The 57415-nt window shown below is 63.0% G+C and carries 46 protein-coding genes, 1 other RNA gene and 3 pseudogenes (1 of these 50 running past the window's edge); 20 read left to right on the forward strand and 30 right to left on the reverse strand.

Annotation, left to right across the window (positions count from 1 at the left end; translation table 11 throughout):
- The 6 genes and pseudogenes from BMI86_RS09690 to BMI86_RS09720 all read left to right on the forward strand — a co-directional run.
- On the forward strand, window positions 1-601 hold the 3' portion of the coding sequence (locus BMI86_RS09690; RefSeq protein WP_078541057.1) for a protein-glutamate O-methyltransferase. 239 nt of this gene lie to the left of the window's left edge; 601 of the gene's 840 nt are visible here — the last part of the coding sequence; the start codon falls outside the window, past its left edge; its stop codon occupies window positions 599-601.
- A 24-nt stretch (window positions 602-625) separates the two neighbouring features.
- On the forward strand, window positions 626-1012 hold the full coding sequence (locus BMI86_RS09695; RefSeq protein WP_078541059.1) for a response regulator: 387 nt from the start codon (window positions 626-628) through the stop codon (window positions 1010-1012).
- Complete coding sequence (locus BMI86_RS09700) at window positions 1012-1374, forward strand: hypothetical protein (protein WP_078541061.1); 363 nt, start codon at window positions 1012-1014, stop codon at window positions 1372-1374. Before BMI86_RS09695 ends, BMI86_RS09700 begins: the two co-directional genes overlap by 1 nt.
- Before the next feature lie 41 nt (window positions 1375-1415).
- A pseudogene (locus BMI86_RS20945) lies at window positions 1416-2294 on the forward strand (transposase); the annotation flags it as partial.
- Window positions 2295-2357: 63 nt separating this feature from the next.
- A pseudogene (locus BMI86_RS09715) lies at window positions 2358-3051 on the forward strand (integrase core domain-containing protein).
- Window position 3052: 1 nt separating this feature from the next.
- Window positions 3053-3349 (forward strand): annotated as a pseudogene (locus BMI86_RS09720) (IS3 family transposase); the annotation flags it as partial.
- A gap of 80 nt (window positions 3350-3429) precedes the next feature.
- On the opposite strand, the gene BMI86_RS09725 reads toward BMI86_RS09720, so the two are convergent.
- From BMI86_RS09725 to recA, 9 genes are all read right to left on the reverse strand, one after another.
- Window positions 3430-3951 carry a chemotaxis protein CheD gene (locus BMI86_RS09725; protein WP_078541065.1) on the reverse strand — a complete coding sequence of 174 codons (522 nt, stop codon included), beginning with the start codon at window positions 3949-3951 and terminating at the stop codon, window positions 3430-3432.
- Complete coding sequence (locus tag BMI86_RS09730) at window positions 3948-5012, reverse strand: chemotaxis response regulator protein-glutamate methylesterase (protein ID WP_078541067.1); 1065 nt, start codon at window positions 5010-5012, stop codon at window positions 3948-3950. The genes BMI86_RS09725 and BMI86_RS09730 overlap by 4 nt, the downstream gene beginning before the upstream one ends.
- A gap of 20 nt (window positions 5013-5032) precedes the next feature.
- Window positions 5033-8086 carry a methyl-accepting chemotaxis protein gene (locus BMI86_RS09735; RefSeq protein WP_168173825.1) on the reverse strand — a complete coding sequence of 1018 codons (3054 nt, stop codon included), beginning with the start codon at window positions 8084-8086 and terminating at the stop codon, window positions 5033-5035.
- Between the two features lie 124 nt (window positions 8087-8210).
- Window positions 8211-8975 (reverse strand): squalene/phytoene synthase family protein, encoded by a 765-nt coding sequence (locus tag BMI86_RS09740; protein WP_078541070.1) that lies wholly within the window; start codon window positions 8973-8975, stop codon window positions 8211-8213.
- Window positions 8972-10594 (reverse strand): citramalate synthase, encoded by a 1623-nt coding sequence (gene cimA, locus BMI86_RS09745; RefSeq protein ID WP_078541072.1) that lies wholly within the window; start codon window positions 10592-10594, stop codon window positions 8972-8974. Before cimA ends, BMI86_RS09740 begins: the two co-directional genes overlap by 4 nt.
- 163 nt (window positions 10595-10757) lie before the next feature.
- Window positions 10758-12227 carry a cysteine--tRNA ligase gene (gene cysS / locus BMI86_RS09750; RefSeq protein ID WP_078541074.1) on the reverse strand — a complete coding sequence of 490 codons (1470 nt, stop codon included), beginning with the start codon at window positions 12225-12227 and terminating at the stop codon, window positions 10758-10760.
- 258 nt (window positions 12228-12485) lie between these two features.
- Window positions 12486-12791, reverse strand: coding sequence for a DUF1330 domain-containing protein (locus tag BMI86_RS09755; RefSeq protein ID WP_078523379.1), 306 nt, complete (start codon window positions 12789-12791; stop codon window positions 12486-12488).
- A complete protein-coding gene (alaS, locus tag BMI86_RS09760) occupies window positions 12791-15445 on the reverse strand; it encodes an alanine--tRNA ligase (RefSeq protein WP_078541383.1) in 2655 nt (884 codons plus the stop codon). The genes BMI86_RS09755 and alaS overlap by 1 nt, the downstream gene beginning before the upstream one ends.
- A 125-nt stretch (window positions 15446-15570) precedes the next feature.
- Window positions 15571-16638 (reverse strand): recombinase RecA, encoded by a 1068-nt coding sequence (recA, locus tag BMI86_RS09765; protein ID WP_078523378.1) that lies wholly within the window; start codon window positions 16636-16638, stop codon window positions 15571-15573.
- 215 nt (window positions 16639-16853) lie between these two features.
- Here recA and BMI86_RS09770 point away from each other — a divergent pair, with 215 nt between their 5' ends.
- Window positions 16854-17456 (forward strand): hypothetical protein, encoded by a 603-nt coding sequence (locus tag BMI86_RS09770; RefSeq protein ID WP_078541076.1) that lies wholly within the window; start codon window positions 16854-16856, stop codon window positions 17454-17456.
- On the opposite strand, the gene BMI86_RS09775 is transcribed toward BMI86_RS09770, so the two are convergent.
- Window positions 17448-19814, reverse strand: a complete 2367-nt coding sequence (locus BMI86_RS09775; protein ID WP_078541078.1) for an ATP-binding protein — start codon at window positions 19812-19814, stop codon at window positions 17448-17450. The two genes, BMI86_RS09770 and BMI86_RS09775, sit on opposite strands and share 9 nt — an antisense overlap.
- A 153-nt stretch (window positions 19815-19967) precedes the next feature.
- On the reverse strand, window positions 19968-21128 hold the full coding sequence (locus BMI86_RS09780) for an RsmB/NOP family class I SAM-dependent RNA methyltransferase (RefSeq protein ID WP_078541080.1): 1161 nt from the start codon (window positions 21126-21128) through the stop codon (window positions 19968-19970).
- A gap of 230 nt (window positions 21129-21358) precedes the next feature.
- Here BMI86_RS09780 and BMI86_RS20950 point away from each other — a divergent pair, with 230 nt between their 5' ends.
- The 4 genes from BMI86_RS20950 (at window position 21359) to BMI86_RS09795 (ending at window position 24832) form a co-directional block, all read left to right on the forward strand.
- Window positions 21359-21748 (forward strand): TadE family protein, encoded by a 390-nt coding sequence (locus BMI86_RS20950; protein WP_168173826.1) that lies wholly within the window; start codon window positions 21359-21361, stop codon window positions 21746-21748.
- 1 nt (window position 21749) lies between these two features.
- A complete protein-coding gene (locus tag BMI86_RS09785) occupies window positions 21750-23138 on the forward strand; it encodes a pilus assembly protein TadG-related protein (RefSeq protein ID WP_168173827.1) in 1389 nt (462 codons plus the stop codon).
- Between the two features lie 113 nt (window positions 23139-23251).
- Entirely contained in the window at window positions 23252-23947 is a 696-nt protein-coding gene (locus BMI86_RS09790; protein ID WP_078541084.1) for a sulfotransferase, read from the forward strand.
- A 72-nt stretch (window positions 23948-24019) separates the two neighbouring features.
- Window positions 24020-24832, forward strand: a complete 813-nt coding sequence (locus BMI86_RS09795) for a glycosyl transferase (protein ID WP_078541086.1) — start codon at window positions 24020-24022, stop codon at window positions 24830-24832.
- On the opposite strand, the gene BMI86_RS09800 is transcribed toward BMI86_RS09795, so the two are convergent.
- From BMI86_RS09800 to BMI86_RS09815, 4 genes are all read right to left on the reverse strand, one after another.
- Window positions 24829-25734 carry a glycosyltransferase family 92 protein gene (locus BMI86_RS09800; RefSeq protein WP_078541088.1) on the reverse strand — a complete coding sequence of 302 codons (906 nt, stop codon included), beginning with the start codon at window positions 25732-25734 and terminating at the stop codon, window positions 24829-24831. The genes BMI86_RS09795 and BMI86_RS09800 overlap by 4 nt on opposite strands.
- 39 nt (window positions 25735-25773) lie before the next feature.
- Complete coding sequence (locus tag BMI86_RS09805; protein ID WP_078541384.1) at window positions 25774-27972, reverse strand: polysaccharide biosynthesis tyrosine autokinase; 2199 nt, start codon at window positions 27970-27972, stop codon at window positions 25774-25776.
- Between the two features lie 79 nt (window positions 27973-28051).
- Window positions 28052-28498, reverse strand: coding sequence for a low molecular weight protein-tyrosine-phosphatase (locus BMI86_RS09810; protein WP_078541090.1), 447 nt, complete (start codon window positions 28496-28498; stop codon window positions 28052-28054).
- A gap of 3 nt (window positions 28499-28501) precedes the next feature.
- A complete protein-coding gene (locus BMI86_RS09815) occupies window positions 28502-29659 on the reverse strand; it encodes a polysaccharide biosynthesis/export family protein (RefSeq protein ID WP_246831681.1) in 1158 nt (385 codons plus the stop codon).
- A 414-nt stretch (window positions 29660-30073) separates the two neighbouring features.
- On the opposite strand from BMI86_RS09815, the gene BMI86_RS09820 reads away from it, so the two are divergent.
- Window positions 30074-31132: a glycosyltransferase gene (locus tag BMI86_RS09820; RefSeq protein WP_244176631.1), complete on the forward strand. Its 1059-nt coding sequence runs from the start codon at window positions 30074-30076 to the stop codon at window positions 31130-31132.
- Window positions 31133-31594: 462 nt separating this feature from the next.
- Here the strand turns inward: BMI86_RS09820 and BMI86_RS09825 are convergent, their stop codons facing one another.
- The 4 genes from BMI86_RS09825 to BMI86_RS09840 form a co-directional block, all read right to left on the reverse strand.
- On the reverse strand, window positions 31595-31930 hold the full coding sequence (locus BMI86_RS09825; protein WP_078541095.1) for a hypothetical protein: 336 nt from the start codon (window positions 31928-31930) through the stop codon (window positions 31595-31597).
- A gap of 99 nt (window positions 31931-32029) precedes the next feature.
- Entirely contained in the window at window positions 32030-32677 is a 648-nt protein-coding gene (locus tag BMI86_RS09830; protein WP_078541097.1) for a YjbF family lipoprotein, read from the reverse strand.
- On the reverse strand, window positions 32674-34791 hold the full coding sequence (locus tag BMI86_RS09835) for a YjbH domain-containing protein (RefSeq protein WP_078541099.1): 2118 nt from the start codon (window positions 34789-34791) through the stop codon (window positions 32674-32676). The genes BMI86_RS09830 and BMI86_RS09835 overlap by 4 nt, the downstream gene beginning before the upstream one ends.
- A 140-nt stretch (window positions 34792-34931) precedes the next feature.
- Entirely contained in the window at window positions 34932-36362 is a 1431-nt protein-coding gene (locus tag BMI86_RS09840) for a mannose-1-phosphate guanylyltransferase/mannose-6-phosphate isomerase (RefSeq protein ID WP_078541101.1), read from the reverse strand.
- Window positions 36363-36557: 195 nt separating this feature from the next.
- Between BMI86_RS09840 and BMI86_RS09845 the strand changes: the two genes are divergently transcribed.
- On the forward strand, window positions 36558-37064 hold the full coding sequence (locus tag BMI86_RS09845) for a transcription termination/antitermination NusG family protein (protein WP_078541103.1): 507 nt from the start codon (window positions 36558-36560) through the stop codon (window positions 37062-37064).
- 22 nt (window positions 37065-37086) lie between these two features.
- Here BMI86_RS09845 and BMI86_RS09850 read toward each other — a convergent pair whose 3' ends face one another.
- On the reverse strand, window positions 37087-38499 hold the full coding sequence (locus tag BMI86_RS09850; RefSeq protein ID WP_078541105.1) for a deoxyribodipyrimidine photo-lyase: 1413 nt from the start codon (window positions 38497-38499) through the stop codon (window positions 37087-37089).
- A gap of 206 nt (window positions 38500-38705) precedes the next feature.
- Here BMI86_RS09850 and BMI86_RS09855 point away from each other — a divergent pair, with 206 nt between their 5' ends.
- Both BMI86_RS09855 and BMI86_RS09860 read left to right on the forward strand, forming a co-directional pair.
- Complete coding sequence (locus BMI86_RS09855; protein WP_078541107.1) at window positions 38706-39758, forward strand: ABC transporter substrate-binding protein; 1053 nt, start codon at window positions 38706-38708, stop codon at window positions 39756-39758.
- 103 nt (window positions 39759-39861) lie between these two features.
- Window positions 39862-41043, forward strand: coding sequence for a hypothetical protein (locus BMI86_RS09860; RefSeq protein WP_246831682.1), 1182 nt, complete (start codon window positions 39862-39864; stop codon window positions 41041-41043).
- Between the two features lie 164 nt (window positions 41044-41207).
- On the opposite strand, the gene BMI86_RS09870 is transcribed toward BMI86_RS09860, so the two are convergent.
- The 3 genes from BMI86_RS09870 to BMI86_RS09880 are packed head-to-tail and all read right to left on the reverse strand — an operon-like array spanning window position 41208 to window position 44784.
- Window positions 41208-42074 (reverse strand): sulfotransferase family 2 domain-containing protein, encoded by an 867-nt coding sequence (locus BMI86_RS09870; protein WP_078541111.1) that lies wholly within the window; start codon window positions 42072-42074, stop codon window positions 41208-41210.
- Window positions 42071-43216 carry a glycosyltransferase gene (locus BMI86_RS09875; protein ID WP_168173828.1) on the reverse strand — a complete coding sequence of 382 codons (1146 nt, stop codon included), beginning with the start codon at window positions 43214-43216 and terminating at the stop codon, window positions 42071-42073. Before BMI86_RS09875 ends, BMI86_RS09870 begins: the two co-directional genes overlap by 4 nt.
- Complete coding sequence (locus BMI86_RS09880; RefSeq protein ID WP_078541115.1) at window positions 43213-44784, reverse strand: glycosyltransferase family 1 protein; 1572 nt, start codon at window positions 44782-44784, stop codon at window positions 43213-43215. Before BMI86_RS09880 ends, BMI86_RS09875 begins: the two co-directional genes overlap by 4 nt.
- An 89-nt stretch (window positions 44785-44873) precedes the next feature.
- On the opposite strand from BMI86_RS09880, the gene ssrA reads away from it, so the two are divergent.
- The 5 genes from ssrA (at window position 44874) to fumC (ending at window position 48267) form a co-directional block, all read left to right on the forward strand.
- Window positions 44874-45229: a transfer-messenger RNA gene (ssrA, locus tag BMI86_RS09885) on the forward strand.
- A gap of 96 nt (window positions 45230-45325) precedes the next feature.
- Entirely contained in the window at window positions 45326-45751 is a 426-nt protein-coding gene (locus tag BMI86_RS09890; protein ID WP_168173829.1) for an ester cyclase, read from the forward strand.
- A gap of 154 nt (window positions 45752-45905) precedes the next feature.
- A complete protein-coding gene (locus tag BMI86_RS09895; protein WP_078541119.1) occupies window positions 45906-46370 on the forward strand; it encodes a ClpXP protease specificity-enhancing factor SspB in 465 nt (154 codons plus the stop codon).
- Between the two features lie 4 nt (window positions 46371-46374).
- Window positions 46375-46776, forward strand: coding sequence for an ester cyclase (locus BMI86_RS09900; RefSeq protein WP_281480113.1), 402 nt, complete (start codon window positions 46375-46377; stop codon window positions 46774-46776).
- Between the two features lie 96 nt (window positions 46777-46872).
- Window positions 46873-48267 (forward strand): class II fumarate hydratase, encoded by a 1395-nt coding sequence (fumC, locus tag BMI86_RS09905; protein ID WP_078541386.1) that lies wholly within the window; start codon window positions 46873-46875, stop codon window positions 48265-48267.
- Window positions 48268-48407: 140 nt separating this feature from the next.
- Here the strand turns inward: fumC and BMI86_RS09910 are convergent, their stop codons facing one another.
- From BMI86_RS09910 to BMI86_RS09940, 7 genes are all read right to left on the reverse strand, one after another.
- A complete protein-coding gene (locus BMI86_RS09910; protein WP_078541124.1) occupies window positions 48408-49154 on the reverse strand; it encodes an alanyl-tRNA editing protein in 747 nt (248 codons plus the stop codon).
- Window positions 49138-51687 carry a DUF3772 domain-containing protein gene (locus BMI86_RS09915; protein WP_246831684.1) on the reverse strand — a complete coding sequence of 850 codons (2550 nt, stop codon included), beginning with the start codon at window positions 51685-51687 and terminating at the stop codon, window positions 49138-49140. Before BMI86_RS09915 ends, BMI86_RS09910 begins: the two co-directional genes overlap by 17 nt.
- Window positions 51684-52715, reverse strand: a complete 1032-nt coding sequence (locus BMI86_RS09920; protein ID WP_078541125.1) for a cysteine synthase A — start codon at window positions 52713-52715, stop codon at window positions 51684-51686. The genes BMI86_RS09915 and BMI86_RS09920 overlap by 4 nt, the downstream gene beginning before the upstream one ends.
- Before the next feature lie 86 nt (window positions 52716-52801).
- Window positions 52802-53935 carry an NUDIX domain-containing protein gene (locus BMI86_RS09925; RefSeq protein WP_168173830.1) on the reverse strand — a complete coding sequence of 378 codons (1134 nt, stop codon included), beginning with the start codon at window positions 53933-53935 and terminating at the stop codon, window positions 52802-52804.
- 87 nt (window positions 53936-54022) lie between these two features.
- Window positions 54023-54508: a TrgA family protein gene (locus BMI86_RS09930; protein ID WP_078541129.1), complete on the reverse strand. Its 486-nt coding sequence runs from the start codon at window positions 54506-54508 to the stop codon at window positions 54023-54025.
- 170 nt (window positions 54509-54678) lie between these two features.
- Complete coding sequence (guaB, locus tag BMI86_RS09935; RefSeq protein ID WP_078541131.1) at window positions 54679-56127, reverse strand: IMP dehydrogenase; 1449 nt, start codon at window positions 56125-56127, stop codon at window positions 54679-54681.
- Window positions 56128-56384: 257 nt separating this feature from the next.
- A complete protein-coding gene (locus BMI86_RS09940; protein WP_078541133.1) occupies window positions 56385-57347 on the reverse strand; it encodes a hypothetical protein in 963 nt (320 codons plus the stop codon).
- Window positions 57348-57415 lie beyond the last annotated feature (68 nt).

The raw sequence follows: 57415 nt of genomic DNA on the forward strand, positions 1-57415 counted from the left end.
TACCACAAACGTGACCCATTTCTTCCGCGAGAACCATCATTTCGAATCCTTGCGCCGTATCGTTCTTCCCACCCTCTTGGAAACTGCAAGGAATGGTGGTCGCGTTCGGCTCTGGTCTGCGGGATCGTCGAACGGACAAGAAGCCTATTCCATAGCCATGACGATTGCCGAATGCGCGCCTGATTTTGCGAAGCTAGACCTTCGGATACTCGCATCCGACATCGACCCTCTAATGATCGCAGCAGGTTCGAAGGGTTTCTATCCCGCGGCCGCAGTTGCAGCTGTGCCCGAGACTTTGCGAAAGAAATATTTTCTACCGGAGGGTGAAGACTTTCAGATCATCTCAGAGCTCCGCGATATCGTGAAGTTTCGCGAACTCAATCTTCACGATCCTTGGCCAATGCGCGGAAAATTTGACGTGATCTTCTGCCGCAACGTCGTCATCTATTTCGCGCCCGAGGCACAAGTTAGTCTTTGGAAACGGTTTGAGGAACAGCTAGCGCCAGGCGGATACTTGTTTGTTGGCCATTCGGAAAGGGTGACAGATGGCGATCAGTCTAAACTCAGAACAGCTGGCGTCACCTCTTATAAGCTGACTTAACCTAACTGGACAGGATCGCATTTTATGGCATTACGAGACCAATTACGCATCCTCGTGGTCGATGACATGTCGACAAACCGCGGGCTCATCATGCAGGCGCTTGACGCGATGGGAATCCGGCAGGTCGGATACGCAACCGACGGCAAAAGCGCGCTCCAGATCCTCGAAGCCAAGCCTGTCCATCTTGTGATTTCTGACTATAACATGCCGGGAATGGACGGACTGCAATTCCTTCAGGCGATGCGAAAGGATGCTCGCACAAAGGGGTTAGGCTTCATCCTGATCACCGGGCGGGCCGATCGTGAAGTCATCGATACGGGTCGACGGTTCGGGATGAATAACTTCATCAAGAAACCATTCACTCCGCCCGAACTAAAAGCTTGTATTGAAGCCGTTGTAGGACGTTTGTAATGCAACAGCAGGCACGCCGAGTTCCGCTTGCTGATCTAACTGCGCGCGTCGGGCGTGAACTGGAAGCGCTCGCTCGCATGTCGATTTCACTCCAGCGTGCCCTTTCGGCGAGCGGGATCGACAGCAGCCTTCCTCCGCAGATCATTCGCGAGTTGCAGAGCATTGATCGCATCAGCCAATCGCTCGAAGATCTCGGGGTGTTCGTCAGCACACTAGCTGAACAGGTTTCACCCGACTTAGCCTGCGATGTTGACCCAATTTTCGCCTCGCTTCGACTTCAAGATCTCGCTGATGCACTCGATCCGCAGCACTTCACGGAAATTGAAACGCGCGCCTCAGAAGGTGACGTCAGTTGGCTTTGATTGAATAGCCCCGTGTATCGTGGACGCCTTCTTTGCTAATTTTGAGGCAAGGAGGCCATGATGAGCAGCGACCCACGTTCAGTGACGATTTCAAGCGAGATGCCGTCGCGCATCTCTCGGAGAGGAGTTACCCGGTCAGGGAGGTAGCCGAGCGCTTGGGCGTGAGCCAATACTCCCTCTACTTCTGAAAGAAGAAGTTCTCGAAAGCCTCGACTGGCGACTCGGAGAAAGATGCCGAGATCCGTCGGCTCAAGCGTGACCTCCTGAGAGTGACGGAGGAGCGGGACATTAAAAAAAGTGCGAGCCATTGTCCGCCATTGGTCCGAGGACAATGGCGAGCGCCTATTTCGCCAGGGATGCCAAGTGAGATACGCGTTCGTGGCCGAGCATCGCGGGCAGTTCTCTATTCGGGCGATGTGGCGTTGCTTACGTATCCAGCCGAGTGGCTTCTACGCGTGGCTGAAGGCCCCACTGAGCAAGCGAGCTCGAGAAGACGAGCGGCAGATTGCGCTGCTGAAGGAGGCGTGGGTGGAAAACGGCAAGGTCTGTGGTCACCGCAAGCTACATGACGACCTTCTCGAGCAGGGCGAAAGCATCTGCCTGAACCGGGTCCCCCTTTTGGCCAGGCTGGCGGGCATCAAGGCGCAGATCGACAACACTCTAGACCGACAGTTCAGCGTGGCGACGCCGGATAAGGCCTGGGTGACCGAGATTTCCTATCCGCAAACAGGAAGGTTTCGCCTATCTCGCCGTGGTCATTGATGGTCGTCAGGAAAACGATCCCCCGGATCGTTTTCTCATCCTCATCTATCTCGCGTCGTGTCGTCGGCTGGGCAATGCAGAGCCGCCAGACGACAGACGTTGTCCTGCAAGCGCTACTCATGGCGCCATGCCGGAGGAAACCCCGGGCAAAGGTTTTGTGACCTGCCACGGGGTTTTTCCTCCACCGTCGATTGGAGACCGACCCAACTTGAGGACGGACAATGAAGCGAATGAGATTCACGGACGAGCAGATCATCGGCATCCTGGCCGAATACGAGGCAGGCGTGAAGTGCGCGGGCCTGTGCCGCAAGCACGGCATGTCGGAAGGGAACTTCTATAACTGGAAGGCGAAGTTCGGCGGCATGACGGTGCCGGAGGCAAAGCGGCTGAAGACGCTCGAAGACGAGAACGCCAAGCTGAAGAAGCTGCTTGCCGAGCAGATGCCGGACTTGGCGGCGATGAAGGAACTGGTTTCAAAAAAGTGGTGACGATGAGCCATGTCATACCATTGGTCCGAGAGACAATGGCGAGGGGCACGGAACTGACCTCCAACGCCATCCTGCGGTGGTGTGCCGAGCACAGTATCGAATGGCACTACATCGCGCCGGGCAAGCCGATGCGAGACACGGCTTCGTGGAGAGTTTCAACGGCCGGATGCGCGATGAGCTGCTCAACGAGACCATGTTCCGTAACTTGGCTCATGCGCGCGTCGTGATCGCCGCTTGGGCTGCCGACTTCAACACCGAGCGTCCGCATTCGGCCTTGGATTACGAGACCCCGGCTGACTACGCGCGGGTACTGACCACCGCAATCGCCCGCGCCGCTACGCGAGATGACAACTCCGCGCGTCAGGCGATTGCTCAACCTACGCCGATCGGCGTAAATACCAACCGGACTCCGGTCGCTGCTGAATGAAAGACCCGTGGCGGGTCAGCTGATCCAATCGGACCAGGGAAGCCATTTCACCAGCATGGACTGGGCGGCGTTCCTGCGAGCCCACAACCTGGAGCACTCGATGAACCGCCGTGGGAACTGCCATGATAACGCGGTAGCTGAGAGCTTCTTTAACCTGCTCAAGCGTGAGCGGATCAGACGACGGACCTACCGAACACGCGAAGAAGCCAGACGGGATGTGTTCGACTACATCGAGATGTTCTACAATCAAAAGCGCACGCACGCCCGGAACGGAATGCTGTCGCCCGTCGACTTTTAGCGGCAGCAGAAACTGAAACACGAAGGCGCCTGAGAAGCGCGGGGCCATTCATTTGACATGTATTGCTGCCATCCAACACGTCAGAACAGTTCGATTTCGCGAGCCGGCGCGGGCGTGACATCGCGCTCAAAGACTTCTGCATTACCAAGCATTTTCTGGCGCGCGCGGCCAGTATCAGGCCAGAACTCTACCCTACGCGCTTGAGAACCGCCCAAACTCTGGCTGACACATGTGATACGCTCTTTAGCTAGGAACGCGATTGAGAACTCGCTATTCTTCAAGCCGATGTCCGAGAGGCCGTTGACCATGCGCGCACCACCAAATAGCTTCGCACGTAGCTCACTGCGCTGCGCCCCGTGTTTAATAAGTTCATTGATCAAAAGCTCCATCGCATTCACTCCGAAGCTTGCCGCTTGAAAGGTTGAACCAGTCGTATTCGGCAATAGAAAGTGGTTCATACCACCGACCTGCGCATTTTCATCGTAGAGACAACAGGCGACACAAGAGCCGAGGATCGTTGTAATAGATTGCGCGCCCGTGCCGGCGACGAGAAACTCGCCTTGCGAAATATGGATCGGTCGGTCTGTGGAAACTGCATTCATGTTTCACCTACTTTCCTGACCTTTGCCGAGCTCTGAGCACATCTCATGAGAATTTCTGGAGCGATTTTTTCAAGGGCCACCGAATAGGACGCCGCGCCAATTTCGAGCGCTGCCCTCGGCATTCCAAAAACAGTCGACGTCTCCTTGTCTTGGGCAAAACAATGTGCACCGGCTCGGCGCAAGAGCATCATCCCCTCTGCGCCATCTCGGCCCATACCGGTGAGTAAAACGACGACGGCATTCGTAGCCATATCCAGTGCGGATTCGAACAGAATATCCACCGACGGTCGATGTCCGTTTCGCTTCTCGCTTTCAAGCAATGACAGGTAAGGTGTTCTGTCAATTTGAACCGTGAGATGCGTCGGGCCACCAGGCGCAAGATAGACTTGCCCTTGTGCGAGAGGGAGGCCCGTTTGGCCAAGCCGCACACTTGGCGCGATGATACGATCAAGCCGTTCGGCGAAGCTCGCGAGGAAGCTCTCTGGCATGTGCTGCGCTATGAGCGTGGGCGGGCAATTTTCAGGAAATCCCTTCAAGATCGTCTCGAGGGCGTCAACGCCGCCGGTCGAGGACCCGATCAGCACGATTTGACCGGCCCAGTGAAAGTTTCGTGCGGGCCTCACCGCAGCTCGCTCGACCCCACTCTGAGGCAGGCGCGCGTTTGCTGCCGCAAGAAGAATATCTGGAAGCGTCTCAAAACTCTTTTCGAGGTGACCGGACCTCGGCTTTCCCACGCAATCGATCGCACCGAGGGCGAGCGCTTCGATTGCGGCGCGCGATCCGCTATGGGTTTCCGTCGACACCATGACGACAGGCATCGGTCTCAAACGCATGAGACGTTCAAGAAAATCGAGGCCGTTCATCCGCGGCATCTCGACATCGAGCGTGATCACATCCGGCGAAAGCGCTTTAATTTTTTCACGCGCCTCAAACGCATCCGCCGCTTCGCCGACGACGACTAGGCGCGCTTCGTTTGCCAGACGCGCTCGGATAAGTTGACGCATCGTAGCCGAGTCATCGACGATGAGAACTTTCTTGGCGAGCGGCAATTCGTTTGGCATCGCGTGTCCTTCGTGCGAATTCAAAACTCTTCCCAGTCTTCAGCTGAAAAGGTGGTACCGCGCGGAGCGGTTTCGCCCACCGCTTGCGGAAGTTCACAGCCTCCTTCGCTTGCCTGAACCCCATGTTGATTTTGCACCGACAGAGTGCTCTCGCCTTCGTTTGACGTCGCCCGCATACTGACTTTGAACTGGGCAGTGATGTCGCGCAGGGATGTCGCATTTGTCATCAAAGCGTGACTGGCCGCGGTCGTTTCTTCGAACATTGCTGCGTTTTGTTGCGTCACCTGGTCCAGCTGATTCACCGCGGTATTTATCTCTTTCAGCCCCTCTGCCTGCTCATGGGCACCGCCCGCTATTTCAGAGACACGCGCCGAAATATCGACGACAGCGTTAAGAATTTCCGTGAGCGCACGGCCGGTTTCGCCGACGAGGCCCACGCCTCGGGTCACCTGTTCGCTCGACGCGGTGATCAGAGTGTCGATTTCGCGTGCGGCTTCGGAAGACCGTTGCGCGAGGGCGCGTACTTCTGAAGCGACAACGGCGAAACCGCGACCCGCTTCACCGGCGCGCGCGGCTTCGACACCAGCGTTGAGCGCAAGTAGGTTGGTCTGGAAGGCAATCTCGTCGATCACGCCGATGATCTTCGAAATCTGCTGTGAGCTGGTTTCGATTTCGCTCATCGCCTGTATGGCCTGCTTGACCACTTCACCAGAGGTTTCCGCGCTGCTGCGGGCTTCTGATACCACCCTATCCGCTTCGGCCACGCCTTGTGCCGAAGTCGTGACAGAGGATGAGAGCTGATCGAGCGCGGCTGCGGTCTCTTCGAGCGTCGCGGCCTGCTGTTCCGTTCTGCGGCTGAGGTCATCAGAGGCAGAGGCGATCTCACTGGCCTCAGTATCGATCGCCGCAGCGTTATCGATGACCGAAACGATCGCTGCCGCAAGGTTTTGCGCCGCAGCGTTGAAATCGTTGCGCAACGCCTCGTATTCCTCGGAAAACTCCGTGTCGAGCGTCAGGCTCAGGTCGCCGCGCGACAGGGCCGCAAGGCCGAGTTGAAGCGTCTCGACGACGGACTTCTGAGCCTCGAGCATTTTGAGATTTCGCTGTTGTGCGGAGGCAAGCGCGGCTTCCGCGACGGTCACGTCACTGGCCATGAGCACGATCTTCATCAAGCGCCCTGCTTTATCCGAGATCGGATTGAGCGAACCGTCGAGCAGATAGGTGTTGCCCTGTGGGTCCTTTATCGAAAAGCGGGCTGTGACGGGCTCACCGGCGGCAATCGCGGGCCAAAGATCACTTCCATCAACCGTGCTTAGCCAGTCCTTCAGCGGGGCCCCCACGAGGTCTGGTGCTTGAGCGCCGAGGAGCGATTGCAGATTTGCGTTCATCCGAACGACCATCCCGGCAGGATTGGCCTCGCAAAAGAGCTGACCTCGCTCGATGGCCGCTATGAGGGCATCCTTCATCCGTCGCTCCGTCACGTCACGCCACTCGACCACGAACCCCGCCTGATTGCCCTCCCCATCGACGAATTCGGTGACGTCGACGCCAAAACGACCCTCGCCAACTTTGATATCGACATGAAGCGGCAATTGGGCTGGATCACCGAGCATCGCACGGGCGTGTCCCCGATTGGCGTGGAAATCATCCATCGAGCGGCCCACAAGGTTCTTAGGATCGAGGTCGGGGCTGACAACGCGAAACTCGTCGAGCCGCGACTCGACCAGATCGACGAGCGCACGATTGACATGGGTGATACGGAAGTCGCGATCAACGATCATCAGGGCGGCGGAGGCGTTGGCATAGGCTGCGCCCTGACGCGTGGCCTCTCGTTTGATCCCTTCAGACTGATCAAGCTCGTCGCGCAGGTTGCTCAGGGCGGAGGCGATTGCGCCGACTTCGTCGCCACGGCGAGTCTGTGCGATCTCGCTCGCGTAATCGCCTCCGCTGATCTTGCGAATGGATATTTCCAGGCCCGTGAGAGGGCTGGAGACGGATCGTGCCATCCAGGCAGAAAGGGCCGCCAATAGAAGGATGAGCCAGGACGCGTTGAATAGCATCGCACGGGCAAGTGACGTGGCAGGAGCGAACAGCTCTGCACGGTCTTGCTCGACGACCGCCCAATAGGGCTGATCGAAGAGAGTGACCTTCTGGGTTCTCTCGATCGCTGGATGCCCATGCAAAGAGATCACCTCTTCCTGCGCCTGTTCTACAGCACTCACGGTAGCCGCGGGCAAAACCTCCCCCGGTTTTGGAGCGCTGGCCGGAAAGCGCAGATCGCTCATCAGCCTCCCTTTCTCGTCAATCAGGAAACCTTCACCGGTCTCGTCGATGCCGCGCGGGTTGGCCATGATCCCCCCGAGTTCGGCCATCGGCTTTCGCAAGACAACAGCACCGAGCTTGAGACCATTTCCGCTGCGCACGGGGCGTGCGGCGAAGAACCGACCCTTGGCAAACTCGAAATGCGGGGGCGAAACGGCGACGGTATCGGCCGCCACCATGCCCGTCGGCGCGCTCAGCCAATCCAGCGCAGCGGTCGCGGCCTCGATCAGCCCCGCCGGTTCATCCGCAAGCGCGTGACCAATCGCGCTGTGATCACGCGCGGCAAATACAATGCGACCGTCACGATCGATAAGATAGAAATCGCTCAGGCCATTCTCGGCCAAAATTTGATCGATGGCGGGTCCATAGCGGTCGAGTAGCAGGCGGTAGTCCCGGAGCGGGCCGCTCACCTCGCCCTCGGACGCACCGGCCTCTGCGGCCCCGGTCCGCAGGCTTTCGATGGCGGGAGGATCGAGCCGGTTGAGGCTCTTGGTGAAATCGTAAAGCGCCCGCGCCGTGTCGGGATTGGCGGCAATCGTGCGGGTATTGGAGGCCAGTGTCTGCGCCCAGTCCTCCGCAAGAGCGACGCGCGCGGCCAGAGTACGCGAGAGCCGCTGCGTCCCTTCGCTTTCCAGCAGCCCGTAGGCGGTACGATAGGCTGAAATTCCCATAATGGTCAGAGCGACCATGGCAATCGCCACCAGCATCAGCGGCAATTTCAATCCAAGTTTGAGATTGTCGAAAAAGCGCATCAACGTCCTCCGGCGAACTGCGGCAGCGACCCGACCTATCGGGGCAATCGCGATCACCATCAGGCGAAGAGTTGAAGATTCCTCTAATTTCCGGAAATTTCCCGCACGCTGGCCTCCAAAGGGCTCAGACGCCAAGCAGCGCGGCGCGCAAAAGTCCCGATCTGCGGCGGAATTCCGACAGTACCAGCGCGCCCGGTGCCAGCGGGTCTTCTACGACGCGCGCGCGCGCGAGGAGAGCCCGGGCCTGCCATCCCGGTAGGAGTGCCGCCTTTGCCGGTCCCAGACGCAGCTTGCGGGCGGGTTCGAGTCGCGCTTGGCCCTCCGCCGCGAGCTGATGCAGCGTTGCGACCTCCGGCGCGGCAAGAGGCGGGCGCCCCCGCGCGGCGAGATCGGACCATGCCTGCAGGAGCGCCGCGAGCCCGGCGCCTGCACCGAAACTGCGCACGGTGATTTCCGCTTCCTCAGGCGCGCCAAGGGCTTCGGCGGCGGCCCAGTAGAGCGCGCCCGAGGTCTGATCGAGATAGGCCCAAAGGCTTGAAATATCGTCGAAAGGATCGGGCCAGCAATCGGCACGACGGGCTTCGGCCGCGGCAATCAAATGGCGCGCGGGCTGCGCTACCGAGACAAGCGCCGGGCCGATCTCATGCGGCGGTTCGCGCCCCTCGGACAGAGCCTCCAGGGCATCGACCCACCATTGCAGGCGCATCTCGGCGACCATCGGCTCCGACGACGCCCAGGGCGCACGCGCGATCTCCAGATTGGTGGCGTAGAGCGGCCAGAGGCGGTCACGCAAATCCGCGGGCGCGGCCATGGTGGCGGCGAACCGGTCGGGATCGCCCTGACGCACGGCCTCGGCCGCCGCTTGAAGGGACGCGGCCAGATCGGTCATGCCGGTTTCGCCCCGTCGCGCATCAGCTTCCAGATCATCGCATCCAGCAGCGCCTCGAAACTCGCGTCCACTATGTTCGGCGACACGCCCACGGTCGACCAGCGCTGGCCCGCGCCGTCTTCGCTGTCGATGATGACGCGGGTGACAGCCTCGGTGCCGCCTTGGGTGATCCGCACACGGAAATCGACCAGTTTCATGTCGTCGATCAGGCTTTGATAGGGGCCGAGATCCTTCGACAGCGCTTTCGAGAGCGCGTTTACCGGGCCGCGGTCATGGCCCTGCTCGTCCATGCTCTCCGAGACCGAGAGCATCTTCTTCCCGCCGACTTTCACCACCACGACCGCCTCGGAAATCGAGACCATCTTGTCGTAGCGGTTCTTGCGGCGCTCCACCGTGACCTTGTAGCGCTTCACCTCGAAGAACTTCGGCAATTGCCCCAGCTCGGCCCGCGCGAGCAGCTCGAAACTCGCCTGTGCGCCGTCATAGGCATAGCCCTGATCCTCGCGCTCCTTGATCAGATCGAGGATGCGGGCGAGGCGTGGATCGTCCTTCGCGACCTCGATCCCCATGCCTTTCAGCCGCGCGCGCAGGTTCGACTGGCCCGCCTGATTGGACATCGGGATCAGGCGCGTGTTCCCCACGACGGCGGGGTCGATATGCTCGTAAGTGTCTGGATTTTTTAGGATCGCCGAGGCGTGTAGCCCCGCCTTATGGGTGAAGGCCGAGGCACCCACATAGGGCGCGGAGCGCAACGGCACCCGGTTCAGGATATCGTCGAGCTTGCGCGAAAGCTTGGTGATGTCGCGCAGGCTTTCGGGCGCGATCCCGGTGTCGAGCGTCGAAGCGTAGGGCTCTTTCAGCAGAAGCGTCGGGATCAGCGTGATCAGGTTCGCGTTGCCACAGCGCTCGCCCAGCCCATTCAGCGTGCCTTGGATCTGGCGCGCACCGGCCTCGACCGCCGCGAGGCTGCCTGCCACGGCGTTGCCGGTATCGTCATGGCAATGGATGCCGAGACGGTCGCCAGGAATGCCCGCCGCGATCACTTCGCCGACGATCTTGCCGATCTCGCCCGGCAGCGTGCCGCCATTGGTGTCGCACAGCACGATCCAGCGCGCGCCCGCCTCATGGGCCGCGCGGCAGCACTCCAGCGCATAGTCGGGGTTCGCCTTGTAGCCGTCGAAGAAATGCTCGGCGTCGAACAGTGCCTCGCGGCCTTGCGCCACCATATGCGCGACCGAGGCGCGGATATTCTCGAGGTTCTCCTCCAGCGTGATCCCGAGCGCGGTGGTCACATGGTAATCATGCGTCTTGCCGACGAGGCAGACGGCCGGGGTGTTCGCGTTCATCACGCCCGCCAGCACGTCGTCATTCGCGGCCGAGCGCCCTGCCCGCTTGGTCATCCCGAACGCGGTGAAGGTCGCCCGCGTCTCGGGCCGCGCCTCGAAGAAATCGCTGTCGGTCGGGTTCGCCCCGGGCCAGCCGCCCTCGATATAGTCGATGCCGATCGCGTCGAGCGCCCTGGCGATCTCGATCTTCTCCGGCACCGAGAATTGGACGCCCGCCGATTGCTGCCCGTCACGCAGGGTCGTGTCGTAGAGATAGAGGCGTTGTTTGGTCATTGGTTGCCTCCGTTGGCGCCTTGGTTCGCCCGTTCAGGCCGTCCTTCACTCAGAGCGCCCGCCCGGCGGAACGCCGGGCCGCGCCCGACCCGCCCCCCAGGGCGGGCGCGATTGCGCCCCCCCTCGGGTCCGGCGCGTCCCTTATCGCTGTAGCTGCGCGCCATCACAGGCCCTCCAGCTTGGCGGGGTCAAAGGACTCGGTCATGTCAATCTTCACTTCGGTTTTCGACATACGCACCTCCAGTCCAGCCGCCAACAGCATCGACTTCAGTGCATCAACCTTCGAAAAGTCTTTGCTCTCCATCGCTTCGGCGCGCAGCCCTGCAAGGGCCTTCTCGTAAGCATCGAAATTGATTGGATCAGAAAGAGTATGCGAAAGGGATGTGCCAAACGAAACTGACCAGATATGATCGAGATCGAAACCGAGAAACCGAAGTGTTTCTGACAATTCGATCTTAGCCTGCAGATCAGTTTTTGCACGCTTTGCAATTGCGTGCATCTCAGCAATCGCCAATGCAGTATTCAGATCGTCGGCCAATGCGGAAATGACCGATTCCGAAGGTCCCTGACCTTCTGCGTTCTCAGCTACAGCATCACGTTCGGTATCGATGAGTTCCTTCCACCCAAGAAGCGTCCTCTCAGCCTGCCGCGCCTTCTCCGCCGTCCAATCCATCGGCTTGGTGTAATGCGTCTGCAGGAACACGAACCGGATCACTTCGCCCGGAATACCCTTCTCGCCGTCATGACCATCCAGCAGATCGCGCACGGTGAAGAAATTGCCCAAGGACTTGGACATCTTCTTGCCCTCGACCTGCAGCATCTCGTTATGCAGCCAGTAATTCGCAAAGGAGCCTTCGGGATGGGCGCAGCAGCTCTGCGCGATCTCATTCTCGTGGTGCGGAAATTGCAGGTCGATGCCGCCGCCATGGATGTCGAACGACGCGCCGAGCAGTTCGTAAGACATCGCCGAGCACTCGATATGCCAGCCCGGTCGGCCCCGGCCCCACGGGCTCTCCCAACCCGGCAGCCCCTCGTCGGAGGGCTTCCAGAGCACGAAATCCATCGGGTCTTCCTTGAAGGGCGCGACCTCGACCCGGGCGCCCGCCATCATGTCGTCGACTGTCCGACCCGACAGCGCCCCGTAATCCTTGTAGCTGCGCACCCGGAACAGCACATGCCCCTCGGCGGCATAGGCGTGACCGTCTTCGATCAGCGTCTCGATCATCGCGATCATCGCGCCGATATAGTCGGTTGCGCGCGGTTCCTGATCTGGGCGCAAGGCGCCGAGCGCATCCATGTCGGCATGATACCAGCCGATGGTCTCCTCGGTCCGCGCGCGGATCAGCTCTTCGAGCGACCCTTCGGCCCCGGCCTCCTTGCGCGCCTGCGCCGTCGCGTTGATCTTGTCATCCACATCCGTGAAATTGCGCACATAGGTGACGTGCTCCGGCCCGTAGACGTGGCGCAGCAACCGGTAGAGCACGTCGAAAACCACCACCGGACGGGCGTTGCCGAGATGCGCGCGGTCGTAAACGGTCGGGCCGCAGAGATACATCCGCACGTTGTCGGCATCGATCGGACGGAAATCCTCGACTTTCCGGGTCAGGGAATTGCGCAAACGGATCTGGGTCATGTGTCCTCGCAAAGGGTCGGCGGCACCTGCCGGCGGGCTTACAAGGTCATGAGAAATTTGGAAAGAGAAGACCGGCCCGCGTGACGTATGTCAGCGGATAATGCAGCAGATGATGATGGTCTTCGTGTTCATGGCGGCAGCATAGGACGCAGCGCGCCCGAAGGTCCAGAACAAAAACGACCGGGTGCAGCGTCATAGGAAAAGGCGGCCGAAGCCGCCTTCTAAATGTTTTCCGATCAACGCCTTACAGGTCGATCTTCACTTGATTTCGACATCGTCCATCGCTTCGACGATCATCAGGTCGCGCTCGGATGCGCCTTTGGCGTGGGCGAGCGCCGCCTGATAGTCGTCGGAGTAGTAGCAAGTCTCGGCCGCTTCCAGCGACGGGAACCATGCGACGACATTGCGCGCGCGGTCATTGCCTTCGAGCTGCACATAGCGCGCGCCACGGGCGAGGAAGCGCCCGCCATGTTTCGCGATCGCGGGGCCCGCGCCCTCGGCGTATTTGCCATAGGCCTCGTCGTCGAGCACCTTCACATGGGCGATCCAGAATGCGCCTGCCATTACAATCCCTCCAGAACAGTTTTCACGGCCGCGATGGCCTCATCGGCTTTCGACGGATCGGCCCCGCCGGCTTGCGCCATATCGGGACGACCGCCGCCGCCTTTGCCGCCAAGTGCCTGCGCTGCGGCTTTCACCAGATCGACCGCGCTGACGCGCTCGGTCAGGTCCTTGGTCACGCCAGCCGCTACGGCCGCCTTGCCGCCCGCATCGGCCACCACGAGGATCACGCCGGAGCCGACATTCTCTTTCAGCTCGTCCACGATCCCCGGAAGGTCCTTGCCGGTCACACCGGAAACAACCTGAGGAACGAACTTCAAGCCGTTGATTTCGCTGATATCCGGACCACCGGAGGCACCGCCGCCCATCGCAAGCTCACGACGAAGCTGCGCGATCTCATTGGCCTGCGCCTTGCGCTCGTCGAGGATCGCCTGCAGACGTCCGAGCAGATCGGCCTCGGAGGTTTTCACCAGCCCTTCGATCTCGCCCAGCAGCTTGTCGCGGCGGCGCAGCTCGGCCATCGCGATATCACCGGTCAGCGCCTCGATCCGACGCACGCCCGACGAGGACGCGCTTTCGCCGGTCAGGACGAAGGTGCCGATATCGCCGGTGCGCTTCACATGGGTGCCGCCGCAAAGTTCGAGCGAATAGACATTCCCGTTCGTGCCTTTGCCGGAATTGGCCAGCTCGCCCATCGAGACGACACGGACCTCATCGCCGTATTTCTCGCCGAACAGCGCCTGCGCGCCCAGATCGCGCGCGTCATCCGGCGTCATGATCCGAGTATCGACCTGCGTGTTTTGGCGAATGAATTCATTCACTTCGCGTTCGATCTTCGCGACTTCCTCAGCCGAGAGCGCCTTGTTGTGCGAGAAGTCGAAGCGCAGACGGTCCTCGGCATTGAGCGAGCCGCGTTGGGCCACGTGATCACCCAACGTGCGGCGCAGCGCCTCGTGCAGCAGGTGCGTGGCCGAGTGGTTCGCGCGGATCGCGCTGCGGCGGGCGTGATCGACTTCGAGCTTCGCGCCCTGCCCCTTGGCAATCTCGCCCTCGGTGACGCGCGCGAAATGGATGAAGACGCCTGCGACTTTCTTGGTGTCGGTGACTTCGGCTTTACCCGTCTCGGTCACGATCCACCCGCGATCGCCGACCTGACCGCCGCTTTCGGCGTAGAACGGGGTCTGGTTGACCACGATCTGCACCTCACCGGTCGCTTTGCCGATCTCGGCCCCCTCGCTCACGAGCGCGGTGATCTGACCTTCGGCGGTCTCGGTGTCGTAGCCCAGGAATTCGGTCGCGCCGAGCTTCTCGGACAGATCGAACCAGATCGCGGCATTGGCCGCCTCGCCGGTCCCGGACCAGCTGGCGCGCGCCTTGGCCTTCTGCTCTTCCATCGCGGCGTCGAACCCTTCGGTATCGACCTCGCGCTCACGTTCGCGCAGCGCATCCTGCGTCAGGTCGAGCGGGAAGCCGAACGTGTCATAGAGTTTGAACGCGGTCTCGCCCGGCAGTCTTTCCCCTTCGGGCAGGTCCACAAGCGCCTCGTCGAGCAGCTTGAGCCCGCGATCGAGCGTGGTTTTGAAGCGGGTTTCCTCGCCCAGAAGCGTCTCTTCGATTAGCGCCTGCGCCCGGCCAAGCTCGGGGTAAGCCGCACCCATCTCGCGGATCAGCGACGGCACGAGACGGTGCATCACCGGATCCTTCGCGCCCAGCAGGTGCGCGTGACGCATCGCGCGGCGCATGATCCGGCGAAGAACATAGCCGCGCCCATCCGCCGAGGGCATCACGCCATCTGCGATCAGGAACGAGGTCGAGCGCAGATGATCCGCGATCACGCGGTGATGCACGTTGCCCGGCCCGTCCGGCGCACCATCGGTCGCGTTGGCCGAAGCCTCGATCAGGTGGCGCATCAGGTCGGTGTCGTAGTTGTCGTGCTTGCCCTGCAGCAGCGCGCCGATCCGCTCGAGCCCCATGCCGGTGTCGATCGACTGCATGTCGAGCGCGCGCATCGAGCCGTCCTCGAACTGCTCGTTCTGCATGAAGACGAGGTTCCAGATCTCGATGAACCGGTCGCCATCTTCCTCGGGCGAACCAGGCGGACCGCCCCAGATATGATCGCCGTGATCGAAGAAAATCTCGGTGCAGGGACCGCAGGGACCGGTCGGGCCCATCTGCCAGAAGTTGTCCGAGGTCGGGATACGGATAATCTTCTCGTCGGGCAGGCCGGCGACCTTCTTCCAGATATTCGCCGCCTCGTCATCGGTGTGGTAGACCGTGACCAGCAGCTTGTCCTTCGGAATGTCGAAATCCTTGGTCAGCAATTCCCAGGCGAACGGGATCGCGTCTTCCTTGAAATAATCCCCGAAAGAGAAATTCCCCAGCATCTCGAAGAACGTATGGTGGCGCGCGGTGTAGCCGACATTGTCGAGGTCGTTGTGCTTCCCGCCGGCGCGCACGCATTTCTGCGCGGTCGTTGCGCGGTTGTACTCGCGCTTCTCCACCCCGGTGAAGCAGTTCTTGAACTGCACCATGCCGGAATTGGTGAACATCAGCGTCGGGTCGTTGCGCGGAACGAGGGGCGAGCTGTCAACGACGCGGTGGTCGTTACGCTCAAAGTAATTAAGGAAAGTGGAGCGGATTTCGTTAAGGCTGGGCATATCGTCCTGTCTCGCCTGATCGGGCATGTTCGGTCCCGTTTAACGCCGCCCTTCCCCCCTGTCCAGCAATCGCAAAAAGGCCGGGAGACGACGCTCCCGGCCTTTGCATGAATTTGCGGTGACGATCAGTCTTCGGTCAGCGCGTCATCTTCGGACAATTTGTCGAATTCGAGCCCGTGGCTGGCGCGAATCTTGTCTTCGATCTCATAGGCGACATCGGGGTGTTCGCGCAGGAACGTCTTCGCGTTTTCACGGCCTTGACCGATGCGTTCGTCCCCGTAGGAATACCAGGCGCCAGCCTTGTCGACGACCCCGGCCTTGACGCCCAGATCGACCAGCTCGCCCATCTTCGAGATGCCCTCGCCATACATGATGTCGAACTCAACCTGCTTGAACGGCGGGGCCACCTTGTTCTTCACCACTTTCACGCGGGTCTGGTTGCCCACCACCTCATCGCGATCCTTGATCGAACCGATGCGGCGGATGTCGAGACGCACGGAGGCGTAGAATTTCAGCGCGTTGCCGCCCGACGTCGTCTCCGGCGAGCCGAACATAACCCCGATCTTCATCCGGATTTGGTTAATGAAGATCACCATGCAGTTCGAACGCCCGATCGAGGCGGTCAGCTTGCGCATTGCCTGGCTCATCAGACGGGCCTGCGCACCCACGGTGTGATCGCCCATATCGCCTTCGATTTCGGCCTTCGGCGTCAGCGCCGCGACCGAGTCGACCACGACGAGGCTGACCGCGCCCGAGCGCACCAGCGTGTCGACGATTTCCAGCGCCTGCTCGCCTGCGTCGGGCTGCGAGATCAGCAACTCGTCGAGATCGACGCCAAGCTTGCGTGCATATTGCGGATCGAGCGCGTGTTCAGCGTCGACGAAGGCACAGACGCCGCCCTTCTTCTGCTCTTCCGCGATCGCGTGCAGCGTCAACGTCGTCTTGCCCGAGCTTTCCGGCCCATAGATCTCGACGATCCGGCCTTTCGGCAGCCCGCCGATCCCGAGCGCGATATCGAGACCCAGCGAACCGGTCGAGGTCGCTTCGATTTCCCGCGCGGGCGTGTCGCCGCCGAGCTTCATGATCGAGCCTTTGCCGAATTGCCGCTCGATCTGCGCCAGCGCCGAGTCGAGCGCCTTTTGCTTGTCTGCCTTGGGAGATTTATCCATATCGAAAAGCTTCGCTACTGCCATTTGTCCGCTTCCTTATTTCACAGCGACGGCTGGTCGGCAATGCGACGCCCTCGCGCGGATGTTCACCTCATGTTCTGACCGCACTATGCGCACAGAACGTGAACATTACAACAAAATTTTCCACAACTCACTGAACCGCCAATTCGGTTAAGAAACGGTTTACCCGCGTGGGCCGAATGATTATCACCGGCGCAGTTAGGAGCTGACCCGCCAAGATGCTGATTTTCTGGACACAAAAACTCGTCTTCCTCGCCACGCCCAAGGCAGGTTCCTCTGCGGTCGAGACTGCGCTGGAGTCGCTGGCCGACGTCGCGCTGACCCGTCCGGCTGTTCTCAAACACGCCTCGGCCCGCGATTTCCGAGATCATCTTGCGCCGTTGCTGTCGTCGAAGACCGAGGCCAGCTTCACCACGGTCGCGCTGATGCGCGAGCCGCTCGACTGGTTGCGGTCGCTCTATCGTTTTCGACTGCGCGATTTGATCGAGGAAAGCGACATTTCTGCCGGCTATTCCTTCGAACAGTTCGCGCGCGATTACATCGAGGACCCGCGCGCAGGGTTTAGCGATGTGCCCAGTCAGGCCGCGTTCCTCTGTGATGATGAGGGCACGCCGTTGGTGGACCGGATTTTTCCCTATGAGCGGATCGAGGATTTCGTGCATTTTCTCGAAGATGAACTCGGCTTCGCCATCACCCTGCCCCGCGTGAACGTCCCCCCGGCGGTCGAGACCGGGCTCGCGCCCGAGACCGAGGCTGCGCTGCGGGTCGCGATGCAGGACGATCTTGCGCTTTATGATCGGGTCACCCGCGCCTTAGCGTGAGAGCAAGTCCTGCACCGTCGCGGTCAACTCGCTCAGAGAGAAAGGTTTCGGCAGGAAGAGCGAATCCGGTACGGGGGACGTTCCGTTCTGGAACACTTCCTCTGCATAGCCCGACATGAAGACCGTGCGCGTGCCCGGCCGCGCCTCGAGCGCGCGGCTGACCCAGCTTGGCCCGTCGAGCCCGGGCATGATAACGTCGGTGACGAAGATATCGACCTGCAAATCGGTATCTTCGAGCAGCTCCAGCGCCTCTTCCGCACTCTCGGCCTCCAGCACGGTGTAGCCGCACAGTTTGAGCGCGCGCGCGGCGAAGGCGCGCACCGGGGGTTCGTCCTCGACCAGAAGGACGGTCGCCTCGCCGGCCATCACCGGGGTCGCCTTTGTTGCGCGCGGCGCAGCTTCCGCTTTGGGCATGACGGAAGGTGTCGTGGGGCCACGCGGGGCAGTTCGCGCCTCCGCCGTTGCGTTTTCGGCACTCGACACGTCCGCCTCTTCGGTGGCGTCATAGGCGGGCAAGAGGATCGTGAAACTCGTTCCGGTCCCGATGACGGAATCGCAAAAGATATAACCGCCGGTTTGCTTCACGATTCCATAGGCCGTCGAAAGACCCAGCCCCGTGCCTTCGCCGGTGCGTTTGGTGGTGAAGAAGGGCTCGAAAATCTTGCTTAATTTATCGGCCGCGATACCGGTCCCGGTATCGGTGACCTTGATCGCAACATAGTCGCCCTTCGGCACAGCCACGCGGTCGCGGGTGCGGTTTTCGGCAAGGTGCACCGCGTCGGTCTCGATCCGGATCTCGCCCCCGCCGGGCATCGCGTCGCGCGCGTTCACCACGAGGTTCATGATGACCTGTTCGAGCTGCCGCTTGTCCGCGCGGACCCGTCCAGGATCTCTTTCGTGCTTGACGCTTAGAGCGACTTTCTCGCCAACCAGCCGGTTGAGCAGATGGGTCAGATCGGACAGCGTGTCGTGCGGATCGAGGATCTCCGGCTTCAGCGTCTGCTTACGCGAGAAGGCAAGCAATTGCCCCACTAGCGCGGCGGCGCGATTGGCATTCTGGCTGATCTGGTCGAGATCGGCATAATCGCCATCGCCCTTGTCGTGTCGCAGCATCAGCAGATCGCAATGACCCGAAATCGCGGTGAGCAGGTTATTGAAATCATGCGCGACACCGCCCGCAAGCTGCCCGATCGCCTGCATTTTCTGGCTTTGCACGAATTGCGCTTCGAGCGTCTTGAGCTGCGTCGCGTCGGACAGGACGGCGAGCAGCCCCGCACGCCCGTTTTCCACGATCCGCGAGAGTGTGACCTGAAGAAAGACCTCCTTGTCGCCGCGCCGGGCGCGCAGCACTTCGGGGCGGCCATCGGCGCGGCCTGCGAGCGCGTCGTTCACCCAGTCCGAGACCGGACGCCCGAGCCCTTCGAGGAGGTCGGCAAGGCGGGTCTGTGGCTCGATCCCGCCAAGGAGGCCACGCGCGGCACGATTGGCCGCGCGCACCCGACCATGGGCCGACAGGCGCAGCATAGCGACGGGCAGCGCCTCGAAATTCGCGCCTTCCTCGGCGGAGCGCGGTCCGCCGATCGGGAGCAGATAAACCTCGGATCGACCGCCCAGGCCTTCAAGCTGGGCCACGACCGCGGTGACGGGGCCATCCTCGCCCTTGATCTCGTGCTCTTCGCCCGAGCGCAGCGGCAGATCGGTGAAGATGCGATCGAGAGAGCGCACCCGCTCCCCCACGAGCCGCCGCAACGCCTCGTTCATGAACAGGATCGTGCCGCCGTTGGAAACGGTTAGCATCGGCAGGCTGATCGTTTCCGCGCCGCGCCCGCCAATCGCCCGTTCGGCCATATCTTCGAGCCGCCAGAGAAAATCGCCAGAGCCAATGCGATGAACAGAGAGCCGCAGATGGCCCCGCCGGGTGACCAGATCCTCGCGCGCGGCCCCCGTCGCCTCTGCCTTGCTTTGCAAGCGGCGCAACACCGCGCCCGGATCCGCGAAAAGCTCCGCCAGGGTTCGCGCCAAGCCCTGCCCGCCGCGCGAGCCGAACCGCTCCACGGCGGCGCGGTTCTGATAGCCGATCTCGCCCTCGGGATCGGTGGTAAAACTCGGCGCGGCGTCATGGGCGATGAAATTGGCGAGCGTTTCCTGCTGTCGTGCGCGCCGCCTTCGGTCCTGCGCCAAGGCCAGACGCAGCCAGACCGCCGTTATCACGAGCGTCCCTGCGACGGAGAACATCGCCCAAGTCACCACCTCATCGGGCATCACGAAGGCAATCGCCGCCGCAATTCCCGCTGCAAGCAGCAAATAGACCGCACCCGGCGCCAGCGCCGCCATCGTCTTCGAGAGTGGCTGCAGCATCAATTCGTTCCGCCCCACGCTCGCCTCCCTGCCTGACAGATCGGCCCCATAGCGCGGTAAAATAATTTAAACCCAATTAACGCGACTAGACTTTCAACTGACGATTGAGTCAATCACGCAGCCGTGATCCCGGCGGCAAAAATTGCAGAAAAATCAGAGCTGGAGCTGCGCGACGAAAAACCCGTCGCCACCGGAGAGCGGCGTGAATTGCCGCTGCGACACGAGCTCGCAGCCGTGACGCGTCACGAAATCGGCGATCTGCGCGCCATTCTCGACCGAGAGAAGCGAGCACGTCATGTAAACCAGACGTCCTCCAGGGGCGACGAGGTCGCGGGCGGCGTCGAGAATCTCGCTCTGCAGGGTCACGAGTTCGGCCAGCCGCGCAGCACTCAGACGCCATTTCGCATCCGGCGTCCGGCGCCAGGTCCCCGAGCCTGAACAGGGGGCATCGACCAAGACGAGGTCATAGCCCGTCCCCGGATCGCCCGGCGCGCGCATGGCCACTTTCGTCCCGGCCCGTTTCGCACGGACGGGCAGATCGCGCATCCGCCCCGCATCGATGTCATGCGCGGCGATCTGCGCCTCGGGACAGGCTGCGGCCAGCGCCAGCGCCTTGCCCCCGCCACCCGCGCAATAATCGAGCACGCGCTGACCCGCCGCGATCGGGACGGACGCGATGGCGGCTTGCGACGCCGCATCCTGCAATTCCACCAGACCGTCCGTATAGGCCGCCGCCTGTTGAATGCGCCGCGCGCCTTCGCCAAGCTCCAGCGCCGTCTCTGCCAGCGGATGCGGGAACGCCTCGATCCCGTCCTTGGCGAGCGCGGCGATCGCCCCATCGCGGTCCGCTTTCGCAATATTGACGCGCAAGAAGACCGGCGCGCGGGCGCGCATCGCCTCGGAAATGTCGTCGAAGTCCGGCCCGAGATCGGCGGCAAGCTGGTCGCGCAGCCAATCGGGCCAGTCCAGTTGCGCAATAGCCCCGAGCAAAGGCTCGGACAGGGCCGCGCGCTCCTCGTCGGAGAGAGGATCAGGCGCAAAGCCCTCGCCTGTGAAGACCGTTGCGGGATCGGTGCCCTGCAAACGGAGCAGCCCGGCGACCAAGGCGCGTCCCTGCGCCCCGCCCCCGGCAAGCGCGGCACTCGCCTTGCAGCGCAACACATCGAAGACGTGATCGCGGATCGCCGCGCGGTCCTTGGAGCCCGCGAACCGGTGGCCCCGCGCCCAGTTGGTCAGCGCACGCTCCGCCACCTCGCCCGTCTGGATGCGGTCGAGAATATCGATGGCGGCGGCGTAGCGCGCGGCGGGCGTCATGGGCGAGCTCCGAATTAAGCTGTGATCTGGGGGCGTTGTAGGCGGCGCCGGGGACCGGCGCAACGTCGCGCTGCAAAGACCGCAGCCCTACGCATCGCGCGCCCAAATGTGTCGATTCCGATCAATTTCTGCCCCAATTTCGCATTTTCGCCATATTTACGCCGCGGCAGTTTCGCTTTTTGCAACTGGAGATAGTTAATCAACCGTTTTCAACCATGGGGCGTCCTGTCTTGAAGCGTTTAAAGAGTTTCTTCTCCGCCGAAGACGGCGCCACAACGATCGAAGCGTTACTCTGGCTACCGATGTTCGTCGGGATGCTGGCGGTCACCGTCGACGTTTCCCTCATCTTCAACGCACAGTCACGGATCCTCGGTATCGTGCAGGATGTCGATCGCGCCTACTCGGTCGGGCGGTTCGAGAACGATGAGGACACGATGGCGCGTCTACGCGCCCTGCTGCCCTATGACGAAAATACGTACACGGTCGACACGCAAGTCACCGACGGGATCATCGAGACCCGCGTCACGATCCCGATGTCCGAACTCGTCGCCACAGGTCTTTTCACCAGAGTTCTCAACATGGACCTCACGGTCCACGACTACCGCTACATGGAGTCCTGACATGAACCGCGTAACGATTACCGATTTTACCGCTGAAGAAGATGGCGTGATCACCCAGCTTTCGCTGTTCTGGACGATCCTGTTCCTCGCTGTCGGCAGTCTCGCGCTCGACGTCTCGAACGGCTATCGCAATCGGGTGGTGATGCAGGACGCGGCCGATGCAGCGGCGCTCGGTGCGATGTATCTCTCCTCTGACCCGCTGATCACCAAAGACGAAGCGAAGACCCGTGCGGCCCAGCTGGCCCATTCCAACCTCGCCTCCGATGACGGGACTTCGGTGATCACCAAAGACGACGTGACCTTCGGTTATTACGACGCGACCAATCACCGCTTCGTCACGGATTACGCCGAAGACCTCGATCTGAGCCCGGCCGTCCGCGTGATGGCCCATCGCACGACCGAGCGCGCGAACGCCGCACCCACCTTCTTCGGCAAGGTGATCGGTCAGGACGGTTGGCAGATCAACACCGGCGCCGTAGCCGAAGCCTATCAGCCCGCCTGCCTCACCGAAGGTCTGGCCGCGAAAGGCGTGATCGACCTGCAATCGGGCAACAGCTTCGCTTCGGGCTTCTGCCTCTATGCGGCGCAATATGTTTCGCTCAATCAGAACAACCTCTTCGAGAGCGGCGCGATCGTGTCGATGCCCGACACCAGCAAGCTCGACATCCCCGCCTCGGGGTTCAAGCAGAATGACGGGCTGCAAGAGGCGCTGCGCACCTCGTTCTACAAGCTGCGCATCATCGATCGCATTCCCAAGATCATCGAGTCGATGCGGGACGGCACCGGCTATCTGCCCTCCTACATCACCAACAAGAGCCCGACCGTGCTGACCGGCACCAAGCTCGACACCACCGACTTCACCCCGGGCAATCTCTATGTGCTCAACTGCAATTCGAGCGTGACGATCTCGGTCCCGAACAAGACCGATACAGGAAATGGCAAGAAAAGTGCCGATACGGCGGATACCACGGCAGAAGAGACGACCGATCCCGCCGTGATCTCGGAAGTCGCTGTGATCGCGGATTGCCCGGTGAAATTCGGCAATGGCGTTGCACTCGAAAACGCAATCTTCGCGAACACCTCGACCGACGATCGTAGCTTCTCGGCTCCGCAAGGGCTGCGCATTGGGCGCGATGACAATTGCGCCCCTGACGGCGGCGCGAAGCTGATCACCATGGGCGGTGTCTCCTCGGCAGCGAAAATCTCGTTCTTCGGCGGCCAGATTCTCGCGGTGAAGGATGTGAGCTTCTCGGCACAGGCCGAGGGGATCGAAGGTGTCGCGATCGTCTCCGGCGGCAAGATCGACGGCACCTCCAACTCGCGCTTCGGTCATTGCGATACCGGAATGGAAGGCAATATCGAGATGAGCTACTTCCGGCTGCGGATGTAACCGGCTTGCGGCGGGTCGCCAGACGCGCAAAGCGCGATTGAAACGATCCGCCCAAGATGGGATAGGAGAGGCTAAGTTATCGCCGCTCCTGTCTCACTCGCTCCGAGGTCGCCATGCCTGATCGCGCCGCATCCGCGCAACCGCACTCCCTGCCGCGCGTCGTCGCAATCGGGTTCAACAAATGCGGCACGCGCTCGCTGGCCGAGCTGTTCCGCGCGGCAGACCACCCCACCGTTCACCACAAGATCCGCGAAGGCCGCCCCGTGCCGCGCCGCATCGGCCGGGTGATGCGCGAGAACCTCGCCGCCGGGCGCAAGGTCTTCGCGAGCGCCGAGGATTTCACCTTCTATTGCGACCTGATCTACAGCGACGGCACCGTCAGCTGGGAAGGCGCGACGGCCTTCCGCGAGATCCTGCGCGACTATCCCGACACGATCCTGCTGCTGAACTTCCGCGACCGCGAGGGCTGGATCGCGTCGCGCCTCAAGCATGGCCATGGTGAGTTTGCCAAGCGCGAACTGGCTGCGCGGGGTCTAACTGATCTCGAAGTACTGAAGGATCAATGGCGCGCGGAATGGGATGCGCATCTGGCCGATGTGCGCGCCTATATGGCCGACAAGCCGGATCAATACGTGGAATTCGATCTCGACAATGACAGCGCCGACGACCTTGCGGCCCGCCTGCCCGCCTATGGGCTCGATGCGGCCCATCTGCAGGATATCGGGCGCACGCGCGGCAAGAAGATGCACCCGCTCAAGCGCTTGGCGAAAAAGCTCAACGCCCATCTGCGCCCGCGCTTCTTCCGCTGACCCCACCGATCCGCGATTGCACGGCCCCGCCCGCTGGCGCTATTGAGGGCGCGTAACTCAAAAAGGTGTCGCATGAAGAAACAGATCATCTGTATCCGCTGGGGCGAGAAATACGGCGTCGATTACGTCAACCGCCTCTACGGAATGGTCGCGCGCCATGTGACGCCGCCCTTCGATTTCTACTGTTTCACCGACACGTTCGAAGGGCTCGATCCCGGCATCACCGCGATGCCGCTGCCCGAACTTGATTGCGACATGCCCAATGTGCGTCAGGGCATCTGGGGAAAGTCGCGGCTGTGGCGCTCGGACCTGGGCGGTCTGTCGGGACCGGTGCTGTTTCTCGACCTCGACGTGGTCGTGACCGGCAATCTCGATGCGATGTTCGAATACGGCGACCCCGACGACGTGATCCTGACCCGCAACCCGAACACCCCGTTCGAACGGCTCGGCCAGACCTCGCTCTACCGTTTTCCGATCGGCAAGCTGGCGCCGCTGCGCGAGGAATTCCTCGCCGATCCGCAGGGCACGGCGGAGAAATACGTCTTCGAGCAGCGCTTCGTGACGCGGCGCACGCCGGGCGGCGTGAAATTCTGGCCGAAAGGCTGGGTCGCGACCTTCAAGTGGCATTGCATCCGGCTATTCCCGATCAACTTCTTCGCGCCGCCGAAGCTGCCGAAAGACGCGAAAGTCGTGATCTTCCCCGGCGGGTTGAACCCGATCGACGCGATCGAGGGGCGCTGGAACAGCCGCTCGACCCATATGGCGCCGGTGGAGCATGTGAAAGCTGGCCTGCGCGGTGAGCGGGACGGATCGATGCTGCGCCACCTGCGCCACTTCCTCTGGCCCACGAAATGGGTCGAGGAGAACTGGCGCAAGGATCCTTAACCGGTGATCCCGAGGCGCGCGGCCAGATCGCGGGCGCGCGTATCCTCGACCGTATCCGCCTCGACGCTGTTGACCGTGCGCATTACCTTGCGCCGATAAGCCTCGCGCTTTGCCACAAGGTTCGGCCCGCGCGCGATCTTGGCCTCCAGGTCGGCTTTCGAGCGCGTGTAATAGTGGTTCAGCTGCACGGCGGCGGTGGAGTAGAACTCCGGCTTGTCGCGCGCGCTCATGTCGGATTTCACCCCCGCGTCGTTCCACGTCGCCGGCCCACCATCGGTCTCCATGGAATGGACGCGCAGCGCCGTCAGTCGGCACGGATCGACGAGCATCTTGAACGCCCGCAGCCCCGGTGCGTCCCCCATCGGATCGCGTGCACGGGTGGTGAAATTGGCGAGCATCCCGCCCTCGGGCGTCGTGTCATGGCCGGAGAAGCCGAACATGTGCCACGGCAGCGAGACATTCGGGATATCGCCCAGAGGCGCAAGTGCCGCGTTCAGATCGTCGCCCGCAGTGGGGATCAGGAATTCATCCACGTCGATGAAGGCCATCCAGCGGTGATCGCCGCCGAAATTCCCCGCCGCATGCGCGTAGGCGAGCACCTGATTGTGGATTTCGCGCCCGAGACGGATATCGCTGAGCCGCTGCGCCCAGGGAATGATCGTGAGCGCCTCGGGCGGCAGCGTGTCCTGCAACACCGCGCGGGTCTCGTCCGTGCTTGCGTCATCATAGATCACGAAATGCCGCACGCCTGCCGCATGGTGGAACCGAGCCCATTCGCCGATGAACCGCGCCTCGTTGCGCACGATCGCGGCGATGGCGATGCCGTGACGGTCCGGACGCGGCTCGGGCGTGGTGATCCCGAGCTTCGAGATTTTCGCCCGGCCCAGCAGTTTTCGCAGCATTCGCGCCTCCCGTCCGAGTCACGAACGGGACGCCCCCGCTCAGTCGTCGGATTTGTAGCTGTAGCGGTAGTTATAATGATATTGGTAATGGCCGCCATAGCGCTCACTCGCCTCGGCCTTGAAGCCGTTGAGGACCGCACCGGTGATTGAGGTCCCCGCCGCCTCGAAGCTTGCCTGCACCGCGCGCACCGCGCCCTGCATCGTCTCGAGATGGCGCGCGACCGCGATGCTCGCGCCCACAGAGCGTCCGATCACGACCGGATCGGTCACGGCCAGCGCGGGCGGCGCGTCGACAATGATCAGATCGAATTCACTGTCGAGTTGGCGCAGCATGGTCCCGAACTCGGCCCGCATCAGCAGCTCGGACGGGTTCGGCGGGTAACGGCCCGAAGTGATGACTTTCAGCCCCTCGACCGGCCCGTCGCGCATCACCTCCGCCAGCGATTTTTCGTGGCCGAGATAGTCGGAGAGGCCTTCAGCCGTTTTCGGCAGATGCAGGAAGCGCGCGAGGTAGCCTTTGCGCATATCCGCATCGATCACGCAGACTCGCTGCCCCGCCTGCGCCGCGACCACGGCGAGGTTGATCGACATGAAGGTCTTGCCGACGCCCGGTGCGGCGGAGGTGATCTGGATCGAGTTGGTCTGCGCATCCAGCAGCCCGAAATGCAGCGAGGTGCGCAAGGAGCGCAGCGCCTCGGTCGCGACCGCCTCGGGGTGCTCCAATGCGAAAATCGGCAGGTCCCCCTTGCGGTTGCGCAGATCCGCGGCTTCCTGTGCGAAGGGCACGGTTGCGAAGACCGGGAGGCCGAGCGCCTCGATCTCTTCGGCGCCCTTGATCCCCCGGCGCAGCGCGCGACGGATCAGTACGATGGCCGCCCCGATGATCAGGCCGAGGATCGCCGCGAGGGCCACGATCCGCGATTTGCGCGGCGCGACCGGGATGGTGCTCGCATAGGCTTTGTCGATCACGCGCACCGATCCCACCGTGGAGGCGCGCACAACCTTCAGTTCCTGCGAGCGGTTCAGCAGCTGCGTGTAGACCTGCTGCGCCACTTCGAGATTGCGCTGCAGGTTGAAGATGTCCTTCTGCGTCTCCGGCAGCCCTTGGGTCGCCTTCTTCGCCTGATCGAGCTGCGCCTGCAGTTCTTTGCGGTTCTGCAGCAGCGCCTGATAGGCCGGGTGATTGACCGTGTACTGGTTCTTCAGCTCCGCCTCTTTCAGATCGAGCGCGGAGAGTTCCCCTTCGATCTTGGTGACGCGTTCCAGCAGGGCCTGCGTCTCGTATTTGACGTCGACCGATTTTTGCTTCTGACGATAGGCATTCAGCGCCTGCTCCGCGTCGGACACGTTCTGGCGGGCGTCGGGAAGCTGCTTTTCGATGAAATCGAGGCTGTTCTCGGCGGAGGCCGAATTGCGCTCGATATTCTGTTCCACGAAGGAGGTCGCGATCGCATTCAGGATCGCTTCGGCCCGCTGCCGATCGGTGTCTTGATACGAGGTCTGAAGGATGTTCGAGCCGCGCGGGCTTTCGGAGACCGAGAAATTCTCCTTCATCGTCTTGATTGCAGCGTTGAGCGATTGCCGCCCGACGAAGAATTCCCGCCCGGCCGGGGCATCCATCGACGCCACGGCCAAAGTGAAATCGCCATCACGCGCGGTGATCTCATGGCCCATCGTACCTGCGAGATCGGTCCCGTCCGGCAGCGTGACTTCATAGCTATCCGCACCGGTGACGCGCAGGTCGATCATCTCGCCCAGCCATTGCTCCGGCACCTTCATGCGCCCGATCTGAAGGCTCTCATTGCCCCATTGATACTGATCGAGCAGTCCCGGATCCGGCAGATGCAGATTGGTCGGCAGCAGACCGATCACCGGCAAGCGCCGCGGGATCACGAAGTTCTGCAGATTGAGCTTGTTGGCCGCCTCCCCCAGAACGAGCCGCGAAGACATGATCGCGATCTGGGTTTCCGCCTCCGATTTGCCGCCACCGTCGCTGCCGAGAATGTCCTGCATCGAGGTCGGGAGTGCCGCCAACGCGTTTTGCGTTTGCTCGAGCTGCAAGAGACCGGTGGCCTGATAGATCACCGGCTTGCGCAGCGCGATGAAGGCACCGAGGATCACGGCGACGACGAAGGCCAGCGCGATCCATTTCCAGCCCGCCAGAAGCGCGCCTGCCAGCGCCATCAGGTCGATCTCGTCATCCTCGACTTCGGGCTGCGCGGCGTGTTTCTGCGTCATTTCGGAAATTTGCTTCATCTGTCCCGTTCAAACTCTCAAATGCTTATTCAAAACCGCGCCTATGCCGCCGTGACGCGGATCACCGTTTCGGTGCGAGCCGCGAGACCCATGCCTCGCTCGCCGCGGAAATCTCGGTGAAGGCCTTGCGATGGGCGTCGATCGGTTCCCGGTACGGGTCGGCGATCCCTTTGCCCCCCATCCATTGATCGAACAACATCACCCGCCCGCCCAGTTGCGGCGCCCGGCGCGAGATCTCGCGCTTGTGGCCCGCCTCCATCACGAGGATCAACTCGTGCTCGGCGCCGATCTCGGCGGTGAACTGGCGCGCGACGTGACCGTCGAGGCTCAGCCCGTGTTCCGCACAGACCTCGGTCATGGTCTTGTCAGCACTCGCGCCGACGACCGCACCGATGCCCGCCGAACCGACCCTGCAGTCAGGCAGGGCCGCGGCCAGAACCCGTTCGCCCACCGGGGAGCGGCAGATATTGCCAACGCAGACGACGAGGATGGATCCGACTTTCGCCATGGATCAGTTCGCGAGCGCGGAGGCCGCGCGCGCCGTGCTCAGCGTCGGAAGGATGTTGGAGACCACGCGGTTCCATTTCGCGACTGGTGCGGTCGTGACATAGACGACGTCCTGCGGGTGCAGGAAGAATTTCGTGCCAACCACATAGGCCGCCGCGCTCGACGTATCGAGCTGGAACACGATCACACCGCTCGGGCTGTCGCGGAACACGAAGACACCGCGCGCATCGGCCTGATTGGTGTTCAGCCCGCCGACGGAGGTGACGGCTTCGGTGAGGCTCACATCATCCTTGGTCAGATCGATCGGGCCGGGTTTCACCAACTGCCCCAGGAGATAGGCTTCGAGCTTCGTCGCGCGCTGCACCGAGACGACATCGCCATTGCGCAGCACGGGGTTGTTCGAGGCGATGCCCTGGTTGAGGAAGGCTTGCAGATCGACCGCGTAGCTCCGCCCGCCACGACGAACGAGCACTTGGCGCGCATCGGCCGTCTCATTCAGGCCGCCCGCCTCGTTGATCGCATCAAGCAGCGTAAGCGACTTGGAGGTCAGCGGGATCCGCGCAGGCTTGCCCACCTCGCCGGTGACAGAAACGGTCTGCGAGTTGTAGCCCACGACGCGCACCGAAACCTGCGGCGAGGGAATGAATTCCTTCAGCTGACGCGAGAGATCGGCGCGCACCTGCTCCGGCGTGCGGCCCGCGGCGCGCACATTGCCAACATAGGGATAGTAGAAGGTGCCGTCCGAATTGACGCGCAGACCACCCTCGGCGGGCGTCCGGGTCGAACCCGCGGGCGAGGTCAGCTCGGGATGTTCATAAACCACGATATCAAGCAGGTCGCCCGGCCCGATCCGATAATTCCAGTAGTCGCTCGAGGGCAGCGTCGTGCGTCCGCCGCTCAGATCGGACGGTGCGCCGAAGGTGGCAACATTGGCGAGGCTGAGCCGAACGATCGCGACATCGCCCGCCGCCGGATCCTCAACGGAACTGACATTGCGGGTGTTGACCGGGAAATTTGTGGTCGAGGTGTCGCAGGAGGCCAAAAAGAGCAACGCGCAAAGCGCCGCGAAAATCCTCGTCATTGCCCCCATCGTGCCCTCCTGAGCCTCGTTACCTATGCCTGCCACCCATTCCTCGGCCAAGGGACCTGAGACGGGCTTCATCTAGCGCCTCTGAATAGAGAAGCTGTCGCTGTTTTCAACCGCCCATTCATACTTCGGCATGAATCGCCCGCCAAGCCTTTCAACCTTGTGGCGAGCAGCGCACAGCGTGAAACCGGATTGATTTCATCGCGTTCGTGACACCGTTCAGGCGACGCAACGTCACCCCGGGCCTCACGAAGAGGTGATGAGGCGTTGTCGCGAATACTCGCCTAAGGCGTGTGAAAGGACGTTGACCCCCGGGAACAAAGTTAAGTATCTCTCTATCGACGGTATTCGTACGATTTTCAGTATTTTTCACTCTATCGCGTTAGCAAAATATTAAGATTTGCCGCCGCGATAATGATTTTTATTGCCGGGGGGCAGTGTATGATTGGTCTTGAGTATGTTGTGACAGCTTTTGTTGCGTCGCTGTTAATGGCGGTCCTGATCGTTGCGACCAAGAGCTTTCATGGCAAACTCACGCTCGATGGCGATCATGGTGTCCAGAAAATCCACGCAGCTCCAACCCCACGCATCGGGGGCTTTGCGCTCCTCGCAGGCGCGTTGGCTGCCGGCCTGACGCTCGATGCGCAGACGCAGGCGCTCTGGTGGACGATCTGCCTCTGCGCCATTCCCGCCTTCGGCTCCGGCGCGATCGAGGACATTACCAAGAAAGTCTCTGCTAAATGGCGCCTGATCGCCACCGTGTGCGCCGGGCTGATCTTCTGCCTCGTATCCGGCTATCATATTCATCGCTCGGATATTCCCGGCCTCGACTACGTGCTGCTCCACTACCCGGCCTTCGGCATCGCGCTCAGCGCCATCGCGATCGGCGGGATCGCCAATTCGCTCAACATCATCGATGGCGTGAACGGGCTCGCATCCGGCTCCGCGATCATTGTTTTCTCCGCCTTCGCGGTGATCGCCGGACAGACCAATGACGGACCGATCCTCGCGATTTGTCTGCTGATGATCGGCTCGATTGCGGGGTTCTTTGTGATGAATTTCCCCTCCGGCAAGCTGTTTTACGGCGATGCCGGGGCCTATGCGACGGGGTTCGTGCTCGCGGTGATCGGAATTGTCCTTCCCGCCCGAAATCATGAGATTTCCCCGCTGATCGCCGTACTCGCACTCGCCTATCCGTGGATCGAAACCGTGGTCTCGATCAGGCGTCGCGTGAAGCGGGACGGCACGCATCCTGGGGCGGCGGACCGCCTGCATCTCCACAGCCTCGTCTATCGCAGCCGCGCGAAACGAATCGCCGAGTCGCTCGGACGCCCGGAGATGCGCAATCCGATCACCTCGGTTGTGCTCTGGTCGCTCAGCTTGATCGCATGTTCCATCACTGTGCTCAGCGCGACCTCCCCCGCAGCCCTCGGTGCAGGCGTGGGCGTGGTCTTCGTCTGCTACATGCTGATCTACCGCCGCGTCGCGCTTGGCAGCAAATTGCGTCGCGCGATGGCGACTTCCCGCCGTGAACGGGTAAAAATCTAACGCAAATAGGCCCTTATCAACTCGGCCCTCAAAGTTGCGCAGCATGTCTGCGTGTATCTTTTCAGGTGGCGCCGAGCGCTGATTGGCGCATTGAGTCTTACCTATCCTGCGCGGATCGGCGCTCGTCACCACCTCGCCGGGGCCGTAACCGGCCCAAGCGGTCCCTACTTAGCCACCTCGCGATACGGCGCTTCGTCCTGCATAGGTGCAACACTCTCGCAGAGCATCATCCACACCAGAGCCGCGAGAGGAAAAATTGCGAGTCCCGTAAGCATCGCGTGAATCCCCATTCACCTCATACCCGTCACAAATATGTCATATCACAGGATGCGCGAATCGGCATGAAATAAAGTTGCTGGAGCCGCTGTCCATTTGGACAGTTTCTCTGGCCTGACTTAGGTTTAGCCCGAATCAAAAAGGCCCCGCAGATGCGGGGCCCTTCTTATTCTCGGCTCGAACGGATCAGTTCGTGCCGTTGGTCCCGTTGGTCCCATTGGTACCGCCGCCGCTGCCCATCGCAGCCGCTGCAAGACCGACACCAATGATCACCGCTGCGACCGGGGTGGCGCCGCTAAGAGTGCTCTTCGTCGCCTTGGGCGTGCAAGTCACAGCGACGTTCCCGTCGGCGTTGTAAACGGCATCGGAAACGGCCGTTTCACAAACGTTATTGGCTTTTGCCCAAGCGACGAGCGCGTCATGGCTGAGATTGGCCGGCGCTTGCAGATCCTGGGCCGCACCCGGAAGGGCGCCGGCGAGAGTAGCTGCCACTGCAATGGCACCGGTAAAGAACTTCGTCATCGAAACCTCCGATTAGGTTGGGATAGGTAAGACATGATAATCTTATATTAATCTTTTGGTGAACCATAGGGTTAATTAATCCCGAACGGTTCAACCGGCTTAGTTGAGCACACCAATCGCGATCTGCCCGACAGTAGGGGAAACCCATTGCCGCCCGGCTTGGACCCGTCCCTTTTTATTGGTCCAATAAATATTGGTGACGGTCATTTTCGGATTGCTGCATTTTTCTTCGTGACGCAGCAAATTCTGCCCCGCGAGGGTTTCGTTTCCGGCTGTCGTCATTTCGCAGCCAAGCAGGACATAATCGGAATGGTTGTCCGCCGTGAGGAAGCGGTAGGTCCGGCGATAGGCGCCGATCTTCGTCCCGCGAAGGGCGGCGAGCGTCGGTCCGGAATCCGCGGCCATCAGATCATCGCCTAAACCTCTGGTTGCAATCACCACGCCACGATCCACGGACACCGTGATGTCGTCATCCGTGCGCCAGGTTTCGACCGTGCCGTTACGCCCGGCCAGAGACAGGGTCGCATTGGCGTCGCGCGACGGGATGACTACTTCGAGACCGCGCGCGGGAGCGGTCTGCGTCACCACTTTCACGCCGACGCCCTCGCCTTGAGCTGTAGCAGTCGGCGCAGTCGCGCCCTGCCCCGCGGAACGGCTGCCCGAGAGCGTCACGGTATTGCTCAGATTTTCGAGCTGCGCACAGCCCCCAAGCGCCAGCAGCGCCGCACCGAAAACCAGTGATCTCATCGCCAGAACCGCTCCCAATTGCCGTCGAAGGAGCCGGGCTGATCCTCGCGCACCATCCCGTAAAGCCGGTTGGACACCCCCAGCCGCGCCCCGCCATCGCGCACGATCGGCTGGATCACGGTCGAATAACGTTGCTTCGTTGGCTGTCCCGTCGCCCAGTGCAGCGGGATCGTAATCATGAAGCCCTTGTCGAAGGAGCCCTCGCCGAAATCTGCCGAGGACACATCGGTCTTCGTCGCATAGACGCCGACCTTCCAGCCATTGTCGAAAACGCGCGAGAAGCTCAGCGTCGCCCCCCAGTCGCCCGCGAGATACCGGCCCACATCGAGCTGCGTATAGAACTGGTCGGTGAACTGGTAATAGGCCGACAGATGGCCCGTCGTGACCTCGTAATCGCGCAGATCGAAACGCTGGTCATAGCCGCGCTGGCGCACCCGGTTGAGCTCAGCCCCGAGCGCGAGACGGCTGTGCTCGGGCGCCCAGAGCAGCTCGGTCGAGACGCCCGCGAACATCGGCTCCAGATAGCCCGCAGTCACACGTCCGAAGAGATCGCGACCGGGACGGAAGAAATAGGCCCCCGTCAGTTCGGGAACCGTGGGGCCGGAATTCTTGTAATAGAGCCACGCATCCGAGCGCACATGCGGCAGCACCGAATCCGAGGGCCGGTTCGCCTGATTGAGATTGCCGATTACCTTCTGGTTCACGCGCCCGGACAGCAGCAGGCCCGGTGCGATCTCGTATTGCGCATTGACGCTGACACCAAGATCGGCGCGCATCGGATCGTCGGGATCGAACAGGCCCGGTCGCAGATACGGCCCGACATCCCACGAAAAGCGGGGATAGGTCCCGGGCGCAACCGGAAGGTGAGCGGGCGCGCCATCGATCTGCGCATGGGCCCGCATCAGCTCGCCGCCGACCGGGTGAAATTCATAGGCCTCGAGATCGTCACGGCGGATCGTCGTGGTCGAGACGGGCTGCGAATTTTCCGACAGGGTGATCGCGAACCGGTCGACGCTCGCCGGGGCCTGCGCGCTCAGCACGCGGGCCGCGCGCCCAATCGCCTCGGGCGGCGCATTGTAGCGATCGTTGCGGATCTGGACCGCGAGGGTGGAGCCGCTGAGCTCCGCGCCTTCCAGCACGAGGCCTTGCTGCGCCAAGCCCGGGCGGAGCTTCGCCGCGAGATAGGCCGGATCGTTCGTCCAGCTTTGCGCGGCCTCGACGCCGGCTCGCGGCACGACCGGCGGCGGCGCGTCATTGAGCCCGCTCGGATGGGCGTTGTGTTTGGGGTTCAGCGCATAGCTCAGCTGCACGCTCAGATCGGTGCCGTAGAGATAGCCCGCCGTGATCGAGGCGTTGTCGCTGAGCTTGTATTGCGCGGCGATATTGATCGGGGATTTGCGATCGAAGGTCGGGCCGTCCTCGCGCGTATAGGCGTCGGAGGAATATTCCCCCATCAGCCGCAGCCGGTCGGTCGCCTGCCATTCGACACCAGCGAACAGCGCCGCATCTCCGGTAAACCATTGCTGCGGCTGGAATGTCCCACCCTGCGCCCCGGTGCGTTCGCCGCGTGTCTTGAAGTGATCTCCCAGCACGCCCAGCGGATTGTCGAAGCCGTTATTCGACCCGAGCCGCCCCCAGCCGATCCCCGCCGTCGCGCGCAGTTTCGGCGTGACCGACTTGGTCGCCACGACATATTCGCCGGAATAGACACCGGTGCCGGTCATGTCGTTGATACCGATGGCCATCGCGGGCCGAAAGCGGCCCTCGTCGAGGAAACGATACTGGATCGAGAAGCTGCGGTCGTAGAGTGTGCCGCTGCCGCCCAAGTAGTTCTTGATCGTCGAATACCGGAAGCCTGCCGACAGGCGCGGTGTGATCTGGAACGCGGCCGAGACGCGGGTCTGCCCGGCGAAGGCGAAGACATTGAAGCCAAGCTCCGCATCCTCGCGGCTGCCCGCGACGGGCATGTCGATCAGGCCGGGGATGCCGTAACTGTTATAGCCCCACGCGCGGTCGGCCGACTGCGCGCAGGCGGGACCAAATCCGAACCCTGCAAGCGCACTGCTCGCCATCGCGAGGAAGAGAAAACGGGAGCGGTAGGGGCGCACCAACATATGTGTAGAAATCCGGCTCGGTCACAATCAATTGGAGACCTAGCAGAGAGTCGTACTCCTCCGAAACGCGAATTCACGCTTTCTTAAGGAGCTGTCGCAGATTTGCACGGAGTGGTGGCGGCGCACCGCCGAGTTGGCTGCTATTCGCCGGCCAAGCGCATGTAGACGTCTTCGTAGCGGATGATGTCATCCTCGCCCAGATAGGCGCCGGTCTGCACCTCGATCAGCACCATCGGCAGCTTCCCGGGGTTTTCGAGCCGGTGAGTCTCGCCGATCGGGATGTAGACGGATTCGTTTTCCGTCACGAGGCGGGTCTCGGTTCCCAGCGTCACCAGCGCGGTGCCTTGCACAACGATCCAATGCTCCGCCCGATGGTGATGGCTTTGCAAGCTGAGCGCCGCGCCGGGCTTGACCGTGATGCGCTTCACCTGAAATCGGTCACTGAGCACAAGGCGTTCGAACCAGCCCCAGGGCCTGTGTTCGCGTGGAAAATCCGTGGCTTGCGCGGCGTTTCGCGCCTTGAGCGCGCTGACCGCCGCCTTCACATCCTGCGCCCGCGAGCGATGCGCGACAAGCACCGCATCCGGCATCGCCACCGCGATCACATCCTCAAGCCCGATCCCGACCATCTCGATGCGCGGATCTTCGGACCGCAGCAGGCTGTCGCGGCAGTCGATGGCCGTCGCGGGTCCAGAGAGCGTCACCCCATCGGGGCGTGTCCCCGGATTCGCACGGCGCACCGCTTCCCAGTCGCCAAGATCGGACCAGCCCGCCTGCACCGGCATGACGGAGACAGTCTCTGCACGCTCCATGATCGCGTAATCGATGGAGATGTCGGGCGCCGCGCTCCATGCCTCCGGATCGAGGCGCAGAAATCCCAGATCGGCGCGCGCCGCGGCAAAGGCTTGTTCAACCGGAGCGAGAACCGTCGGCGCATGGGTTCGGGCTGCGTCGAGGATTGCCCCTGCCGAAAACAGGAACACCCCGGCATTCCACAGGTAATCCCCGCTCTCATACATCGCGCGGGCCTGCGCGATGTCGGGTTTCTCGATGAACCGGAGCAAAGGCACGACGCCCTGCGCATCTGCCTCCCGACTGGGTTCGAGATAGCCATACCCCGTTTCCGCGCGGTCGGGTGTGATGCCGAAAGTCACCAGCCGCCCTGCCCGCGCCGCGGGCTCCGCCGCCGCGATCGCGTGCCGAAACGCATCTGGATCGGCGATGACATGATCCGACGGAGCGACCAGCATCAGCGCCTGCTCTCCGGCCTTTTGCGCGACCCAAAGCGCGGCCGCGAGTATGGCGGGCGCGGTGTTGCGGCCCTCGGGCTCGAGCATCACCGCGCCCGGGTCGATCCCGGTATCGGCAAGCTGCTCCGTCGCGATGAAGCGAAAATCGGACTGTGTCAGGACCACGGGGGGCGCGAAACCCTCGCCCGACAGCCGTTCGGCCGTGGCCTGAAACAGGGGCTTTGGGCCAGTCAGTTCTGCGAATTGCTTCGGGTAGCTGCGCCGGGACAGTGGCCATAGCCGAGTGCCCGATCCGCCCGCGAGAAGAACCGGAGTGATCATGCGTATCCTCCCAAAACAGCGGCAGATTTTCTGCCTGCCACGAGCCTGGCACAGGCATCCCTAACGCAAGGTTAACTTCGGATCGGACAACCTAAGCGCGCACGTTTTCGCGCAGGTTCGCCTTGCCTGATTGACTTTCCGCGCCCGATCCCTCAGCCAATACGGGCGTAATTCGATTGAACAGAAAGCCCTTTCATGACCGATCAAAGCCCGGCCCGCGCGTGGCATGTGGCCCAGTTCAAGCCCAACAGCGCCGCGATCGCCCGGCGTAATCTGGAGCGGCAGCGGTTCGAAATTTTCCTGCCGATGGTCGAGACGACGCGTCGCCAGTCGGGCAAGTTCGTGACCCGCAGTGCGCCGCTCTTTCCGGGCTATCTTTTCGTGCGCGAACAGGAGAAATCGGCGCGTCTGGGCGCGGTTAACGGCACGCAGGGGATCACGCGGCTCGTGGCGCTCGCGGGGCGCCCGACACCGGTTCCCGATGCGATGATCAAGGCGCTGCAGGCGCGCTGCGACGCGGAGGACCAGCTGCAGCCGCTGCCGGAATACGCGCCGGGAGACGAGGTCACGCTGGCGACCGGCCCCTTCGCGGATTTCGTGGCCACGGTCGAAAAGGTCGATGCCGAGAAACGGGTCTGGCTGCTGCTGGATTTCATGGGCCGCGAGACCCGGATCAAGGCGACATCCGACGCCTTGATCTGAGGCTCTCAATTACCGCGGCAAACTAGCCTTTGTGCTGCTCATACGCGGCCAAGGCGCGCTCTCGGCCTTTCTTGAGATCGATCAGGCGCTCGGGGTATTTTTGGTTTAACGACAACTCCCAACTCTCTGGGACCGCTTCGAAATAATCCGTCGCCGTCTCGGGCGGGTTGACCTGCCCCTCGGCGATGAAATCCTTCCGGTAACGCCCGTCCTTGTCGAATTTTTCGAGCTGCGTCTCGGGATTGAACACGCGGAAATAAGGCGTCGCATCGGGCCCGGGCCCGGCCACCCATTGCCAGCCCATCGCGTTGCTCGCCGGGTCCCAATCGATCAGGCAATCCTCAAACCAGCGCAGGCCCACCCGCCAATCGGTCATCAGATGCTTGCTGAGATAGGAGGCCACGATCATCCGCGCGCGGTTATGCATCGTTCCGGTGACATACATCTCGCGCATCGCCGCATCGACGAAGGGCTCGCCGGTCAGGCCGCGCCGCCACGCCTCGGCGTCATTGTTGTCGCGCCGCCAGTCGAATCCGTTCCACTCCTCGCGCCAATTGCGCTCGGCCATATCGGGCCAGTGGAAGAACAGATGCCACGCGAATTCGCGCCAGACGAGCTCCTTCAGGAAGGTCTCGGCGCCTTGATTGCCCTCGCTCATGTAGCGATACCCGGCGTGCCAGATCGTGCGCGGAGAAATTTCGCCATAAGTCAAGTTTTCCGACAGGCCCGAGGTGCCGCCCGAGGCGGGCACGTCGCGTTGCGTTTTGTAGTCCGAGAGGCGGACTCTCAGGAAATTCGACAGCCGTGACTGGGCGGCGCGCTCGCCGACATTGACATGTTTCGCGACGATTGCCGCACCGCGCCGCATCCTTGCGCCCATCTTCCAGTCGTCCAGCTTTTCGCTTTCAGGCCAGTTATTTGGAGCACGAAGCTCAGATACCGTCTTAACTTCCGGCGGGATGTCCGTGCCCTTCACTGCGTTCCAATAGGGCGTGTAGACCTTGTAAGGCCCGCCCGTTTTCGTCTCCACGGTCCACGGCTCGAACAAGAGATGCCCGGTGAAGCTTTGGGCCTCGATCCCAGCCTCGGAGAGCGTGGATTTCACCTCCGTATCGGTCTCCCGGCCCGGCTTGTCATAGCGGCGCGACCAATAGACCGCGCCTGCCCCGGTCTCCTCGATCAGCGCTTGAAGGACCTTCAGCGGCGCGCCTTTGCGCAGGATCAGCTGCGAGCCTTTCTCCGCGAGGTTCTCCGCGAAGGTCTCCACGGCAAGGCCGAGCCGCCATTTCGCCGCCGCCCCCAAGGCTTCGACCTGATCGTCATGGATGAAGACCGGGATCACCGGCGCGCCGGTTTTGGCTGCCGCCGCCATCGCCTCGTGATCGTGGAATCGAAAGTCGCGCCGCAGCCATAACAGGACGGGGGTGTCACTCATGCTCGTCTCCTTTGCCTCCCTTTCCCTACGCGCGGCGCCCGATCCGGTTCAGTCGCGCCCAAATTTTCCGCAACGCCCCTCTGCGTCGAGGCTTTTCCACACTTTGCCGCAGGGCTCCTGCCTATCTGCCGTGCAAATGCCTCTTGCGAGGGCGAAAAAGCCGCTCTAGCGTTTTCACAAAACGAACACAAAACAGGGAATATGCAATGAAGAATTCTGCTCTCCTTCTGGCGGGGATTGCCGTGGCCGCGCTGAGCGCCCCGGCCCGTGCCGCCGACCCGGACCTGACCATCTTCGATTGGGCCGGTTTCGAAATCCCCGGCCTTTTCCAGCCTTACATCGATAAATACGGCGACAGCCCGACCTACGCTTTCTTTGGCGATGACGACGAGGCCTATCAGAAACTCGCTTCGGGCTTCAAAGCAGACGCGGCGCATCCCTGTTCGCAGATGATCTCGAAATACAAGGATGCCGGGCTGATCGAACCCTGGGACGTCTCGAAGATCCCGGAATTCAAGAACATCGACCCCAAGTATCTGAACTCGAAGATCTTCGTCGATGACGACAAGAACGTCTGGTATCTGCCGACCGACTGGGGCGCGACCGCGATCGCCTACAACCCCGACAAGGTCCCGGCCGAAGACGTGGCGAGCCTCGATGTCTTCGTGAACCCAAAATATGCGGGCCGCACTTCGCTGCCCGACAGCTCGGACGATGTCTGGGCGCTGGCCTATCTCGCGACCGGCGTGACCGACTGGACCAATGTCACCGACGAACAGTTCCAGGCCGCCGCCGACTGGCTGCGCGAGGCCAACAAGAACGTCCAAAGCTACTGGACCGACCCCTCGCAGCAGGCGCAGCTGATGGCCTCGGGCGAAGTGCTGGTCGCGTGGTCGTGGAATGACGGCGTCGCCTATCTGCAGGACGACAACTACCCGGTCGCCTTCCAGCGCGAGGCGAAAGAGGGCTCGTCGACCTGGTTCTGCGGTTTCGTGAACCTCAAGGACGGTCCCGGCTCGGAAGAAAAGCTTTATGATTTCATGAACGCATGGCTGCGCCCCGAGGCGGGCCCGGTTCTCGTCGACGAGATCGGCTACGGTCACACCAACACTGAAGCGATGAAGCTGATCCCGCCAGAGCAGCTGGAAACGGCGGGCCTGACCGAGATCAACGCGCCAATCCTCGCCCAGACGCCGAACTCGCCGGAACTGCGCGAAAAGCAGCTGGCCGAGTTCGAGAAAATCAAGGCTGGCTTCTGATCACTGCGCCGAATAGATCACAGCGAAGGGCCGCGTCTGACGCGGCCCTTTTTAATTGCCCCCCTCGCCCTAGCTGCGTGCAACCGACCATTTGAGACAAGTCATGATACTCAACGCAGCCATTATCCTTCTCGCCCTGATCGTCCTTGCAGCAATGTTCCTGCCCCAGCTGCGCGACCGCCCGAAATGGCGCGCGATGGTGACCCCGCTGGCCTCGATCATTGGCTCCGGCTTTCTGGTACTGGGCCCGATTTTGGAGGTCCGCTACGGCAGCTTCGCCCCGCTCGCGATGGCGGCTTTGTGTGCTCTGGGCTGGTTTTTCGGCGCGGCCGTGCGCGCCAACATCCGCGCCGAGGAGGTGCCCGACACCGCCGTGATCAAGCGCATCGAAGAGGTGGCGCAGCTCGCGCTCGCCTTCGCCTATGTCATCTCGGTCGCCTATTACCTCAACCTGTTCGGGGCTTTCGCCGTCTCGCTCACGCCGTGGAACACGGATTTCGCCGCCCGCGCGGTAACCACGGCGATGCTCGCCATCGTCGCCATCGCCGGGTTCTCCGGAGGGTTCAAACGGCTCGAGCAGATGGAATATGCCTCGGTCGCGCTCAAACTCGCGATCATCGCCGGTCTGATCCTCGGGCTGGCGGTCTATTTCGGCAAGGTGGCCGTCGCCGGCGATCTGATGGTCGATGCACCGACGCTGGGCCCGTGGGACTCGCTGCGGCTGCTCTTCGGCCTGATCGTCACCGTCCAGGGGTTCGAGACCGCGCGCTATCTGGGCAAGAGCTACGATGCCGACACCCGGGTCGCGGCGATGAAATGGGCGCAGATGCTCGCGACCGCAATCTACATGGTCTATATCGCGCTGCTCGCCTATATCTTCACGCCCAACGCCCATAACCTGACCGAGACCGCGATCATCGACATGATGCGCGTCGTCGCTCCGATCCTGCCCGCGATGTTGGTGGCCGCTGCGCTGGCGGCGCAATTCTCGGCCGCCGTGGCCGATACCGGGGGCGCGGGCGGTCTGATCGCGGAGTTCTCGCGCGGGAAAATCCCGCAAAAAGCGGCCTATCCGGTGTTGATCGGCGCCGGGATCGCGCTGACCTGGACGACCGATCTATTCCAGATCATCTCCTATGCGTCGCGCGCCTTCGCCGGCTACTACACGCTGCAAGCGGTGCTCGCCGCACTGCAGACCGAGGGCACGAAGCGCTACGCGTTCTGGGCGCTCGCCGCTTTGGGGGTGGCGATCACGCTTCTTGGCATTCCGGCCGAAGGCGACTGATCGGCGGAACCGCCTCGGCTTAACTCTCGGAAAGCGCCTGCGCATGCAGCCGTGCATCGAGCGCGTAGTAATCGCCGATGAAGCCGCGAATATCATCGCTCAGAAAGGCGTCGTAAGGCGGCGTGCGCGCGCCCATCCACTCCCCCGGAAGCGCATCGGAGAGATCACGGATCGCCCCCCCCGCCCGCCTTTTGCGCGGCATTGGTCAGCCCCAATCGGATGTCGCGAAGCTCTTCGGGCAGGCGGTCCCGCAGAAAGTTCTCGAAACTCTCGATCTCCTCTAGCGCAAACAGCCGGTCCCAGCGGCGATTTTGCAAGTAGCTCCACTGCGCGGTCCAATGGCTGTCCTGCACCTTACGTGCGGTCGCGTTGATGTAGAAACAGACCTGCCGAAAGCTCAATCCGCGCTCGATCATCTCCCGGTCCGGATCGCCCCCGCCCGCGAAAAACGCATAGACCGGGCGCGTATGATGCAGCACCGAATCCTGCATTCGGTTGCGCCCGAACTTGTCGCAATAACAGCTGACCAACCGGTCGACGGGATCGCGCAGCAGCGCAACCGAGACCCAGTCCGGCGCGTGATCGACGCGGTCGCGCGCAGCGAAAGCCCAATGGCGCGCTTGCATCAGGCTCTGCCCGGAATCGAGCCAGTAATGCGACATGCCGGGTTCGGGCCGACCGTCGCCGACCAGCCGCAGCGCCCAATCCTTGACCGATGTATTGGCGACCTTCGCGATCGGGCAGAAAACGGCGCGCGCAGGTGCGATATACAGCATCGCGCCGTCATATTGACTGCGATCGTGATCGCGCAGCAGCCGCGCATTGCGGCGATATTCCTCCGATCCCCGCAACTCTCGCTCGACATCGGCCACGCTCGCGCGCCGCTCCTTCAACGAGCTCTGCGCCCCCTCTTTCGCAGGGCGTCCGAGATAGGCTTGGAACAAGGTGTCGATCGCGGAGGGCGTTGCCTGCGTCTGCGCGGCGAGGTCGGGATCGGCAAAGGGGACGGGGTGCGGCGGTAAATCTTTCATGCGGCAAGACTTTCATAGCGGGACATCAGCGGCGCGAGCTGCGCGGGCCAGCCATATTGCGCGACCTCTTCCGGGCGGCGCTGCGAGCCTATCGCGCCGGTCATGGCATCGCGCAGCAAGCGGCGGAACTGCTCCGGGTCGTCTGCGACATGCACGCCGCTGAGGCGTTCCGCCTCTTCGAACCCGCGCATCGCGGGGCGCATCGCGACGACAGGTTTGCAGGACATAAGCGCCTCGGCGGTCTTGAGATTGGTGCCGCCGCCCTCGGTGATCGGAAGGCAGATGGCGCGGGCGTGATGCAGAAGACCGCTCAAGGTTTCTTCCGCCACCACGCCAAGGGGCGCGACGAATTCCGCGTTCATTTGCGCGTACCGCCGAAAGCGGTCGTCGTCGGTGATTAAATGGGTCATTCCGCCTGCAACGACGAGGCGACTGCAAGGTGGCAGAAAGCCGGGAATTTCACCGAAGGACGCCCAATAGCCACGCGCGTTCGGCGGATGAGCAGAGCCCGCGACAAACGCATAGGGTCCGTCGAGCGGCGCGGACGGGCGCGCCTCGGGAGCGGGCGCCCAGCAGCCGTTTGGCGCTACGACGAGTTCTGTCGCGCCCGGCAGGCGCGCGAAATGGCACGCATCGACCTCACAGACCGCGACGGTGAGATCGGCCCTCGCGACGAGTGCGGCCTCGAACGCCTCAGCCTCCGCGCGCCAATGCGGATCGATCAGCGCGGCCTCGACATTATGCGCGGAATAGATCAGCCGAGCGCGGCGCAGGACCGGATCGCGGTTTAACGCCTCGGCGAATAGCGGATAGAGCCACGGATGTTCGAACTGCACCGCATCGGGGGCGAAATCGCGCAGTTCCCTGATCAGCCCTTCGATCAGCGGATGATCTTTGAGCGTGTCGGAGATATGAAGATCCTCGCGGCGCTGCGGATCGTGGAGACGCGCAAGCAGCGCCTCCGGCACCGCCGTGCGGCGCTCATCGGGGGAGCCATCGGGATAGCCGCGCGTCGAGTAGATCGGGACGTAGCGGAAGATGTTGCCCGCCGCGCGCGCCTGCCGGGCGATGGCCGCGACCCGGCGCTGGCCGCCATGCAGAGGGCGGTGGATCGGGTAATGACCGAAAGCTGCGATCTTCATGCGGCATCGTCGCGATAGGGGATCGGCTGGCGCGACTGGTGGGTCCATGCAGGGTCGCGCGTGGAGGTGTCACCGCCGGCCGCTTCGAACCCGGCGGTGAGTGCCGCTCGAAAATCGGCCCATCGATGCGGCGTGAACCGCTCCGCTTGCGCACAGGCCGCGCGATAGGCCGCCTCGTCGTCCATCAGCGCCTCGGCCCGGGCCAGCCATCGCTCGCCGTCGAATAGCCCGATCGCCTCCGCGCAGCCCTCCGCCGCCTCGATCAAGGCGGGCGCATCCGATGTCAGACAGGGTTTGCCATGCAGAAGCGACTCGACGACCGGGAGCCCCCAGCCCTCGTAATGAGACGGGTAGATCGTGTAGCGGCAAAGCGCATAGAGCGCCTGCAGCTCGGCGTCGTCGACATCATCGAGGATGCGGATCGCGCCATGCGGCAGGCCGGGATCGGCGCGCACCATTTCAAGCAGCGGGCCGATCGACCAGCCGGGCTGCCCGACCCAGACCAACGGCATGATATCGCCCGCGCGGCGCGCAGCCAGTTCACGCCAGAGCCGATAGGCGAAATCATGGTTCTTGCGCGGCTCCTGCGTGCCCACCATCAAAACGTAGCCCCCAGGCTCCAGATCGCGATGTGCGAAGAGCCCCGCGAGATCGGTGGCGGACGCGGTCTCGCGGAACGCATCCGCGCCAAGCGTCACGACGCGCACCTTCTCCGGTTGCAACTCGGGATAGCCGCAGCGGGCGGCATGGGCGAGCAGATCGCGCCGCGTCACCTCCGAATTCGTCCAAACCCGATCCACGCCCCAGAGCATCCAATGCAGCGCGGGCGGAAAGGTCTCGCGCGTCGTGGGCTCGGCCACGTGGCCCCACAGGATCGGGATCAGGTCGTGGATGTAATAACTCAGCCGCCAGCCGTGAGCGGCCCGCATCTCATAGGCGGCCCGGTAGCGCGCATCGCCCCAGAATCCACCGGCAGAGACATACTCGCCCACCTCTTCCGGCACGATCCGATTTCGCTCCGCGCAGATCTGGTCGTGGACCGTATGCACCAGCCCGTAATGCGCCCGGTGATTGAGCGCGTCGAGCGCCCGGATGCGCGGCGCGATCCCCGGCGCGAACCGTTCCAGAGCCACGAGCCCATGGCGCATTAGGGCATATTCCTCCCCGCTCAGCCGCAGCAATTCTTCCGCCACGGCGCTCTCGCGGCGCACGCGGGTCTCGGCCTCGTCGTATCGCCCGCCCTGCCCGACCGCCCGCACCCTGCGCCGGGCGCGCCAGAGAAACCGTCCGATCCGCGCCCAGGAGCGCCAGCGCCGCGGCGCGGTGAGCGCGCGTGAAGGCGCCTCCGGCTGACAGCCGTTGCGGAAGATGACCTCCTCGAAGATCGCCTGCGGAATGCGGTAAAACCCGCCGCGCGCCTCATCATAGATCGCCGGTACCGCGCGCGCCCCAAACCGGGCGGCAAACGCCCGCCAGACCGCATGCTCCACCCGCAAGATGCCCATCGGCCGCCAATGGCGGAACTGATAGCTTGTGCTGAGATCGATCAGGATCGACTTGTCGCTCATCGCGTCCCTCCGTGGCCAGTTCTTGACCCGACTCGAGCTATAGCGCGCGGCAAGTTCACGTCCGGTTAATGCGTATCCATCCCATCCGACGCCTTGAAGCGCCCCGATCTTCCCCCTATATTCCAAGACGTTCCCGGCAACGGGGACTATGGGCATAAACGCGCATGTAATAAGCGGATCGGACCCGGGGGCGGTACCCGGCGGCTCCACCAATCAACCCTCGTTGGGGGAGAATGGGGCCGAAATAGGATCGACGAACGTGTAAAGATGTTTGCTTTGTCCCGGTGAGCTACCACCGTTATCGGTGCGATTTGTACAGTTGCCAACGACAACCGTGCTCCGGTCGCTCTGGCTGCGTAAGCAGCTCGGGTAACCGAAACTTAACTCCTTGCGCTTAGCCGCGTAAGGCGGGGCCCGCAGGAGCCTTGCAACAGAATCCTGCACTTTCCCCCCTCTTTTTGCGATACGACCGGCGTTAACCGGTTTGAAATCCGTGCCTGCCATGGTGGCCCCCAGGACCGACGGGAAACGGAGGGGCGCGATGTCCCAGCTTGCGAGGATCGAAACGTGGCTCCATGCCGTATGGGGCGAAGGTCGGCTGGACGAGGTCGACGGGTTGTTCGACGCCGAGGCGCAGACCAACGGGCTGTTGCCGGGGCTCGAATTTCGACCGCAGGAATTTCGCGAGCTGGTGCCGGCCTTGCGGGCGCATTTGCAGGACATCAAGATCACCGTGCTGCGCCATGTCGAGACGGAAGACTGGCTTTGGACGCTTCTGAAAATCGCGGGGAAATCGGCACAATCGGCGCGCGCGGTGGAATTCACCGGGCAACTGAAGATGCGGTTTCGCGGCGACAGGATTGTGGAAGCCTATAATAATTACGACGTGATCGCGCTTTTCGAGGCGTTGGAGATGATGCCGCGCGACACCGTCGCGCTGTGCCTGTCGGGCGAAGTGCTGGGATAGGCGCGGCCCCCGTGAGGTTCTCCCCAAGGTTGCGCAAGATCGAAGACCGCCACACCCAGCACATGCCCTCGACGTCAGCCTTCGCGCGGCTCTGCCCGCCTTGCGGCCCGCCACGAATCCCCTATGCTGAGCCCGAGAAGAAAGGGACCCGGCCATGACGCAATCCATTGATTACGGCAACCTGATGCATCACGCGATGCGCGGGCTGATCCAGACAGTGCTGAGCGACATCGCAGCCAATGGTCTGCCCGGCGAGCACCACTTCTTCATCACCTTCGACACTCGTCACCCCGATGCCGAGCTGGCCGATTGGCTGCGCGAGCGTTACCCCGAAGAAATGACCATCGTCATCCAGAACTGGTATGACAATTTCGAAGTGGGCGAGGACGGGTTCTCGATCACGCTGAATTTCGGCAATTCGCCCGAGCCGCTCTATGTGCCGCTCGACGCAATCACCACCTTTGTCGACCCCTCCGTCGAATTCGGCCTGCGTTTCGAGACGCAGGAATATGACGAAGACGACGAGATCGAAGAGGATGAGGTGGCCGAGGAGGAAGAGGCCGCCCCTGCCGAGCGTGGCGAGGCCGAGGTCGTCAGCCTCGATCAATTCCGCAAGTAATCCGGTGCCTTCGGAGCCTCTGGACCGCGAAGCACTCCTGTCGCTTTATCGCGGCTATCTTGATTGTTTGAACGCCCAAGATTGGGCGCAGCTCGGCGATTTCGTGCATCCAGAAGTTACGCACAACGCGCGCCCGCTCGGCCTCGCGGGCTACCGGCAGATGCTCGAGGGTGACCATCGCGCGATCCCCGACCTGCACTTCCGCGCAGAAACGCTCGTGGCCGATCCGCCGGTGATCGCCGCCCGGCTGCGTTTCGACTGCACGCCCGTGGGAATGCTCTTCGATCTGCCGGTGAACGGCCGCCGCGTGACCTTCGACGAACATGTCTTCTATCGCGTCACCGATGGCCGCATCCGCGAGGTGCATTCCCTGATCGACCGCGACGCAATCGCCGCACAGATCTGAGAGCCACACCAAGTATACCTCCGTATACCGTTGCAAAATCCCTCCGCGCGCCCTATCAGTGCGAGCGAAAGATTGCGCGCAATCATGGAGGCCCAGATGACCGCGACCCGCACCGAGACCGACAGCTTCGGCCCGCTTGAAGTTCCCGCCGACAAATATTGGGGCGCGCAGACGCAGCGCTCGATCATGAACTTCCCGATCGGCTGGGAGCGCCAGCCCGTCCCGATCATCCGCGCGCTTGGCGTGATCAAGAAAGCCTGTGCGATGGCCAACAAGGCGCAGGGCAAGATGGACGCGAAGATCGCCGATGCGATCATCGAGGCTGCGGGCGAAGTGATCGAAGGCAAGTTCGACGACAACTTCCCGCTGGTCGTCTGGCAGACCGGCTCGGGCACGCAGTCGAACATGAACGCGAACGAGGTGATCTCGAACCGCGCGATCGAAATTCTCGGCGGCGAGATGGGCTCGAAAGACCCGGTCCACCCGAACGATCACTGCAACATGGGGCAGTCCTCGAACGACACCTTCCCGACCGCGATGCATGTCGGGATCGCGATGCAGGCGCGCGACGTGCTGCTGCCGGGTCTGCGCAAGCTGCACGCGGCGCTGGAAGCCAAGTCCGAAGACTTCAAGGACATCATCAAGATCGGCCGCACCCATACGCAGGACGCGACGCCGCTGACGCTTGGTCAGGAATTCTCCGGCTACGCCCATCAGGTGAAGAAGGGGATCGAACGCGTCGAAGCCTGCCTCGGCGACATCTACGAACTGGCCCAAGGCGGCACCGCCGTCGGTACCGGCCTGAACACGAAAGTTGGCTGGGCCGAGACGGTCGCGGCGAACATGGCCGAGATCACCGACCTGCCCTTCGTCACTGCGCCTAACAAGTTCGAAGCGCTCGCCGCGCATGACGCGATGGTGATGTTCTCGGGCGCGCTGAAGACCGTGGCCGCCTCGCTCTTCAAGATCGCCAATGACATCCGCCTGCTGGGCTCGGGCCCGCGCTGCGGTCTGGGCGAACTGATCCTGCCGGAAAACGAGCCGGGCTCCTCGATCATGCCGGGCAAGGTGAACCCGACGCAGGCCGAAGCGCTGACCATGGTCTGCGCGCATGTCATGGGCAACGACGCCGCCGTCGGCATCGCCGGCTCGCAGGGTCATTTCGAGCTCAACGTCTACAACCCGATGATGAGCTACAACGTGCTGCAATCCATGCAGCTTCTGGGCGACAGCGCCTCGGCCTTCACCGACAACATGGTCGCAGGTATCGAGGCCAACGAGCCGCGCATCGAGAAGCTGCTGCACGAGTCGCTGATGCTGGTCACCGCGCTCGCGCCGACCATCGGCTACGACAACGCGACCAAGGTCGCGAAGACCGCGCATAAGAACGGGACCACCCTGAAGGAAGAAGCGATCAAGCTTGGCTTCGTCGACGAGGAAACCTTCGACAAGGTCGTGCGTCCCGAGCAGATGATCGGCCCGAAAGCCTGATCCAGCTCTCATGAATGACGAAGGGCGGCCCCGGTGGCCGCCCTTTTGCGTTCGGGGGCTCTGCCCGCTTCGTCTTGTTCAAATATCCCGGGGTGAATGCCGCAGGCAGAGGGGCAGCGCCCCCGCCCGGCCCGCAGATCTCAGGCCAGATGAAGATGCACGCGGCGGTTCATCTTGCCCTTCTTCTCGATCTTGCCGATCCTGAGGCCACCGATCTCGCCGGTCGAGGCGACATGCGTGCCGCCGCAGGGCTGCAGGTCGATCCGGTCCGCCTCGTGGCCGATCGCGATCAGCCGCACCCAGCCCTGACCTTTCGGCGGCGCGACCGAGAGCGTCTTGACCAGATCGGGCTGCGCCTCGAGTTCGGCATCGGTAATCCAATGCTCGACCACTTTCAGGTCCTGCGCGATCCAGTCGTTCAACTGCCGCTCGATTGCCTCCAGATCCTCGGGCCGCTCGGGCATATCGAAATCGAGCCGTCCCTTTTCAGAGCCGATCTGCCCGCCGGTCACCGGCAGCGGGATCGCGACCGACAGCAGGTGCAGCGCGGTATGGACGCGCATGTGACGGTGACGCCGCTCCCAGTCGAGATGCTGCTGGACCTGCGCGCCGACGGGCGGCAGCGGCTGCGGCTCCGCGGGCACGAGGATCACCGCACCGGGCGCGCCGGGCTCGGCCTTCACTGCCGTCGCGATCTCGATCTCGCCGCCGTCCCAGACCAGTTTGCCGCTATCGCCGGGCTGGCCGCCGCCGGTCGGGTAGAAGATCGAATCCGCGCAATAGATGCCGCCTTCGTCGGTCAGCCCGGTCACCCGGACCTCGAGATCGCGGGCATAGGGGTGAATGCGGTAGCTTTGCTGCTGCGGCTGTTTAGCGGTCTCCGGCATCGGCCTCTCCGTCTGAAGTGTCGTGGCGCTGCTCCTCCATCCCCTCGGGCCCTTCCCCGGGCTGAGGCTTGCCGTAATCGGCGCGGGTGACGGGGCGCTTGGTGTCGTTGTCGTCTTCGCCCTCGTCCTCGGAGGTCTCCTCCGCGTCCGCGTCCTTTTCGGTCTGCTCGTCCTTGGGGCGCAGAACCTCGGGGTTGCGCAGCCAGACGTCGCGCTGTGCGAAGGGAATCTCGATCCCGGCCTCGGCGAAGCGTTGATTGATCTCGTGATTCATCTCGCTCTGGACGCGGAGGATGAAGTTCACGTCCGAGAGGATCACGCGCACCTCGAAATCGAGGCTGTCCGCGCCGAAGCCTTTGAACATCACGACCGGTTCGGGGTTCATCATCACCAGCGACTGGTTCGCGGCCACCTCGTGCAGGATCTTCTCGACCTTGCGGGTGTCGGTGCCATAGGCCACGCCGACCGGGACGATCAGGCGGCCCGTGACATTGCCGCGCGTCCAGTTCGTCACCTGTCCGGAGATCAGGTCGGCATTGGGCACGATGACTTCGGTGCGGTCGAAAGTCTCGATCCGGGTGGAGCGCACGGAGATCGCCTTCACGATCCCCATCTGGCCATTGACCTCGATCCAGTCGCCCTCAGAGATCGGACGCTCGATCAGCAGGATGATGCCCGAGACGAAGTTCTGCACGATGGTCTGCAGACCGAAACCGACACCGACCGAGAGCGCACCGGCGACGATGGCGAGCGAGCTGAGGTCGATCCCGGCCGAGGAGATCGCGATCACCGCAGCGAGGAAAATCCCCAAATAGCCAAGCCCCGAGACGATGGCGTTCTGGCCGCCCTTGTCGATCTTCGTCTTCGGCAGCAGCGAGGTCTTCAGCGCCCCTTGCAGGAGCCGCGTGACCATCAGACCGATCACGAAGACGATCGCGAAGGTCAGGAAGATGCCGGGCGAGATCGTGACGCCGCTGACCGAGATACCGTTCTGGAACCGCGTCCACATCTCGGCCAGATCGGCCGGGCGCGCGCCCCAGATCAGCGCCGCGGGCGGCATGGCGAGCAGGCCCAGCAGGAAGCCGATCAGCGCCGGGATCAGGGAGTCGCGGCCGTCATCCTCGCGCCGGGTGACCAGCACGTAGACATCGGTGAAGAACTGGTTGAGCACGAGAACCAGTGCGATCAGCCCCAGCGTCAGGATGGTCGGGAAGATCAGCGCATTGGCGGCGTTGATATAGCCGATCCCGCCCAGAACCGGCGCGACCACCGCGACGCCAATCAGCGCATTGCCGAGCGCGCCGACAAGACGGTCGCGAAACGCGCCTTCCTCGCTCCCGTTGGTCTCGTTGCGCAGGTGACGGCGCAGCAGCTGGCCGAAGCGGAACAGCGCGATCGCTGCAAGGACCTGCAGCGGGAAGACCAGAACGCCGAAGCCTGCATCGAGCGTGTGCCCCGCCGCGTCGATCTCCTTGGCGGTTTTCGCGCTGCCCTCAAATACGTCCTGCCCGCGGGCCACAAGCCAGTCACCGAACGGGCCCTGAATCGCGGCGAACACGGCCAGCGAGATCGTCAGCACCCGGCCTTCTCGGCGCCGTTCGCTTTGCAGCGTGAAGGGCGCGGCCTGCCGGTCATTGCGCGGGAAGATACGGCCCGAAAGCCAGAAGGCGACGAAGGCCGCGCTCAGAACCACGCCGATCGCGAGCAACAATTCCAACCAGCGCGCGCCGAACAGCTCCGTCTGCACCAGCGCCGCTTCAAGGAGCGCGATCCCGGCGATCGGCAGCAGTAGCTGACCCAGCGAGACGATGAAATCGATCACCCGCTGCGCGTTGCGCGCCAGACGCGCCTCCAGCACATCGGCCAGCCTGTCGATCCATGTCCGCCCGCGCAGCACCAGCATAAGCGCCACCAACAAAAGACCCACGATCGCAGGGGCGTTGTTGCGCGCATTGGCGTAGGGGTCCGGCTGATCGAGTTGCTGCCCCATCTCGGAGGCAAGCTCGGAGGTCAGCCCGGTGAGGACTTTCACCCCCTCGGGCCAGTTGATCGGATTGAGCGGCGAAGGTGTCAGCCGCAACAGCTTGTCTGTCTGACGCGCGCGCAGAACCTGATCGATATTGGCGACGATGGAATCCGCGCGGCTGGCGGCCTCGGTCGCGCGCAGCGCTGGCGCCTGTAGCTTTGCCAGCTCGTCATTGAGCTTCTTGCGCCGGTCGGCAATCGCCTGATCCTCGCTCTCGCCCTCCTTCGGTGGGGGCCCGAGCGCCTCAATCTGCGCCTTGACGGTAGAGATCTGGCTGGCGTTGATATCCTCGGCCGCCTTGAACTTCTCCCGCCAGTTGACGACCTCCTGCCGGATCTTGTCGAAGGCCGGGCGTTGGGCCTGATCGGCCTGCACCATCTTTTCGGCTTCGGTCGCGGTCTGTTCCCACGCCTTGTAATCGGGCGTTTCGGGGCTTTGCGCGAAACCAATCGCGGGGAGCGCCAGCGCGACGGCCAGCAAGAGCAGACGCGCCAGACGCAGGATCATCCCTCGAAGACCTCCGGCATCTCACGCGGAGCCCGGTCGAGCCATTCCGGCACAGGCAGCCCCTTGCCCTTGAGGAAGTCGGGGTTGAAGAGTTTCGACTGGTAGCGGTTGCCGTAATCGCACAGCACCGTCACGATCGTGTGGCCCGGGCCCAGCTCGCGCGCCATATGCATCGCGCCCGCGATATTGATCCCCGAGGAGCCGCCCAAGCAGAGGCCTTCTTCCTGCAGCAGGTCGAAGACCACCGGCAGCGCCTCGCTGTCGGGGATGTTGAAGCTCATATCCGGGGTGAAGCCCTCGAGATTGGCGGTGATCCGCCCCTGCCCGATGCCTTCGGTAATCGAGGAGCCCTCGGATTTGAACTCGCCGGTCGTGTAATAGCTGTGCAGCGCGGCGCCGTCGGGATCGGCGAGACCGATCTTCACGCCCTTGGGCTGCAGCGCCATGCCGGTGCCTGCGAGCGTGCCGCCCGAGCCCACCGCGCAGATGAAGCCGTCGACCTTGCCGCCGGTCTGATCCCAGATTTCGGGGCCGGTCGTCTCGATATGGGCCTGCCGGTTCGCGGTATTGTCGAACTGATTGGCCCAGATCGCGCCATGCGGATCGGTCTTGGCGAGTTCCTTCGCGAGCCGCTCGGAATAGCGCACGTAGTTGTTGGGGTTGCGATAGGGTGCGGCCGGAACCTGCACCAGTTCGGCCCCCGCCAGCCGCAGCATGTCCTTCTTTTCCTGGCTCTGCGTCTCGGGGATCACGATCACGGCGCGGAAGCCCATCGAGGCGCCCACGAGCGCGAGACCGATGCCGGTATTGCCCGCCGTGCCTTCGACGATCGTGCCGCCGGGCGCAAGCTCGCCGCGCTGGATCGCGTCACGGATGATGAAAAGCGCCGCGCGGTCTTTCACAGATTGGCCGGGATTGAGAAATTCCGCCTTGCCGAGGATGGTGCAGCCGGTCTCTTCCGATGCCTTCCTGAGCTTGATGAGCGGGGTATTTCCCACCGCCGACGCCAGATCGCTGCAGATACGCATCGCGCATTCCTCCCGTATCGAGTAACCCCCAACGGGGCCGTTGAAATCAGACTTAGGACGCGGCGCGCGCCACCTCAACCCCGCGATTACGCGACGCCAGCCATCCGCTGCAGTGCGGCGCGCTGCCCGGCGAGCCAGAGCGCGAGCACGACCAGCGGCGCATTGCCCGCCTCGCCGGTCGCAACCAGCGTCATCAGACGCTCGAACGGCACCAGATGCGCGCGGATATCTTCGTGCTCATCGGCCTTGCCGCCAAGCTGTGCGGCCTCGTCGGGCAGGTCGACAATCCCGATATAGGAATAGACGAATTCGCTTTTCGCGCCGGGCGACGGGTAATAGCGCGGGGCCTCGATCAGGCGCGCAATCGTGATCCCGGCCTCCTCGCCCGCCTCGCGCAGCGCCGCCTCTTCGGGTGTCTCGCCGGGATCGACCCGGCCCGCGATCGCCTCGATCATCCACGGGTTCGGCTCGCCCCGCGCCAGCGGCCCGGTGCGGATCTGTTCGATCAGCATCACCCGGTCGCGCACCGGATCATAAGGCAGAACGACGCTCGCATCGCCCGAGACGAAGGCGGCCCGGTCGAGCTTGGCGCTCATGCCGCCGGCGAACAGCCGATGTTCGAGCTTGTAATCCTCGACGGCGAAAAACTTTGCATAAGCAGTCTGTTGCGCGTCGATCTTGATGTCGCCCTCATGCAGATCCCGGCGCAAATTCTGCGCCATCGGAGCCGCGCGCGCGCGCAAGGTAGAGGCCGCGCGCACGAGGATCGCGTGATAGCGCGCATTGGCGGCGTCGGGCCCCACGGCCTGCGCCTCGGCAATGAAAAGCCGCGCGGCCTCGGTCTTCAGCGCGGCCCATTTCGGCGCCCAGTCTCCGAGGGTCCACGCCTCGCCCACGTCCCAGCGCCCCGCTTTCGGCAGCCACAGCTTTGCCTCGCGCGGCCCCGATCCGGTCTCGAGTTCGCGGAGCTCGGCATCGTAGCCATCCTCATACCACGCGATGCGCTCGGCCTCGGCCTTGGTCAAGTCGGCCACGACGCCGCGCGTCACAGCGTCCGGTGTCGCGATCAGGATCGGAAAGCCCAAGCCCTGCCCCTCGCGACAGGCCTCATGCGGGGCGAAGCCCTCCAGCCGCGCCGGAACGAGCTGCGGCACACGACCGATGACCGCCTCCAGCAGAGGCGGATGACACAGCGTGCCGTAGAAGAAATGTGGTTGCATGACCGTCCCCGCAGCTTGGCACATCATGCGCCACAACCTGCAAGGCAGGCGCGCGATGTCAAGCGGAGGGTGTGGTGGGCTTCGTGCTCAGCGCCCGTAGCGGCGATGCGCGAGTTCCGACAGGAGCCCTGCGCCCATCGCGCCCAAGCCCAGCGTGATCACCGGCGCCACCCCAAGCGAGGCCAACCCGATCGCGGTGCCCTGCCCGATGACGTCGGTCACGGCGGAGAGCACATCGTCATAGCGCATGCGCAGCGCCAGTTTCAGCATCTGCATCACGCCGAGGAAGGCGAAGGTCCACAGCAGGACGTAAAGCCCGCCGCGCAGCCCGTCATTGATCGCATCGACCCAGCGTCGTCCGGCGGAAATCCCGACCACGCGCCAGCCGAACAGCAGCCCGAACGAGCCCATGATCAGCCATAATTCCTTCGCCCCGTCGGTCCCGGCGGGAATCGCGGGCATGATCTGCTGCGCGGCGAAGAACCCGGTCGCCCCAAGCGCCAGCGCCGCGAAAAGTTTCGCGATCGTAGGGATTTGCGCCTGAGAGTTGCGCACGGCAATTCGGTGCATCATGTCGGGCCTCCATCTCGAAACCAAGGAACGGTTTGAGGGTGATCCCCTCTGGTTAACGGGCGATTACGGCGAAACTATGAAAAGTTTACGCTGCGTAATTTGCTATGGAAAAGGCCCGGACCATCGCTGGCCGGGCCTTTCGCGTCTATCGCAATGCGGCGCTGCGCGCCTTAGCCGATCCGGTAGTTCGGGCTCTCGCGGGTGATCGCGACGTCGTGGACATGGCTTTCCTTGAGGCCCGCGCCAGTGATGCGGACGAAATTGCAGTTCGTGCGCATCTCGGCGACCGTGGCGGAGCCGGTATAGCCCATCGCCGCGCGCAGACCGCCCACGAGCTGGTGGACCACCGCGCCTGCGGGGCCCTTGTAGGGCACCTGCCCCTCGATGCCTTCGGGGACGAGCTTGTCGTTCGCCGCATCCTTCTGGAAGTAGCGATCCGCCGAGCCGCGTGCCATCGCACCGAGTGAGCCCATGCCGCGATAGGATTTGAACGAGCGGCCCTGATAGAGGATCACTTCGCCGGGGCTTTCATCGGTGCCCGCGATCATCGAGCCGACCATGGCGCAGCTTGCGCCCGCCGCGATGGCTTTCGCGAAATCGCCCGAGAACTTGATGCCGCCATCGGCGATGATCGGCACGTCGCCCGCCGCACTTACGCAATCCATGATCGCGGTCAGCTGCGGCACGCCCACGCCCGCGACCATCCGCGTCGTGCAGATCGAACCCGGGCCGATGCCGCATTTCACCGCGTCGGCGCCCACGTCGATCAGCGCCTTGGTGGCGTCGGCCGTGGCTACGTTGCCCGCGATCACCTGCACGTCGCTCGACAGTTGCTTGATGCGCTTCACCGCGTCGATCACGCCCTGGCTGTGACCGTGTGCCGTGTCGACCACCACGATATCGCAGCCCGCGTCGATCAGCGCCTCGGAGCGCTCGAAGCCAGCATCGCCCACGGAGGTCGCAGCGGCCACGCGCAGGCGGCCCAGATCGTCCTTGCAGGCAGTCGGGTTGAGAACGGCTTGCTCGGTGTCGCGCAGGGTCAGGAGGCCCGTCAGCTTGCCTTCGTCATCGGTCACCAGCAGCTTCTCGATCCGGCGCTCGCGCATCATCGCGATGGCTTGGGCGCGGTCGGCGGGCTCTTGTAGGATCGCGAGACGGTCGGTGGTCATCATCACCGAGACCGGAGTTTCGTCCTTCTGGGCGAACCGCATGTCGCGGTTCGTCACGATGCCTACCACGCGGCGGTTTTCATCGACGACGGGGAAGCCGGAGAAACCGTAGCGCTCGGTCAGCGCCTTCGCGTCTGCGAGCGTCTGATCGGGGCGCAGCGTGATCGGGTTGTAGACGATGCCGCTCTCGAAGCGCTTCACGCGGCGGACCTCGTCGGCCTGCTGCTCGACGGTGAGGTTCTTGTGGATCACGCCCACGCCGCCCGCCTGCGCCATCGCGATCGCCATGCGCGCCTCGGTGACGGTGTCCATTGCGGAGGACAGAAGCGGGATGTTGAGCCGGATTTTCTTCGTCACCTGGGTCGAGACATCTGCGGTTGCCGGAAGCACCGAAGAGGCTGCGGGAAGAAGAAGAACGTCGTCGAAGGTGAGCGCCTCGCGAATCTGCATGGGGGGTCTCCAGTGTCCAGATGCGTTTGGCAGTTTGCTGTTTCACGCAATGGACGCGAAGGCAACCCCTCGCGGACGCGAGCACAGGGCGCTGTGCGGAAAGGTCGGCCTAAGGGTGCCGCGCCTGACCCTCCCCCAGGAGGGCGCATTGGCGAAGACAGCGCGGGAACGACCGACTTACGGGATTGCAAGATAAACCGCCCGGCCACAATGCGGAGTAAGGCGCCTACCCGAAGCTCGGGCGCCGCCCTCCGCGCTCAGGCAATCGCGGCGTTGGTCTTCATCGCAAGCTGCCCCTTCGCCCAGAGCTGCAACACTTTCAGCGCAATCGGCACCACGATCAGGGTCGCCGCCGTCAGCATCAGCGCGCCGGGCAACGCCCAGACCCCGCCAAGCGCGAGCCAGCACCCTGCCGTCGCAGCCGCCGGGAAAGTGAATGCCCCCCAGAGCGGCGAGAAGCCTCCTGCAAGCAGCCAGCGTATCGACACGACCAGCGCCAGAAGGAAAGCAGCCGCGAGGATCGCCATCGCCTGCGCGATCCCCATCGCGCCGAACGCGCTCGCCACGGTGCCGATCAGCGCCGCAGGCGCGAGGTGAATGGCGAGCAGTGGACGCAGCGGTGCGGGCACGCGCTCGCGGGAGAATTGCTGCAGCGAGATCATCCAGATCACGACCGCCGACAGCATCGCGACCCAGAACATCACCAGCGCCACCGTATCGAGCCCGAGGATCACCCCCGCCACTGCGCCGACGATCCAGCCCGAGAAGGTCAGCTGCCATGTCGGATTGACGCGGCGCTGCTCGGCCGGGCCAGTTGCCAGCGTGTAAATCACCGCCGCGATCAGCCCCAGATGCGCGACCACACCCAGCCAGAAGATGACGGTGCCGAGCCCGCCATAGGGCGCAAGCGAAGCCGCGATCAGATAGATCGTCAGCGTTCCCGCGGCGAGCCCCGCACGCCCCGGCAGCACGCGCAGATCCTCGAACACCACGCCCGGACGCCGCACGACCTTCGCGCCATAGGCGATCAGCGTGAACAGCGCGAGCAGGGTCACCGCGCCCAGAAACAGCTCCGCCAGATCGGGCGGCAGCGCGAATTGCCCGACGCCGCGCCGCCACGCGATCCCGAGGCCCATCAGCCCCAGCACGGGCGGGAACATCGCGGGCGGGGTGCGGCGAAACAGGCCCTTGGGCGTCATCTTGGGCGGGGCGAAGGACATGTGCTTACCTCGGGCAATCGGCAAATCATTTCGGTCGCGCAGAAGCTTGCAATATTTCGCGCGCGGCG

The organism is Thioclava sp. DLFJ5-1, assembly GCF_002020115.1.
Classification (GTDB): domain Bacteria; phylum Pseudomonadota; class Alphaproteobacteria; order Rhodobacterales; family Rhodobacteraceae; genus Thioclava; species Thioclava sediminum.

What these genes read in the sequence shown, in the direction of transcription:
- BMI86_RS09700 (WP_078541061.1), top strand. Translation starts at nt 1,012, where the DNA reads ATGCAACAGCAGGCACGCCGAGTTCCGCTTGCTGATCTAACTGCGCGC.
- BMI86_RS09800 (WP_078541088.1), bottom strand. Translation starts at nt 25,734, where the DNA reads ATGCTGCGAAAACTGCTGGGCCGGGCGAAAATCTCGAAGCTCGGGATC.
- BMI86_RS09850 (WP_078541105.1), bottom strand. Translation starts at nt 38,499, where the DNA reads ATGAGTGACACCCCCGTCCTGTTATGGCTGCGGCGCGACTTTCGATTC.
- BMI86_RS09910 (WP_078541124.1), bottom strand. Translation starts at nt 49,154, where the DNA reads ATGCCGGAGACCGCTAAACAGCCGCAGCAGCAAAGCTACCGCATTCAC.
- BMI86_RS09855 (WP_078541107.1), top strand. Translation starts at nt 38,706, where the DNA reads ATGAAGAATTCTGCTCTCCTTCTGGCGGGGATTGCCGTGGCCGCGCTG.
- BMI86_RS09810 (WP_078541090.1), bottom strand. Translation starts at nt 28,498, where the DNA reads ATGGCGAAAGTCGGATCCATCCTCGTCGTCTGCGTTGGCAATATCTGC.
- BMI86_RS09880 (WP_078541115.1), bottom strand. Translation starts at nt 44,784, where the DNA reads ATGAGCGACAAGTCGATCCTGATCGATCTCAGCACAAGCTATCAGTTC.
- BMI86_RS09930 (WP_078541129.1), bottom strand. Translation starts at nt 54,508, where the DNA reads ATGATGCACCGAATTGCCGTGCGCAACTCTCAGGCGCAAATCCCTACG.
- BMI86_RS09925 (WP_168173830.1), bottom strand. Translation starts at nt 53,935, where the DNA reads ATGCAACCACATTTCTTCTACGGCACGCTGTGTCATCCGCCTCTGCTG.
- BMI86_RS09815 (WP_246831681.1), bottom strand. Translation starts at nt 29,659, where the DNA reads ATGAAGCCCGTCTCAGGTCCCTTGGCCGAGGAATGGGTGGCAGGCATA.
- BMI86_RS09805 (WP_078541384.1), bottom strand. Translation starts at nt 27,972, where the DNA reads ATGACGCAGAAACACGCCGCGCAGCCCGAAGTCGAGGATGACGAGATC.
- BMI86_RS09915 (WP_246831684.1), bottom strand. Translation starts at nt 51,687, where the DNA reads ATGATCCTGCGTCTGGCGCGTCTGCTCTTGCTGGCCGTCGCGCTGGCG.
- BMI86_RS09770 (WP_078541076.1), top strand. Translation starts at nt 16,854, where the DNA reads ATGCTGATTTTCTGGACACAAAAACTCGTCTTCCTCGCCACGCCCAAG.
- BMI86_RS09785 (WP_168173827.1), top strand. Translation starts at nt 21,750, where the DNA reads ATGAACCGCGTAACGATTACCGATTTTACCGCTGAAGAAGATGGCGTG.
- BMI86_RS09725 (WP_078541065.1), bottom strand. Translation starts at nt 3,951, where the DNA reads ATGAATGCAGTTTCCACAGACCGACCGATCCATATTTCGCAAGGCGAG.
- BMI86_RS09860 (WP_246831682.1), top strand. Translation starts at nt 39,862, where the DNA reads ATGATACTCAACGCAGCCATTATCCTTCTCGCCCTGATCGTCCTTGCA.
- BMI86_RS09695 (WP_078541059.1), top strand. Translation starts at nt 626, where the DNA reads ATGGCATTACGAGACCAATTACGCATCCTCGTGGTCGATGACATGTCG.
- BMI86_RS09820 (WP_244176631.1), top strand. Translation starts at nt 30,074, where the DNA reads ATGGCGGTCCTGATCGTTGCGACCAAGAGCTTTCATGGCAAACTCACG.
- BMI86_RS09920 (WP_078541125.1), bottom strand. Translation starts at nt 52,715, where the DNA reads ATGCGTATCTGCAGCGATCTGGCGTCGGCGGTGGGAAATACCCCGCTC.
- BMI86_RS09875 (WP_168173828.1), bottom strand. Translation starts at nt 43,216, where the DNA reads ATGAAGATCGCAGCTTTCGGTCATTACCCGATCCACCGCCCTCTGCAT.
- BMI86_RS09895 (WP_078541119.1), top strand. Translation starts at nt 45,906, where the DNA reads ATGACGCAATCCATTGATTACGGCAACCTGATGCATCACGCGATGCGC.
- alaS (WP_078541383.1), bottom strand. Translation starts at nt 15,445, where the DNA reads ATGCCCAGCCTTAACGAAATCCGCTCCACTTTCCTTAATTACTTTGAG.
- BMI86_RS09795 (WP_078541086.1), top strand. Translation starts at nt 24,020, where the DNA reads ATGAAGAAACAGATCATCTGTATCCGCTGGGGCGAGAAATACGGCGTC.
- BMI86_RS09740 (WP_078541070.1), bottom strand. Translation starts at nt 8,975, where the DNA reads ATGACCGATCTGGCCGCGTCCCTTCAAGCGGCGGCCGAGGCCGTGCGT.
- BMI86_RS09730 (WP_078541067.1), bottom strand. Translation starts at nt 5,012, where the DNA reads ATGCCAAACGAATTGCCGCTCGCCAAGAAAGTTCTCATCGTCGATGAC.
- BMI86_RS09940 (WP_078541133.1), bottom strand. Translation starts at nt 57,347, where the DNA reads ATGTCCTTCGCCCCGCCCAAGATGACGCCCAAGGGCCTGTTTCGCCGC.
- BMI86_RS09775 (WP_078541078.1), bottom strand. Translation starts at nt 19,814, where the DNA reads ATGCTGCAGCCACTCTCGAAGACGATGGCGGCGCTGGCGCCGGGTGCG.
- cimA (WP_078541072.1), bottom strand. Translation starts at nt 10,594, where the DNA reads ATGACCAAACAACGCCTCTATCTCTACGACACGACCCTGCGTGACGGG.
- BMI86_RS09870 (WP_078541111.1), bottom strand. Translation starts at nt 42,074, where the DNA reads ATGAAAGATTTACCGCCGCACCCCGTCCCCTTTGCCGATCCCGACCTC.
- fumC (WP_078541386.1), top strand. Translation starts at nt 46,873, where the DNA reads ATGACCGCGACCCGCACCGAGACCGACAGCTTCGGCCCGCTTGAAGTT.
- BMI86_RS09845 (WP_078541103.1), top strand. Translation starts at nt 36,558, where the DNA reads ATGACCGATCAAAGCCCGGCCCGCGCGTGGCATGTGGCCCAGTTCAAG.
- BMI86_RS09790 (WP_078541084.1), top strand. Translation starts at nt 23,252, where the DNA reads ATGCCTGATCGCGCCGCATCCGCGCAACCGCACTCCCTGCCGCGCGTC.
- BMI86_RS09835 (WP_078541099.1), bottom strand. Translation starts at nt 34,791, where the DNA reads ATGTTGGTGCGCCCCTACCGCTCCCGTTTTCTCTTCCTCGCGATGGCG.
- BMI86_RS09825 (WP_078541095.1), bottom strand. Translation starts at nt 31,930, where the DNA reads ATGACGAAGTTCTTTACCGGTGCCATTGCAGTGGCAGCTACTCTCGCC.
- BMI86_RS09755 (WP_078523379.1), bottom strand. Translation starts at nt 12,791, where the DNA reads ATGGCAGGCGCATTCTGGATCGCCCATGTGAAGGTGCTCGACGACGAG.
- BMI86_RS09830 (WP_078541097.1), bottom strand. Translation starts at nt 32,677, where the DNA reads ATGAGATCACTGGTTTTCGGTGCGGCGCTGCTGGCGCTTGGGGGCTGT.
- BMI86_RS09735 (WP_168173825.1), bottom strand. Translation starts at nt 8,086, where the DNA reads ATGCGCTTTTTCGACAATCTCAAACTTGGATTGAAATTGCCGCTGATG.
- guaB (WP_078541131.1), bottom strand. Translation starts at nt 56,127, where the DNA reads ATGCAGATTCGCGAGGCGCTCACCTTCGACGACGTTCTTCTTCTTCCC.
- BMI86_RS09840 (WP_078541101.1), bottom strand. Translation starts at nt 36,362, where the DNA reads ATGATCACTCCGGTTCTTCTCGCGGGCGGATCGGGCACTCGGCTATGG.
- BMI86_RS09890 (WP_168173829.1), top strand. Translation starts at nt 45,326, where the DNA reads ATGTCCCAGCTTGCGAGGATCGAAACGTGGCTCCATGCCGTATGGGGC.
- recA (WP_078523378.1), bottom strand. Translation starts at nt 16,638, where the DNA reads ATGGCAGTAGCGAAGCTTTTCGATATGGATAAATCTCCCAAGGCAGAC.
- cysS (WP_078541074.1), bottom strand. Translation starts at nt 12,227, where the DNA reads ATGACCCAGATCCGTTTGCGCAATTCCCTGACCCGGAAAGTCGAGGAT.
- BMI86_RS09780 (WP_078541080.1), bottom strand. Translation starts at nt 21,128, where the DNA reads ATGACGCCCGCCGCGCGCTACGCCGCCGCCATCGATATTCTCGACCGC.